Here is a 57671-nt window from a genome sequence, read left to right as displayed (position 1 = left end):
CTCAGGACGTGTAGTCACCGCCGTCGGCAGTTCGCCGCGGTCGGGGCAGCAACGGCCGGGGTCACGTGCGAGGGTCACCTCGCGCGCTCACGCCGACCGGTCTCTCACTGAGGCTCGATATACGCGAGCGTATCGCCGCGCCCGAACTCGTCGTTCTTCTCGAGGACCCGATCGGAGAGGACGCCCGATGCGGGGGCGGGGACGTCGACGGTCACCTTCTCGATCTGGATCTCCGCGATCGTTTCACCCTCCGTGACGGCGCTCCCCTCGTCGGTGAACCAGTTGGTGACCACCCCCTCGTCCTCGTCGGTGTCCTCGGGCCACAGGTCGTCCGTGTCGACCAGAACTCTGTTCTCGTCGCTCATCGTTCGATGTTCCTGACGGCCTTCACGATGTCGTCCACGTTCGGGATGACCTCGTTCTCCATCGGCCGCGCGTACGGAATGGGGACGTCGGGCACTGCGAGACGCCGAACGGAGTTCAGAATCCCGACGTCGTGTTCGGCGACCCGGGCGATTATCTCGCCCGTCACGCCGAACGAGCGGTAATCCTCGTCGACGACGACGAGGTTGTTGGTCTTACTGACTGATTCTACGACCGTCTCGTCGTCGAGGGGGACTAGCGTCCGGAGGTCGACGACCTCCGCCTCCACCCCGTCTTCGGCGAGTTGCTCTGCGGCGTCCATCGCGCGGTGGACGTGCAGTCCCAACGTCACGATGGTCACGTCGTCTCCCTCGCGCTTGACGTCGGCGCTACCGAACGGTATCGTGTAATCCTCCTCTGGAACGGGGGTCTGCGGGCCGTCGGGCGCCGGCATCCAGCCGATACCCATCAGTCGCTTGTGGAACAGATAGACGACCGGGTCGTCGTCGCGGATGGCGTTGTGCATCAGTCCCTTCGCGTCGTACGCCGTCGACGGGACGACCACCTTCATCCCCGGGAGGTGCGAGAACGTCCCGTAGAGGGTTTGCGAATGCTGGGCGGCGTCGTTGTACGTGCCGCCCACGGCGGCCGTGAGCACCATCGGGACGCTCACGTTCGCGCCGCTCATATACGTGTTCTTCGCCATGAAGTTGTATATCTGATCCATGCCGACGCCGAAGAAGTCGACGAACATGAGCTCCGCAATGGGGCGCATCCCCTGCATCGCGGCGCCGACGGCGGACCCGATATACGCCGTCTCGCTGATGGGCACGTCCATGACGCGGCCGTACCCGAACTCGTCGAGGAGGCCTTCCGTGGAGTCGAAGATGCCGCCGTAGTCGGCGACGTCCTCGCCCATGTAGAACACTTCCTCGTTCTCGCGCATCTCGTATGCGATGGCTTCGACCATCGCCTTGCTCATCGTCAGGTTTCTGGTGACTGTGGATTCGGACATCACTCCTCACCTCCTTCGAGTTCGTAGGACGGTTCGCTCTCCGTGACACCGCTCATGGGGTTGACGAACATGTCCTCGTACGCGTCCTCCGGGTCCGGTTGCGGCTGTTCCACGGCCCACTCGATGGCGTCGTCAACTCGTTCGTGTGCGCTATCGCGTATCTCGTCAAGTTCCTCGTCCTCCACACCGTGAGCGCGGAGGTCATCGGCAAGTCGGTCTATCGGGTCTCGCGTAGCCGCCCCCTCGCTGTCCGTTTCAGGACGGTACGTCTCGGGGTCGCCCATGAAGTGCCCCATTCGCCTGTGGACCTGTAGTTCGATGAGAGTCGGCCCGTTCCGGTCGCGCGCGCGGCCGATGGCCTCGCCGGCCGCCTCGTAGACAGCGACGGCGTCGTCGCTGTCCACCCGGGTTCCCGGCATGTCGAATCCGCCGGCGCGGCGAGATCCGTCTTCGACGTCCGTTACGCGCTCTTTCGGCATGCTGATGGCCCAGTCGTTGTCCTCGATGACAAAGACGACGGGCAGGTCGTGTACGGACGCGAGGTTCAGCGACTCCAGGAACGCGCCCTGACTGATGGCGCCCTCGCCGAGGAAGGCGACGGCGACGTTGTCCGTGTTCCGTTTCTTCGCGGCGAACCCGGCGCCGACCGCGGGCGGGACGCCCTGGGCGATGATACCACTACAGGCGAAGTTGACGTCGGGGTCGTACAGGTGCATGTGCCCCCCCTTCCCCTCGCTGAGACCCGTCTTCCTTCCGAATACTTCGGCGGTCATTCGCTCGAGGTCCACTCCCTTCGCGATGGCGACGTGGTGCGGTCGGTGTGGCGCGGTCACGGTGTCTTCGGGGCGAAGGTGCTGACAGACGCCCGCGGCGGACGCCTCGTGACCGCTCGCTAGGTGTAACTCTCCCGGAATCGGACCCGCCGAGATGTCGAACGCCGGCTGTTTTCCCTCGAGGTACTCCTCCTGTAACTGCTCTTCGTAGTACCGAGCGGTCACCATGTCGGAGAACATCTCCGTCAATCTGCTCTTGCTAAGTGTTGGCATGTAACATGACAAATTCGTCAGCAGGTAGCATAAACGTAAGGGGGAGATACCTGACGGCCGGCGACAGGCGTTCTCGCTACCACCACAGTGATGACAACCAGAGACGTGTAACTACCCCCGTCAACCCCCGATTCTGGGATCGCTCCGGGGGTCGACGGAAACATTTGAGTGAAATTTCAAAGAAGCCGTACGTATACCCGGAAACTGGGTATTGTTACAGCACTATGATATAAAGGGTTGTATACAGAGAAGGATATTCACACAAATATATTTTCTTGTACTCCACTAGAACAATACAATCATACAGACATATTGTATGCCAATAGTATAGTAAATATTTTGATTCTACGTACGTAATAGGGGTCTTACACAATACTACGGGCACTATTTTTGAATTCTACTAAATTACCAAATAACCACACAATCGAGCGTGCTGAAGTTTATCCAATTAAATATATCTCCTATAGCGACGAGGATACGGCCGAATTGGAGAATACTCGTCTACCCCGATATTTAAGCGAGTGCGGTCAGATTCGGAGATACGCAATGACGGATTCGATCTACGACGACCTTGGAGTACCGACCGTAGTCAATGCAACCGGGACGAAAACCCGGATTAGCGGGAGTCTCATCCGCGAAGAGGCGGTTGAAGCGATGACTGACGCCGCCCGTTCGTTCGTCCGCATCTCAGATCTTCAGGCCCGGGCGAGCGAACTCATCTCCGACGTAACCGGCGCGGAGGCGGGCTACGTGACGTGCGGTGCATCGGCAGGACTCATGCTCGGTGCCGCCGCCTGCATCGCGGGAGACGATATCGATGCGATGTACCAGCTTCCAGACACCGAGGGACTCGCTGATGAGATAATCGTCCCGCGAACCCACCGTTCCGGCTACGACCACGCCCTCCGGGCTGCGGGGGCGACAATCGTCGACGTGGGGACGAACGATCACCACCTTGGGACTGGGTCACGAAACGTGGAACCATGGGAGATCGCGGAGGCGATCACCGAGGAGACGGCAGCCATCGCTTATCTTCAGAAGGAGTACACCGAACCCCCACTTCCGAAGGTCGTCGAAATCGCACACGCTCATGACGTTCCGGTGATAGTAGACGCCGCAGCGGAGGTACCGCCCACGTCGAACCTTTCTCGATTTATCGACGAGGGGGCAGACCTCGTAGCATTCAGCGGTGGAAAGGCCATCCGCGGCCCCCAGACGACCGGGATTCTGGCGGGGCGAGAGGATCTCGTCGAGTCTGTGGCCCTCCAACAACTGGACATGCACGCTGCGGAACCGGTCTGGGACCCGCCGAGCGGCCTGGTCGATGTCGACCGCTACGACGGCGTCCCCAGACAGGGTATCGGTCGCTCACTGAAGGTGGGGAAGGAGGAGCTGGTCGGTCTCATCAAATCTCTCGAACTGTTCATCGAGGAGGACCATGACGCACTCGGTGACGAGTGGCTCAACCGGACGAACCGAATCGCAGACAGACTCTCCGCCGAACCAGCCCTCTCGACGCGGACGACGGAGGCCGACAAAGTCTCTATCGCGCCCGAAGTCGTCGTCACTGTTGACGAAGATGTGGCCGGCATCACGACAATCGACCTCGTCCGCTCACTCCGACAAGAGGATCCCCGAGTGTTCGTGGGCGCCGACAGCCTCGCCGACAGCGCCTTCACCGTCAACCCGATGTGTCTCACCGACGAAGAAGCGGAGTACGTGGTCGAGCGGATTCGATCGTACCTGTAACCCCCGACTCCTCTTCCTGGTTAGCCGATCTGACCGTCTGGACAGCAGTTCCTCTCCGCGGACGGTCACGCCGAGCCTTTCGGCCGTCGCGATAGTCGGTGATTACTCTCTACTCGGTGACGCGGTCGAGGATGGACGCCCACAGCGTTGGAAGGTACTCCCATTCTAGGAACGTCTGGGGTGCCCAGTGAGGCGCACAGTCGGTCGCAAACGCGAACGCGCTCCCATCGCCATGGTCACCGACGACGAGGAACGGGTCGTCGCGGACCGTCGCCCACACCTCCGCGTCGTCTGCCGCCTCAAATCGGTTATAACCGAGGATAGACGGCCACTCGGAGGGAGGTGACCCGGGCATAGAGGATGTCGGACGCGGGTGCGGTCCGTCCGGTGCCTCAATCCTATCGTCGCTGCGTGCGACCGTGACGGGGAGAACGTCACCGACGGCAGTGCGTCCGTACCGCGCCGCACCGCACTTACCAGCGAAGCTCATGTAGCCACCAATCATTCCAAGTGCACCACCACCTGCGACGTACTCAGCGAGAAGTTTACACCGGTCAACGGCCGTCTCGCCCGCCGCGACGCGCGGCGTTATCTGGAGCGTGTCTGCACCGACATCGCTCAACAGGACGAGGTCGTACACGTCGAGACCGTCTACCGTGGACGGGACTTCCTCGTGGACGGCGTGGCACGGGACAAACTCGACGTTCGCGCCCGCCGACTCCAGCGCCGCGACGAGATACGCTGCCGCTTCCTCGTAGGTGCTGTCTTGGAGGACGTTTCGTCCCTTTATCTCGAACGAGAGTGCCACCCACGATTCACCGATCAACAGGACGTTGTACTCGCTCATAGGGTGTCGAACTCGATGACCGTCTTGATGACGCCGTCGTCCGTCTCGAACGCTCGTTCCGCCGCTTCTGGGGGATAGACTCCCGTGATGAGTTCGTCGACGAACCAGTCGGGGAACTCTGCGAGGGACTCTTTGGCTGCCTCGAAGTGAGGGACGTGGGAGTTGACGCTTCCGAGGAGGGCTTTGTTCTCCAAGACGATGTCGCGGTGCAGGGACCCACCGTCGACATCGAACGTCCAATCTTCCGGGATTCCGAGGAGTGCAGCGACGCCGCTGGGCGCGAGTGCCTCGATCACCTCGAACGCGTGCTTCGCATATCCCGTCGCCTCGTAGATGAAGTCCTGAGGCTCGTATTCGGTCGGGATGTCCGGCACCGGCGTCGTCCGCGAATCGACGTACGTCGCGCCGAGTCGTTCAATGATGTCGATGGTCGGGTCGGGACGGTCTCGCCGACCGAGGCAGTACGTCCGGTCGAACGACTTGTAGGGTCCGCGGTCCTGATTAAGCATCGCGAGCGTGAGCAAGCCGAGCGGGCCGTTTCCGAGCACGAGCGCAGATTCGGGCGTCCACTCGAATGCCGACCGTGAGGCGAAGGCATGTTCGACCGCCTTCTCCGAGTTACTGATCGGTTCGACGAGAAAACCGTACTCCGCGAACTCCTCGGGGACGGACACGAGATAGCGCTCGGGGCTCGTGAAGAACTCCGCCATGTAGCCGTGCGCGCCGGCGATGCCGCGTTCGACGTACTCTCCGGCCGGCGCCATGTCCGGTTCGTCCCGATCGAAGTACGTGTTCGACCCCACTGCGGGAGGGCGCCGAACCGTTGGGACGACGAGGTCACCCTCTTCGAAGTCGGTAGTGGTCGCGTCAACGACGACACCGACTGCTTCGTGACCGAGTATTTGGTAGTCCTCGTCGGTGGGATAGCCGCCGTGGGTCCCGCGGACGACTTCGTGGTCGGTCCCGTCGATGCCGACGCGGAGCGTCTGAACGAGAACCTCGCCGTCGTCGGGGGCCGGTCTCGGAACGTCAACGAGCGTCGGTTTCGTCTCACCTCTTCGGATTGCGATAGCCTTCATGGATCCGTCGTCGCAATGGCTTCGATTTCGACGCCGATGTCGATCGGGAGGTCCGCGACTTCAACGGCGCTGCGTGCGGGCGCCGGGTCGCCCACGTACTCCTCGTAAACCTCATTCACTGCGTCGTAGTTCGACATATCTGTGACGAATACGGTCGTCTTCACGACGGCGTCAAGAGAGCTACCACCGGCTTCAAGTACTGCAGCGACGTTCTTCAGCGTTCGTTCCGTCTGTTCTCCGATATCGTCGCTCACTACCTCTCCGGAGTCGGGGTCGACGGGTCCCTGACCGGAGACGAAGATTCGGTCGCCGTCGACGATTCCCTGCGAGAAGGGGCCGATACTCGCCGGTGCCGCGTCTGTCTGGATCTCTTGCATTTATGTCCACATCGAACGGGGCTGGCGTCTTAGTAGTTTCTCTCGTTTCCCTGGGGAACGGCTATGTGGGAGGCAACCGTCGGTCGGTACATGGCTCGCCCAGCTATTCAGCTGTACACGCTCAGAGCGCTCCAGATGCCGCTTTCAGAGACGCTCCGCCGCGTCGCTGACACAGACTACGAAGGAGTCGAGTTCGCCGGCTTGGGTGAGGAGACGCCAGAGTCGGTGGCGGAGACCCTCGCTGAGACCGGTCTCGAAGCCGTCGGCGCGCACGTCCCGCTAGAGACGCTTCGAACCGAGTACGAGGCAACCCTCGAGGCATATCGGACGGTGGGATGCGAACACGTTATCGTCCCGACGTACGGTGAGGCCGGTTTCGAGTCCGAGTCGGCCGTCGCAGAGACAGCCGATGATCTCCTCTCGCTGGCGGACCGCCTCGCCGACGACGGGTTCGAGGCTCACTACCACAACCACGCTTACGAGTTCGCTGATGTGGACGGCCCGTCCGAGACGGCGTACGACGCCCTCGTGGCCAGAACCGACGACCGACTCCGACTGGAGTTCGACGTGGGTCTCGCACAGCACGGTGGCGTCGACCCGACGACGTATCTCGACCGATACGCCGACCGCATCTCGCTCGTCCACCTGACCGATACGATCCCCGGCGACGACGACACCCTCCATGTCGAACTGGACGACGGCGTAGTCGACCTCCCGGCGTGCGTCCGTGCCGCCAGAAACGCCGACGCTGAGTGGGTGATCCACGAGAACGGCCTGACGACCGACCCGGCGGCGACGCTCGAAACGAGTTCTGACCGGGTTCGCGATCTCCTCGATACCCGGTGAGCCGACGGAGTAACGACGGACGCGCCGGCGACGGCGTCTATCGTCGTCGCCCGAGCGTCGAAAAAACAGGTCACAATGCTTATCTGTGGCGATGTGGTACGAAATCGCATGCACGGTATCGTCGTCGTGGGACGCGGTCCGGCGGTACAAGCGCACGCGTCTCGCTACGAACGGTTCGACGGCGTCACCGTCTGTGGCGTCGTGGGTGAAACGGACGCGGCGTCCAGCATCGAGGTACCGACGCACAGTTCCGTCGTCTCGGCACTTTCGGAGACGGACGCCGAGGGTGTCGACGTCTGCGGTCCCGGCTTCGACTTCGCCGAGGCTGTCGACGACGCGCTCGACGCCGGCGTCCCGGTACGCTGCGACCCACCGTTCGCCCTCCACGAGAGGCGGTTCGACGCTGTCGTCTCGGAGGCCACCGACGGCGACGGATGGGTACTCGCCACCTCTCCGCACCGGTTCTCGCGCCTCTACGAGCAACTCCGCTCGGCCGTCGAGAAGGGGAGCATCGGCGACGTGGGCGTCGCGCGGGTCAAGCGGACGGCCCCGTTCGACGGGAGCGGCTGGAACGTCACCTACGACGGCGTCGCTGGCGTTGACGGCTATGAGGGCGTGCTCTGCGCCATCGCAGCGCACGATGTTGATATCCTCGAGTGGACGTTCGGCCCCATCGAGCGGGCGTTCGCCAGGGCGCGGGCGGGAGACAGATACGACACCCTGCACGCGATGCTGGCATTCCGCGACGGCGGCCGGGCCACCGTCGAAGTGACGTGGTGCGGGGCGTCCGCCCCATCGCCGCACGTCGAAGTCGAGTACAGCGGGTCGCACGGCCGACTTGACTTCGAAGACGGCACGCGGTCCGCCGCCCTCTGGGAGGGCGCCGAGCCCCTCTCGGTAGACCCGCCCGAGGACGACTGCTGCGGGCGTTCGCTGCGGGCGTTCGCTGACGCCCTCCGCGACGACGAGGGAGCGTCGGACGGCGTCGGGCCGACGGCGTCCACGCGCGGCGCGATAGCCCTCCGGCGGTCCATCGAGAAGGGGCGACCGGTTCCGCTGGCGGAGGTGTCGGAATGACCGTCCCCGTCGGCGTCTGTTCGACGGCGCACGTCAACGCCGAGGTGTACGCCGCCCTCCTGTCGAAACTCCCGGACGCGGACCTCGTCGGCATCTCCGAGCGGACGCGCGCGCGGGCCCGAAAGTGGGCGAATCGCGTCGGGACGACGCCGATGACGCACCGCGAACTGATGCGGGCGGCCGACGGCGTCGTCGTCTGTTCGCCGACAGCCGTCCACGAGGAGTTGGTCGAACTCGCCCTCCACAACGACGTAGCCGTCCTCTGCGAGAAACCGCTGGCGACGTCGCTCTCGACGGCGAAGGCGATTCGAGACCAGTGCGCCGAGAGCGACGTTCCGACGGGGATGGCGATGCCGATTCGGTACAGTCGCCCGATGGAACGAGCCAAAGAACGGTACGAGGCTGGCGCACTCGGTGAACTCGTCTCCGTTTCCGGCACCAACCGCGGTCGGATGCCCGGCGGGTGGTTCGTCGACCCCGAACTGGCCGGCGGCGGCGCGATAGCTGATCACACCGACCACATCGTCGACATCGTGCGGTGGATTACCGGCGAAGAGGTCGAGGAGGTGTACGCCGAGGCCGACACGCGGTTCTACGACATCCCCGTCGAGGACGTGAACCTCCTGTCGATGACGCTCTCGAACGGCGCGTCGTTCGTCCTCGACGGGTCGTGGAGTACGCCGCAGAAGAACCCGTTCTGGGGCGACGCGAGCGTCGAACTGGTCGGTACGGAGACGACGCTTTCTGCCGACTGCTTCGGTCACCAGTACACCCACGTCAGCGACACGAACCAGGACGCGTCCAACGAGGACATCTACTGGGGTGCAGACCCGAACAACGCCCTTTTGCAGGAGTTTGTCGCGTCGATTCGAGGTGAGACGACGCCCGCCACGTCGATGGACGACGCCGTCCGAACTGCGGCCGTCATCGCCGCCGCCTACGAATCTGTCGAATGCGGGGAACCCGTGGAAGTTACGTACTGACCGGCCTGCGTTCGGTGCTCGCTAGTTCGTCGGTGCAGTAAGTTCGGTCTGTTCGACAGAGACCGGTTCTGTCTCGCCTATCGATTCGTACGCCGCCTCCACGACGGCGATGTCGTTCACGGCGTCGGCACCGGTCTTCGCCGGCGGGCGGTCCTCGTCTACGCTCTCGACGAAGTCGTCGATAAGGCCCTCGTCCGGGTTCGACCCCCAGAAGATGCGCTGGATGCCCGGATCGTCGGTGTCCTGGGTCTGCTTTATCGTCTGGTCGAAGCAGTCGATGGAGACGACGCCCTCGGTACCCACGAGTCGGAGCGTCGCATCGCCCCAGAAGTCCCACTCGTCGGGCTTGCTCCAGGATCCGTCGAGGACGAACTCCGTCCCATCGGTCAGCGTCATCGACAGGAGGTTCACGTCCTCGACGGGGATGTCGTGGAACCGGGTGTCGGCCTCGGCGTACACCTCCTCGACCTCTTCGCCGGTGAGCCAACGGACCACGTCAAGGATGTGGACCGTGTGGTCGATGACCGCTCCACCGCCTGACTCGTCGTCGTCGACGAACCACCCGCCGGGCATCTTCCCCCGGTTTGTCCCGCTGAGGAACTGCAGGTTGCCGAGGACACCGTTCTCTATCGCCGTCTTCGCGTTCCGCACGGGCTGGCTGAAGCGAAGCGGCATCGCCACACCGAGGTTAACGTCGGCGTGGCGGCAGGTGGTCACTATCTCCTCCGCCTCACCGAGGGACGGAGCTAGCGGTTTCTCGCAGAGTACGTTGACGCCAGCGTCGGCCGCGCGTTCGACCCACGCGAGGTGGTCGGCGTTCGTCGAGCAGACGACGACGCCGTCGGCGGCGGCGAACAGGTCATCCGGGTCGCGGTAGTCGACGCCGTACTCGTCCGCCTTCGCGCGAGCGTCGGCTACTGCGTCGTCGGTTTCAGTAACGCCGACGAACGTCGCGTTCGGGTGGGCTGAGAGTGCGGCGGCGTAGGAGTCGGCGTGCAGGTGCGCGGTCGAACAGATACCGATGTGGACGGTCATGCGCCTACCTCCGACGGGGAGACCGGTTCACCACGTTCGCTCGACTCGATTGCGGCGAGGGCGATTCTGACCGCTTCGCGGGCATCCTCAGGCGTGATGTCTGGCGTGTCGCCGTTCTCTGCGCAGTCGACGAAGTGCCGGAGTTCCTTCGTGTACGGACTCTCTGCGAGAGGGCTGGCAGGCGCGTTCGTCCCTTCGGCCCCACCGGTGACGCGGACGGCGTTCTCGTCGCGGGCGTCGAACTCCAGCATTCCCTCGTCGCCCGCGAATTCGTAACTCGTGAGGAACGGCGCTCCCTCAGGGTAGGCCCACGACGCCTCGACGTGGCCAACGGTGCCATCTTCGAACCGGAGTATCACGGAGGAGTGCTGGTGGAGGTGTCCGCCGTCCCACTCGGCGGTGCGGGCGAACACGCGGTCCACCTCGCCGATCACCCACCGGAGGTAGTCGAAGTCGTGGATGGCCATGTCGAGGAGAACACCTCCGCTCTTCTCTTTGTGACCGAACCAGGAGTTGCTGCCGTACCGCGGCGGCGACGAGAGCCGTTCCGTCGAGAGGGTGCCCGGTGTCCCGATTTCACCCGCGTCGACTCGCTTCTTTGCCTCGACGTACTCGGGGAAGTAGCGCAGTACGTGCCCGGTCATGAAGGTGACGTCGGACCCGTTCACTGCGTCGACGATGGCGTCGGCGTCCTCGACGGTCCGAGCGAGGGGTTTCTCACAGAAGACGTTGAGGCCGCGGTCGACAGCGGCCTCGACGAACGGTTGGTGTGTCGGGGTCGGCGAACAGATGTCGACGGCCGTGAGGTCGGCGTCGTCCATCATCTCGATCGCGTCTCCGTAGGTGTCCGCGTTCGGTGCGTGTTCGGCGGCGAACTCCTCCCGGTCGTCTTCGAGGGACGCCACAGCGGCTATCTCCGCCCCCGGTATTTCTTGGTAACAATTGGCGTGGGTAGTGGCCATGAAGCCACTGCCTACGATTCCGATACGTTGCATCAACACGTAGTTGTTTAACGTCCCTTATTAATTTTTGTGCGACCGACGGGTAGAGGAGTTATCGTAGCCAGTCGGAGGTGACGTCGCTTCGGCACCGAGACCGCAATTCGATGACTTAGGCCGGGATCTACGAGCAACTCCGAAAATCCCTCTCAGATGTTAGACCACGTGGTCGTGACGTTGCCGGCAGTGAACCCGATTCCAGCGAACCGGTCGCTCCGGTCAAAGACCGAACGGATGACCGACGGATCCTCCAGCAGACGGTGCTGGAGGTAACTCCCTTGCGCCCGCCCGCCCCCCGTGCGCTCTATCTCCAGCACTTCGAGGAACTCCCACTCGCGGAGCAGGTCGTGGACGCGCCGATTCGAGAGGACCTCCAGTCCGGCCTCCGCGCAGATGTCCTCGTACGCTGAGTATACCTCGGAGGTCTTGAACGTCCGCGTCTTCTCCACGAGGGCGAGAGAGACCACGGCAAGCAACGTCGCCTTCTGCTGGGCCGTCGCCCCCACGAGGAGGGCCCCCACCCGGTCCTGTTCGGCGAGGTTCTTCGCCCGGTGGACGTGGTCGACGGTGATGGTGTCAGCGCCCTCGCTGGCGGCGAGTTCGCCCGTGTGGCGGAGGAGATTGATGGCCTTGCGGGCGTCGCCATGTTCCTCGGCGGCGAGGGAGGCGCATTCGGCCACCGCCTCGTCGGTGAGGATGCCCTCGTCGAACGCGTCAAGTCGGCTTCGGATTATCTCACGGAGGGCGTCGCTGTCGTAGGGCGTGAACACGAGTTCTCGCTCCTGCAGGCTGCTCTTAACGCGTTCGTCAAGGCGGTCGCGGTACTTTATTTTGTTACTGATACCGACGATGCCAACCGAGCAGTGACGGAGTTTCTTCGCCTCGGTCGCGCGGGAGAGCTGCATGAGGTAGTCGGCCCCATCGAGACAGTCTATCTCGTCGAGGACGACGAAGGCAACGTCGAATCGGTCGTCGAGGACTTCCCAGAGGAGGCTGTAGTACCGCGATCGACCGTATCCAGTCTCCGGGACGGTGATACCCGTCTCGTCAGGGTCGTTCAGCGCTCGAACCGTCGCTCTGACCGCGCGCGTCTCGGTGTTCTCCTGCGAGCAGTCGATGTGGGCTTTGCCGACCGACACGTCGTTATCGGCGGCGGCCTCCGCGATGCGGTTCGTCGCGTACCGCGCGCAGAGGGACTTCCCGGTCCCCGTCTTCCCGTACAGGAACGCGTTGCTCGGGTTGTCACCGGTGATGGCAGGGTTGAGCGCGGTGGCAAGACGGCGAATCTCATCGTTGCGTGCGACGATGGCTGACGGATTCGGCACGTAGCCGACGTTGAGGAGTTCCTTGTTCGAGAAGACGCGGCCGTGGGCGCTAAACGCATCCCCTAGGGCGCTCGCGTTCGCGGTCGGTCCGTCCTGCGCTGTCATACGTTGACACTAACCATACGCCCGGCATAAACGCATCGGCGAGTCGCACAGACCGAATCTAGGTGGGGCTAGTGACGACGCACTTCTCCCCCTCACCCCTCGTTTCACCTGTATCGCATTACATTGATAGAATTGTAAAGCCAAAGGTAGAGATTAACTACCAAGATAGTAGCTCGTCGGCGTATCGAACCACGCAAGAAGGAGGTTGGCGGCGTCGGGTCGGTTCAGCCGAGGTAATCGTCTGCGCCCTTGTGGAGGGCGACGAACCCCTCGGCGAACTCAACGCCTCGCGTCCGCCCGAGGACGCGCGCCTCGGCGCGGACGCCCTCGATAAGGCCGTCGAACTCTGTGTCGATGCCGCCGTGCTCCTCCAACCACTCTACCTGCGACTCATGTTCGAGGATGGCCTTCTGCTTCGTCGATTGGTACTCGCTGATATCGATGTGTATCTCCGGTTCGAACGACGACGTCGGCTTGCCAAAGTAGTAGACGTTCGACGGTTCGCACGGGTCAGCTTCCGTCTCCAACAGGGGTAGCGAGCACATGTAGTATGCGTCTGTCACCAACCGAGACGTCGTCCGGTGGTCTGGATGCATGTCGTCGCGGAAGTGCGTGAGTACCGCGTCCGGGTCGAGGCGCCTAAGCACCTCGACCAGTTCTAGTCGGTTCTCTAAGGAGTACGTCACTCGCCCGTCCTCGAAGCCGAGGAACAGGGCGTTCGCGCCGAGTGCCTCGGCGGCCGCCTCGGCCTCCGCCTCCCGCGTCGCCGCGAGTTTCTCCTCGGTGGTGTCGGACCCGCCGTACTCGCCGCGCGTCATGTAGACGATGGTGACGTCGTCGCCTCGGTCTGCGTGCTTTGCGAGCGTCCCGCCGCAGAAGATGTCTGCGTCGTCGGGATGTGCGACTACTGCTGTGAGATGCATACACACGAAACTCAGAGAAGGCGATAATAAGCGTTGTGCCGGCGGCTACGAGAACAGGTAGTCGAGGTCTGAACGGACGCGCGGAAGCATCCGTTCAGGGGCGGTCCGGTACGGGGGAACCTCAGCGGTTATCCATCCGTCGTACCCGATATCGGCCAACGCCTCGGCCACCGCGACCCAGTCAACGTCGCCTTCGAGCGGATAGGTAAAGCCCTCCATCGTATCCACGTCGGTGCGGTAGTCCTTGACGTGGACGCGTTCGATACGGTTGCCGAGGATGCGAATCCACTGTTCGGGGCGGCCGTACCGCCTGACGTTCCCGACATCGAAGTACGCGCCCACCGGACCCGAGGTGGACGCTCGGTCGACGAACTCGGCAAACTCCAGCGGCGAGAGGAGGAAGTCGTTCCATACGTTCTCGACGCAGATGGTGACGTCGTGTTCAGCGCCGACGGTGGCGAGCGCTCGAACCGAGTCCAACGCGCGGTCGTACACCGCGTCGTACGGCGTCCCGTCCTCGACGACGCCTGGTACCACGAGGATGGCGCCCGCCTCAAGGTCGGCCGCGAGTTCGATCATCCGCTTACCCACGTCGATGCCGGCGGCGCGTGCCGCCTGGTCGTCGCTGGCGAGTTGGTCTTTCCAGTGGAGCGTCGTGGAGATGGCGGGAACGGTGAGGTCGAGGGAATCGATTCGCCTCCCGAAGTCGGTCACGGAGTCGTCGTCCCAGAGGGGTCCGTCGGCCGTCAGATTCGGTTCGATGCCGTCGTAGCCGGCGTCGGCGATGAGTTCTGCGTTCCTGCCGAGGCCGTCGGCTGGGAACCCCATCTGGTTGAGTGCGAACTTCATGCGTCCTCAGTTGCACGCTCCGCCGAGTTATAGATTAGTGTCAACGTTCCGCATGAGGAGCGAGCGCAGAGGGGGTAAGAAATTTATACCGAGAGCAGGAGTCTACGGGATATGGGAACGCTTAGCTTGGGCGATTTGACCAAGGTATTTCAAGGCGACAACGGCGATATCGTCGCCGTCAACGGACTCGACATCGATGTCGAGGATGGCGAATTCATCGTGTTCGTCGGCCCCTCCGGGTGCGGAAAGTCAACGACGCTCCGATGCATTGCCGGCCTTGAACTCCCGACGAGTGGAACTATCCGCCTCAATGGCAACGATATTACGACCAAGAGTGCGACGGACAGGGACATGGCGATGGTGTTTCAAAACTACGCGCTGTACCCGCACATGACCGCACGGGAGAATATGTCGTTTGGTCTGCGCATGGGAACGGATCTCCCGAAGGACGAGATACACGACAGAGTCCAGCGCACGGCCGAGATGATGGGCATCGAGGACCTCTTAGAGAAGAAACCGGGCGAACTCTCTGGCGGCCAACAACAGCGAGTCGCTCTCGGCCGGTCTATCGTCCGCGAACCCGAGGTGTTCCTCATGGACGAACCCCTCTCTAATCTGGACGCCAAGTTGCGGACGACAATGCGGACCGAACTGCAGGAACTCCAGCGACGACTCGGCGTGACGACCATCTACGTCACACACGATCAGACGGAGGCGATGACGATGGGCGATCGTGTCGTCATCCTGAACGACGGCGAACTCCAGCAGATAGGCACGCCTCTCGAATGTTACCACGAACCGGCGAACAAGTTCGTCGCGGGCTTCATCGGTTCCCCGAGCATGAACTTCACTAACGTGCAGGTCAGGTCTGAACGGAGTGTCCTGGAACACGAGCAGTTCGAGTACCCGCTGAGCGACGACACCCTCTCGCTGATTCGAGAGGCAGGTGCAAACGACGCTCTCACACTCGGCATCCGACCCGAGGACGTCCGCGTTGTCCCCGAGGAGACAGAGTCCTCGTTCCCCGTCACCGTTCAAGTGGTAGAACCCCTCGGCGAGGCAAGCTACGTGTACTTCGAGCTTGACGACGGCGTCACCTACACCGTCAGCGTCGACGGCGACACGGTGATAAACGAGGGAGCGAACGTCCACATCGAGTTCCCGGAGGACAAGATTCACCTCTTCGACGGTGCGTCCGGTGAGGCCATTAAGAACCGGACGGCGCCGACGGAGATGCAGTTGAACCAGCCCAGCGTCTGATACGAACTGTTGTACTGTCCTTTCGATTACGAGTCTCTGATCAAGTAATCCAACAGATCCGATTAGCGACTGTACGTGTACTTGACCGGCACAAATCCTCACCACCTATCGCTCCGTCAGAACGGACATTCACCCCACTACCGGGGAAAACGTTATGGTCCCACAAATATGTCATGTGAATGCATGTCTAGAGTGAATAGGCGCACGCTCCTTACAGCGATTAGTTCGGCTGGTGTCGCGGGTTTCGCCGGCTGTAGCGGTGGAACCGGCGGCGGCGGGTCTAACGGTACGGGCACGGGATCTTCGTCGGGTAACATGCCAGATTCGATGACGAACTGGGCGTGGAACGATCCCTCCCTCCAACCGATCCGCGAGGAACAGGCGGCGGAGTTCGAGGAGATGACTGGGACGAAAATCAACTGGCAGACGTTTCCGTTCGAGGACTTCACCGCCAAGTTCACCTCGGCGCTCCAAGGCGGAAACGCCCCAGACACGACAGCGCTGTCGGTGCTGTGGGTTCCGCGGTACGCGTCCCAGGAGGTCATCCTCAACCTCGAAGAGGAGGGGTTCGATCCATCCAACTACGTCGCGGGGGCGAAGCGCAATGCGATGTCGAGCGGCTCGCTCTACAGCGTCCCGTGGTACGCCGACTGTCGGGCGCTGGCGATAAACAAGACCATGTTCGAGCAGGCGGGCCTCGAAATCCCAGACCCGCTCGAACGTCCGTCGTGGGAGGAGTGGAAGTCGTGGGTCGACGCGCTGGCGAAGGAGCACGGTACTGGCTACGGGATGCCCGCCGGCGAAGGATTCGACGGCTTCGTCCTCTCGAACGGCGGCGGCTACATCAACGATGACGGCACGAAGGCGATAATTAACAACGACGCTGCCCTCGAAGCTGCGAACTTCCTGCAGCCGATGGTGATGGACAAGAAGATTGCGACGTACACCGGCGGCGGCGCAACTACCGCGGGAGCGCAGTTCGAATCAGAGAATATCCCGATGTACTACGCCGGGTCGTGGGACTACGGCCGGATGGAGGAGTCCGGCATCGACTGGCAGTACGTCCCCCACCCGAGCGGACCCCGCATTGACACGAGTCATACGTGGTCTGCGGGCGTGTACTACTCCGTCCCGACTCGGGGCGGCTCGAACCGGAAGGCCGGACTTCGGTTCCTCGAATACATCTCGTCCAAAGAGACGCAGAAGCGCGTCGTGGAGGCCATCGGCGGCTTCCCCGGGCTCAAGTCGGCCTACGAAACGGACTACTTCACGAACTACATCAAGGAGCACCCCAAACTGAAGACCATTGAACAGGAGATGCCGAACACCGTCTCGTTCCCGGACCACCCAGAGGTGGCCACGATGTGGAGTGCCGTTCACACCTCTGCACAGGCGCTCTGGACCGGGACAGAACCGAAGAAAGCGCTCGACAACGCCGCGAAGGAGATCAAGAGTGTCCTCTGAGGAACACCGAGTACCATGAGTACCAACACAGCCCGAGAGATTCCGAAACAGGTGTCCGAATGGCTGACGGAGATCGGCATCATTGACGCGCGGACGAACCCGGCGTGGTACGCCATCGTAATTCCGAAGGTGGCGCTGTTCGCCATCATCATGATCATCCCATTCCTCGGGGCGTTCTACGTGAGTCTTCATGACTGGGCACCGTTGGCACAGACGCACCCGTTCGTGGGACTCCAGAACTACGTGCAGTTACTCAACGATGCCGTGTTCTGGAAGTCGCTACAGAACACCGTCTTCTACGCCGTGATGCTATTGCTGTTCGACGTCCCCATCGCCCTCGGCCTCGCGTTGCTCCTCAACATGAAGCTCCGCGGGACGCGCTTCTATTCGGCGGCGATATTCTTGCCTGTCGTCACGTCGTGGGTGGTCGTCTCGCTCATCTGGACGTGGATTTACAGCCCGACGAACGGCATCCTCAACATTACGCTCGCGTCGTTGGGCCTTCCGACGTACGACTGGCTCGGCAACCGTGCGCTGGCGATGCCCGCGATAACGGCGATGAGTATCTGGAAGCACATCGGGTTTAACATGGTCATCTTCCTCGCCGGTCTAGGTGGCATCCCCGACCACTATTACGAGGCCGCCATCGTGGACGGCGCGAACCGGTGGCAGCGTTTCCGATATATCACTTTGCCGCTCCTCAAGCCGACGGCGTTCTTCGTCATCGTCGTCACGATGATATTCTCGTTCCGCGTCTACACGCAGGTGTACGTCATGACGAACGGCGGTCCAGTCCACTCGACGTACACCCTGATGTTCTACTTCTGGGAGCAAGGCTTCGGGCAGTACAACTACGGCTACGCCAGCGCGATGGCCGTCGTCCTGTTGGTTATCGTATTCACGCTGAGCATCATCCAGCAGCGAACGTGGGGGTCCGACGTTGAGTACTGACCTCGACCTCGCGAGCGAGGGCGACCTGACGACGGACCACGCGGCCGGTCCCGGCCAGTACGTCGTCAAGGCCGTCGCCCACGGCATCCTCATCGTCGCCAGCGCACTTGCGATCGTCCCGTTCGCGTACGCGCTGATGACGTCACTGAAACCGGAGGAAAACATCTTCCGGAACATGGCGCAGATCATTCCGGCAGAGCCGACGCTGATGAACTACGTTAACATCTGGATGCAGAATCCGCTCGATCGCTGGATATTCAACAGCCTGCTGCTCGCGGCGGGCGTGGTATTCTTCACGCTCCTGTTGGACAGCCTCGCAGGCTACGCGCTGGCGAAGGGCGACTTCAGGGGACAGCGGTTGGTCTATCTGCTCGTAGTCGGGACGCTCATCGTCCCACCGCAGGCAATCGTCGTCCCCCTCTACATCGAGATGTCGAAGTTCGACCTCGTCAACACGTACTGGGCGGTGATGCTGCTCTACATCGCCAATCCGTTCGGCGTGTTCATGATGCGGCAGTTCTTCCTCTCCGTCCCGGACTCGTATCTGGAGGCGGCACGGATGGACGGTTGTAGCACCCTGCAGATTTACACCCGCATCATGCTCCCGATGGCGAAGCCGGCGCTATCGTCGCTCGCTGTGTTCACGTTTACGTTTATCTGGGGTGCGTTCCTGTGGCCGCTCATCGTCCTCTCGGACTCGTCGATGTACCCACTACAGGTCGGTCTCGCCGGGCTCACCGGCCAGTACGGCTCGAAGTGGGGACAGTTGATGGCGGCGGCCATCATCGCCGCACTGCCGGTGGTAACTGCCTACCTGCTCGCGCAGAAGACGTTCATGGAGGGTATCGCCCTCACGGGGTCGAAAGGATGATTCCGGCGCTTCTTCCACTAAAAATCGGTACAGCGAGCATGAACGAGCCGGTACTGGCGGGCGTCCTCGTGTTTGGAATCGTCACGCTCGCCCTCGGCTACCTCTCGTTCGTCCGTCGGGAGTTCGGCGCGGGCATCGTCCTGAAGGCGGGCACGGTGCTCTTACTCCTCCTGACGCTCCTCTCGTACTTCTGGCCGAGTCGGCCGTGGCCGCACTGACACCCGGTCTTTTTACATCCCTCCCTCGTACTCAACGCTCATGAGCATTGGTTGGTGGTATGGCACGGCGACGACGGCGCTCCTCTGGGCGCTGTACCTCTTCCTCGGTCGGACCGCAGACCTGACTGCGCTCCTCTCGACGCCCGACGTCGGTCTCGGACTCCGCGGCCTCCTGTTCGCCCTCTGGTTCCTGCTTCCCATCTTCCTCGCCCTCGACTGGCGGTCGATACGCGACGACGCGGCGTGGGACCCTGGGATAGGGCCGTGGCTCCTCGTCTCCGTCGTCTGGTTGGCAAATATCGCCGCGGCCACCGCCTACTGTATCCGCCGCGAAAGCGCACTCCGCAACACGGTCCCTTCGGCCCGATGGGCGTACGGCATCGTCGTCGGTATCGTCTTCTGGGTCGCTCTCGTCGGCGTCAATCTCCTCTCTACCGTCGTTTCGACAGGCGTCATCAGTACTGTGTTCTCGGGACCGGTTATCCTGCTAGCCCTTTCCGGATTACCGACGTGTCTGTACCTCGACGCCGAACACGTCCGCGGTCACACGCATTGGAATCCGTCGGTGCGGTTCTGGCTGGCCGGTGCATCCGTCCCCCTCGTCAACGTCCTCGTCGGGGCTGCGTACCTTCTCCGGCGACGGGCCGAGTTCGCCGAGACCAGCGACCCCGACTCCGTCGCGTTGCTTGGCGTTGACGAGGAGCCGATTCCGCCGGTTCCGTCGCCGTGGTTCGATCGCGTTGCGGCCGCCCTCGGCCTGTACTTCTTTGCGTTCGTCATCCTCGGGGGCACACCCGGGCTGCTCTCGGTCGGTCTCGGAGGGCTGGCGGCGGTGCTGTGGGTACCGTTTGGTCTCGCCGTGACGCCGATGATACGTTACGATCTCAAAGCGCTGACTGCGGCGGGCGCGGCGTGGGGGTGGACCCGGTACCTCTACCTCTCGTCGTTTCTCCTGCCCCCCGTTGCGTTCCTCTACCTCCTCCGCCGGACAACGGTCGTGCACGATGTCCTGCGTCGGACTGGTCCCACGCAGGCCCGCGCCGAACCGGAGTTCCCCAACCCGGACCGTCTCGACCCGAACGGATCTAATGACTGACACGGACTGTTGCGACTGTTAACCGATGTTCACCGTACAGGGAGTGAACACCGGAAAGAGACGTCGACAGCCCGTTTGACTCCGCGATCGCTTCGGGGAACATTCATGTCGGTTCGTCGCAATGGCTTCGCACATGAAAATCGCAGTCGGAGCGATGAGCCACGAGACGAACACCTTTGCGGCGGGGAGGACCGGCGTTGACGCGTTCACGACGGCGGCCGGCGATGACCTGCTCGAATCGGACGTCGGTCGATCGCTCGACGGCATCGTCGAGACGCTCAGCGCCTCGGGGGCCGACATCGTGCCGACGTTCGGCGCGAGCGCGCTTCCTGCTCCCACGGTCGAGCGCGAGGCGTTCGAGTGGATGAAACGACAGTTCCGCGACGCTCTGGGGGACGAGTCGGTCGACGGGGTGTGTCTCGACCTCCACGGGTCGATGTATGTCGAGGATGAACCCGACCCGGAGGGAACGTTACTAGCGACGGTTCGAGAAGCGGTCGGTCCCGACGTTCCCGTCACGGCGGCGCTGGACATGCACGCGACGATAACTGAACCGATGGTCACCCACCTCGACGGCGTCGCCGGCTACCGGACTGCGCCGCACACCGACGTGGCGGAGACGGGGTCGCGGGCGGCCGAACTGTTGCTGGCGGCCGTCCGTAGTGAGGCGTCGCCTGTTCTCCGCTGGGAGTCGATTCCCGTTCTCGTCGCCGGCGAGCAGTCTGAGTCAGCAGCCGAACCGATGCGCTCGTTGGTGCAGAAACTCCGTGATGCCGATGAGAAGACAGGAATCTACGACGCCAACTTCTTCCTCGGATTCCCGTGGGCTGACTCACCGCACGCCGGATGCCACGCGGTGGTCACCGGCGACGCGTCGGATGCGGAGACCGTCACGCAGACGGCGAGCAACCTCGCGGCGGCGTTCTGGCGGCGGCGACACGACTTCGGGTTCAACACAGAAGCGTACGAGCCGTCGGTCGCGCTGGACGAGGCTGCGGGCGAGCGAGCGTCCCCAGTCGTCGTCGCCGACACCGGCGACATCCCCGGCGCGGGGGCGAACGAGAACACGACGAACCTCCTCGCGGCGATGCTAAATCGAACCGACCTTGGGACGCCGGTGTTCGCCGTCATCGTCGACCGTGCCTGTTACGCGATGTGCCGTGACGCCGGTGTCGACGCTGACGTGTCGCTCTCGCTGGGCCGGTCGTACCCGGACGGGACTCCGCTGGAGGTATCAAGTACCGTCGCCGCCGTTGATGACGTGGCGGACGCGAAGTTGGCCCGCGTGTCGCTCGACGGTGGCGTCGACGTGGTGGTCACCGACCGCCGGACGAACGTCCACCGGGACCCCGACTTCCTCCGACGCCTCGGTGTCGACCCCATGGAGCGAGACGTAATCGTGTTGAAGAGCGGCTACCTCAGTCCGGCGTGGAAGGACATCGCCGAGCGACCCCTGTTCGCGTTGACGCCGGGGGAGACCGACCAGCGTCTCGTCGAATTGTCGTACGAACGAGTGCCGCGCCCCATCTTCCCGCTGGACGATGACGCGTCGTGGCCGGCTTGACGGATGTCGGACCTGCAGTTCGCTCGCCTTGACGTCGCGGTGACGTCCGTTCTTAGCGACGAAACGAAGGGTGTATGTCGGGCGGTCAGGAGGACTCAGGAATCGGACGGGTACGTTGAACGGCGGTTCGCGCAGTTAGAGCGAATCTGGGGTCGAGCGCGGTGGGTCCACGTGTAGTCCGCGTGGCTGTAGAACGGCGATCCGAGTCGGCCAGGTCGTCGTCTCGGGTCGGACCTCACCCGTCGGTGGGGACGAGTCCGTCGGCCCCGAGCGATCCATCCACGACCCCGCTGACTGCGGCGACGGCCACGCCGACGGCGGCGGCGGCGGCGTACATCGACTCGACGCCTACGAGATCTATGAGGCGGCCGGCCGCGAGTTCGCCGACGCCGGTGCCCGCGGCGAAGCCGAGGCCAGTAAGGAACGTCTGCGCGGTGGCTCCGATGGACTCTGGGGCGAGTTCGTGTGCGAGGTTCACCGCAGCGAGCATGAACGCAGCGTAGCCGAATCCAAGGAGCAACTGCGTCGCTACGACGGCGAACGGTGCCGGCACGGTGGCATAGAATCCGAAGGTGAGGGCGTGGAACGCCGCTCCAGTGAACAGAAGTCGTCGGTAGGTCGTCTCGAACCGGGCGGCGAAGAGGAAGACCACCGCCTCCCCCGCCGTCTTCGCCGCTACGGAGAGCCCAGTAATTGCGTCGCTGCCGCCGATTGCCCGGACGTAGACGGAGAGGTACGCGCTTCCCGCCGGAAAGATGGTCCCCATGAGAAACGCGGCGACGAGGAGAACAGTGAATGTGCGGTTCGCAACGAGAGAGGCAGCGCGGAGGCCGACGCTTTCGGCCGGCGGGCGACTGTCCACGGGAATCCTGAGCAGAAGCGCCGCAAGGACCGCCATCCCGACGGCGAAGCCGTAGAAGACGATGACCGATCCCGTGTGCGTGCTGACCAGTCCGGTGCCTAGGGCGGCGATGCCGAACGCGATGCTCCCGTAGGCTCGGACGCTCCCGTACGGCAACCCCGTAGAGAGGAGCATCGAGTTGGCGACCGGTCGGATCGGTGCGCGAAAGCTGGCGAACGCGACGGTGATGAGAGCGAGGAGAGGAAACGCCGCACCAATGTACGGGTAGAGTAGTCCGAGCGTACCCGAGACACCGACGCTCACGAGGAGAATGCGTTTCTGCGCACCAAACCGGTCACTCATTAGTCCCCATCCTGGCAGAGCGACGATACCGGCCGTCTTTAGCAGAAAGCCGATAGTTCCCATCTGGGTACCTGAGAGGCCGATAGTCTCGAAGTAAGCGTTTCGAAACACGACGAACCCGCTCCACGCCGCGAAGTAGACGAAGTAAAACGCTCTAAAGTAGCGGCGCTTGTCCATCGATAACATTACTCTTGCCGATTCCCTTTAATCGCTCCGTATCCGGCAGACATCGAAAGGGGATGCAACCGGGACCACCGGCTCAGGGATTCTCGTAGGATGTCATCGCACAGAAGTACGACGGTTGCAGGTTCACGCCGTCGCCGAACGATGCGCCCGTCTCAGCGACGCTCGAACTGCCGGTCAATGTACCGATCCCGATAGCTGTACCTACTGCTGACGATTTTAGGAGCTTGCGTCGTGTTATCATCGTTCTGTCGCAATCGTATCATTATTTCCGATCTTAATAGTATTGTTTATTTGTATACTAGGTTACATTATTGGTCGTAGTTATCGTCTGCGCTCAAATGGTGGTGACATTCGGACCGGGAAGATAAACGTGCAAGATACGTACACTCGGTTTACCAACGTTTTCAGGCGGAAAGATGTCTAATCAGTAGGTCTGCGTCTTGATCGTGGGAGTTATCGCGCGTTGATGCGCCTTTTTTCGTAGCGAGACAGCGATTGATGTCGGCAAGCGACTTCATCCCCAGGACGTTGTAGGCCGCGTCAAGCCCCTCACAATCGTCCCGAACTCGGGAAGGGGTCGTGTGCATCTACCGTTCGTCGTTGTCACGACGAGCGTTACCGTCTTCACTACGATGAGCCCTTCACGGCTGAGCAAGGCGCTGTTGAACGTTGGCGTCCCCCGTCGGTTCACGTTCTCGCTAGCGTACGGCTCTCGTTTGCTGCCGGTGCTTCCAGAGGAGTACTGGGACAGTGTCCACGCGATCCGACTACGGAGCCACGGACCCGACCGTGAGAGGATACTGCGGTGGCGCCACCTCCTCTGGATCGGCGTACGAGCGTTCTATCCGCTCGTTTTCGATGTCGCAAAATTTTGCACAGGAACAACCGATGTACAGACAGATGATGACGAACCTCTACCAGCGTCTCGATACATGGCTTAGAAGCTCATCTCGAGTGAAATACGCTGTTAGTATGGGTATTGTCGCGTTTGTGATTTACCTCGGTGTTAGTGCCTTTTCTGGGGAGGAATTTTCCTTCATTCAGGCAGTTGCTCCGAGCCTCACACTCGGGGTATTCTATTATTTCACCGGCCTTCGGTAAGCGGGACACGACCTTTACTGAACGCCGGGACTGCTTTCCTGACCGCTCTGCTAAATTGACGCTCAGACCGAGAATCGCAGCGGTCTCGCTTCCTCGATTCGTCGGAATCCACGCATCGGAGGTTCACTATACTGGCTGTAGTCTCAACTTCCAAACCTGATGGAGTCTGTATAGCGGTATAGAATTTATCACGGTAGAATGACACGCTGAAGTCTCGATACTGTGGGAATGGGGAGGCTGTAGAGAGGGGACTCTAGATATGGGATTTCCACTTATGTGAAGGTGCAGACACGTAGGTAGATTCAACGGCGTGCGTTCGCTACCGCCACCGTTCTCGTCCGGTACGGTTATCAGATGCGGGGCGGCGAGCGGCTACTAACCGTAAAATGAAGTACCAAACACCGGGACCGGCCGCGACGGAACCGTACTGGTTCGAGTCGGTGAGAGCCGCTACAGGAATGGGGCGACCGTCGGCCAGTAGACGAGCCAGGAGACGGCGACGACCAGCGCCGCGTACCCCAGCGTCACGAGACCAAACGAGACGACGTCGACGTTAGAGAGCGGTCCACGATCGAGCGACACGAGGACGGACGTCGTGTTGAATGGGAAGATCGTCGTCGAACCGACGATGATGAGGGTGGACAGGCCGAGATAGAGCCGGTTGATCCCCAGCCGACTGCCGAACTGCAGGAGAACCGGGAGAGAGACCACGATGGCGGCCGAGGCCGTCGAGAAGAATATCCTGACGAAGGCGGCCAGCGCCAAGAGCACGGCGACGCTCTGCCAGACGGAGAACGTCGCAAGCGGGAGCAGTCCCGTCGTCGTCTCGACGAGGAACGCGAGCGCACCGGTCGACCGCATCGCGTCGAGGATGGAGAACATCGCGCCGACGACGAACAGGATTCCCCAACTCACGCTCGCGACGTCCTCGCTCGTGAGGACGCCGATTCGTGGCAGCGACAGTACCGCGACGGCGAGTACTGCGGGGACGATGGTCGGAACGTCAACGAACGAGCCGACGATCCAGAGGACGACTGCGCCGAGGAGGACGAGTCCGACGAATCGCTGTTCGGTCGTGAGTGTCGGCGCCACGTCGACATCTGCGGTCTCGCCGGGACCGCCGCCCGCGGACACCGCCGCTCTCGTCGGCGACCCGTCGGCGTAGAGGTACTCCGCGGTCAGCGTCGTCAACCCGTAGAGGAGGAGGACGGGCGGAACCATGAGCACCCCCCACTCGACCCAGGTGACCGACCGGCCCGCGCGACGGATGAGGTTCGACGTGACGATGGCCATCCCGCCGCCGGTCATGAGCGCCATCGAGGCGATGGGGTTCACGTGCCCGATGATGAGAAACGAGGAGCGTTCGAACACGCTCCCCCGACCGAGGCCGTACGCGTCGGCCATCTCTCGGATGACCGGGATGAACGTGATCGCCCGCGCGACCGCCGACGGCATGACGAACGCGAGTGCGAGGACGTTCAGCGCGACGAGGCGGACCGGGTTGGCCTCGCCCGGTTCGCGCGAGACGAGTCGCGACGCGAACCACGAGTCGAGGTCAACCTTCCTGATGGCCTCCCCGAGAAGGAAGACGAGTAGCAGGAAGAAGACGATCGTCGACGAGAACCCGGTCGTCGCCGCTCGATACGTCTCGACCGCACCGAGTGCGAAGAGGAGCGTGACGCCCAGCGTCGAGGAGACGACGTACGGGAGCACCGCTGTCAACCACAGGACGAGGACGAACCCGAACACACCGAACACGGTCTGCATCGCCGGCGTCATGCCGGCCGGCGGCGCGGTGACGACCGTCCAGAGAATCGAGGCGAGAGCGCCGCCGATACCGACGCCCTGGCGGATCGTGCGACGCAACGCGGGGGATACGGGTACCATCGGCGCTCACGCTCCGATTTCGGGGCGGTCGCCGTCCAGTTCGGTCGGTTCGGTCTGTTCGATACGCACGCGCTTGATTCGCGTCTGTTCGACCGACTCGATGTGGATCTCGACGTTCTCGAAGCGGAACGTCTCGCCCTCCTCGACGAGTCGGCCTGCTCGGTTGAACACGAACCCGGAGATGGGGGAGAGGAACGCCGAGAGCCCCATCAGTACGACGAGAGCCGTGGCCCCGGCGAGCGTCACGACTCCCCGTGAGGGGCGAACGGCGTCGAACAACGGCGCGTCGGCGACGGCGAGGAACATGTGGAAGGGTGTGTAGCGGAGCGAGGGTGCGAGTCAGTCGCCGAGCGATTCGCCGGTCTGCTGGGCGTCGATCTCGACCTCGTCGAGGCCGACCCCTTCCTCCTCAGGGAAGTAGCAGGCCGCCGAGTGGTTCTCTCTGGTCGCGGCGTCGAGGCCGGGTTCCGAGCGGCGACACTCGTCCGTGGCCTTCGGACACCGCGGCGCGAACGCACACCCCGACGGGAGGTTCACCGGGTCCGGAGGCTCGCCCTCCAGGAGCACTCGCTCGCGGTCGGCCGACGGGTCCTTCTCCGGCGCCGCCGAGAGGAGCGAGCGCGTGTAGGGGTGAAGTGGCTGCGACGCGAGACTCTCGACGGTCCCCTCCTCGACGATGCGACCGAGGTACATGATGGCCAGTCGGTCCGACACCTGCGTCAGGCTCGCGAGGTCGTGGGAGATGTAGACGACTCCGATGTCCTCCGTATCGGCGAGGTCGCGGAGCAGGTTGAGGAGGTTGACCTTGAGCGAGACGTCGAGCATCGACGCCGGTTCGTCGCAGATGAGGAAGTCCGGGTCGAGGACGAGCGCCCGCGCGATGGCGACGCGCTGGCGCTGACCGCCGGACAACTCGTGGGGATACTGATCGAGGAACTTCCGGGCCGGCGTGAGCCCGACCCTCTCGAGGGTCTCGATTATGGCCGCCTCCCGTTCGTCGGTCCGATAGTCGTGGATCGTCAGCGGCTCCCCAATGAGTTGCCGGACCTTCTGTCTCGGGTTGAGGGAGTCGAAGGGGTCTTGGAAGATGATCTGGGCCTTCCGGCGGAACTCCTTCATGTTCCCGTCCTGATAGTACTTGTGGGACTTCCCGTCGAAGGTGATCTCACCGCCCGTCGGCTCTTCGAGGAGTGCCATCGTCTCGCCGAGCGTGGACTTCCCGCAGCCGCTCTCACCGGCGATGCCGACGACCTCGGATCGGTGTACCGTGAGCGAAACCCCGTCGACGGCTCTGACGAAGCTCGGGTCCTCGCCCCGAACTTTACTGAGGATCGTCTGGCTCTGGGGGTACCACTTCTCGAGGTCCTCCGTCTCGAGGATGGTCTCGCCGACGTCGGACTCCGACGATTCCTCTTCGATGATTCCCCACGCTTCCGGGTCCTGCGCTTCCTCTCGCATCTGCGCCGCTTTCCGGATGTTGTGACACGCCGAGTTGTGGTTCCGGTTCGGGAGGTCGACCGGGTCGGGATGGGACTCCGCGCACTCCTCGGTCGCGAACGGACACCGGTCTTCGAACACGCACGAGGTGGGCTCGCTGTCGAGGTTCGGCGGCGAACCCGGGATCGAGACCGGATCGGTGCCTATCTCGTCGAGTTCCGGGAACGAGTTCTTCAGCCCCATCGTGTAGGGGTTCGTCGGGTTGATGAGGACGTTGTCGACGCTCCCCTGTTCCATCACTTTCCCGCCGTAGAGGATCGAGAGTTCGTCGCACGTCTCGGCGATCACGCCGATTTCGTGGGTGATGAGGAGGAGCGAGCTGTCGATCCGGTCCTGAATCTCCAGGATCTTGTCGATGATCTTGTCCTGGACGATGACGTCGAGTCCGGTCGTCGGCTCGTCGGCGATGATGAGGTCGGGTTCCAGAGCGAGCGCCATCGCGATGGTGACGCGCTGGCGCATCCCGCCGCTGAACTCGTGCGGGTAGTCGTCGATCCGGTCTGGGTCGAGTCCGACGAGGTCGAAGAGTTCCCGCACTCGATCCCGCGCGGTGGACTTCGAGACGTCCCGGTGTTTCTGGATCGCCTGTCGGATCTGGGCGCCGGTCGACATCACCGGGTCGAGCGAGTCCATCGCGCTCTGCGGGATGTACGCGATGTCCTCCCACAGGATGTCGCGGCGTTCCTGCTCCGAGAGGTTCGTCAGGTCCTCGCCCTTGAACTCGATCTGGCCCCCCTCGACGTTCCCGTTGTCGGGGAGGAGGCCCAGTATCGCTTCGGCCGCGGTCGACTTTCCGGACCCGGATTCGCCGGCGAGTCCGTAGTTGACGCCTTCGTCGATGCTGAACGAGATACCGTTGACCGCGTGAACGCTGCTGTCTTGCGTGTCGTACGTGACCTTGAGGTCTGTGACGTCGAGGAGACTCATGATTCTGTCTGAATTTCTGGGTTGATGACTTCCTCGTAGGCACGGCCGACGAGGAACACCGAAGTCGTGATGGCGGCGATGCCGATAGCCGGCGGTAGGACCCACCACCAGGCGATGCGGATGTTCCCGGACGTGAACACCATCCGGAGCATCCGACCCCAACTCGTCGTCGTCGGATCGCCGAAGCCGAGGAACGCGAGGCTCGCCTGCGCGGCGATGGACCACGCGACACCGTAGGCCGTGTACAGGAAGCCGATCGGCAGGACGTTCGGTGCCACGTGGTAGAACATCGTCCGGAGGTTACTCGCTCCGCTCGCGCGCGCGGACTTGACGAACGTCCGTTCGCGGACGGAGAGGACCTCAGAGCGGACGACGCGTGCCGGCATCTTCCAGAGGAACGCGGCGATCACGCCCGTGATGAGCCAGATGTTCGGCGTCATGAAGGTCAAAAGCAGCAGCGCCATCGGCGTGAACGGGAGCGAGAACGTCAGGTCGGTGATGCGCATCAACACCTCGTCGACCCACCCGCCGTAGTAACCGCTCACGAGTCCGACGAGGAAACCGATCGCACCCGTTCCGATGCCGCCGAACAGTCCGACGATGAACGTCGGCCGCGCACCCGCGAGGAACTGACTCAGGACGTCTTTCCCGTAGGCCGTGGTGCCGAACGGCGCCGCGGCGTTCGGCGACGAGAGCCGCATGATACTCCCGTCGGCGTTCTTGACGTCGTACCCGATGGGGTCGTGCGGCGCGAGTACCGGTCCGAAGAGGCCCAGGACGACGAAGGTCCCGATGACGAGGACTCCCGCCAACGCGAGCCTATCCTGGCGGATGAACGCGAGTTGCTCCTTCAGCGCGCGCTTCCAGGCGTTGACCCGTTCGAAGACGACCGCACCGTTCTTCGACTCCGCGCTCATGCGGTCCCACCTCCGCTGGTCGAGACGGTCGGATCGAAGTACGCGTAGAGGACGTCGGCGACGAGGTTAGCGATGATGACCGCGAGCGCCATGATGAACACGGCCGCTTGGACGACGGGGTAGTCCTGTTGCTGAATCGCCATGACGAGGGCGCGGCCGATACCCGGCCACGCGAAGACGACTTCCAACAGGATGAGGCCCTGGAAGATCATCCCGAGCCGAAGCGCGAAGTACGTGAGGACCGGCAGCATCGAGTTTCTGCCGGCGCGAGCGAGTTGTTCGAGTTCGGTCAGCCCCTTCGCCTTGTGGAGTTTGAGGAACTCGGAGCCTTTCTTCTCGATGACGCCGTTCCGCGCGAGTAGCAGGAAGTCGCCGCTGTAGTAGAGGACGGCGACGCTGAACGGCAGGATGTAGTGGTGGAGGAAGTCCATCGAGAGGTACGTCTCCGTGAACCCGCTGGGCGCCGCGGTGATGTCGCGCATTCCGAACGCGGGCACGACGTTCAGGGTGTACGAGAAGACGATCACGAAGATGATCGCCGTGATGAACACCGGCGTCGACCGGAGGTACGTCGTCGTGATGATGCTGAACTTCTCGAGCGTGCTCCCGCGGTTCCACCCGACGAACATGCCGAGCAGCGTGCTCAGAACCGCCGTCGTAACGAGCGCCGGCACGAGCAGGATGAGCGTGTTGAACAGTTTCGGTCGGATCACCTGCCAGACCGGTTCGCTCTGGAGGATGGAGTACCCGAACTGGAACGTGAGGATGTTCTTGAGGTACGTCAGGTACTGCTGCCAGAGGGGCTGGTTCAGCCCGTACATGGCCATAATCTCGTTGACCTGCTGTTCGGTGAGGTTGCCGGCCGTGATGAGCGCCTCGAAGGGGCTCCCCGGCAGGAGTCGCAGGACGACGAAGATGACCGAAACCGCCACCAAAGTCAGCACCGCGGCGATGGCGAACCGCTTTGCGAGGAAGCGCTGGAACTCGCTCATCGCGCCACCTCCTGGTCTCTGGTGGTCACTTCGGGCTGTGCGTCTCGAAGTCGTTCGTGCGCGCGGCGGCCGCACGCAGTGTACTGGCGTGCGGTCGCTCTCGTGGTATCTGGTATCGGATGCATATCTCGACTTGTCGTTGGTCGCTTACCCCGCGGACGGTCACAGGACCGGGGAGACCCCGGCGCGTAATGACGCGGCTGTGTCGACGCGAGGCGCTTCCGCGACGGCGTTGTGTGTGGGACCATGAGTTGGGTCGGCTTGGGTGGTCGCGTGGGCGAGTTACGAGAAGTCCGATTGCCCGAGCTCCTCGCGGCGCTTGTGCGTGTTTCCGGTCTGTATTCGCTCGACGAAGGCGGCCCAGGCGTCACCGTTCGGGAAGCGGATGTTCCCCCCGGAGTCCCAGGTGTAGCCCGCCTTTTTGAGGATCGTCTTCGCCTCGTCGACGCTGTGAGAGTATTCCGGGGTGTCCTCGGTGTGCCACGGGTTGATCGGGGAGATCGGGTTCTCGCCGTTGGGAACCGTCGCTTTGCCCCGCAGCACGCTCTCGGTGAACCCCTTCTTGTCGACCGCCTTCGCGAGGGCGACGCGGAACTCCTTGTCCCGGACGAGCGGACAGGAGAACATCAGCTTCACGTCGAGAGGCGCGAAGTTGTCGGCGACCATCTTCTCGATGCCGTCGGTCTTCGCCGCCCGGTCTGCCTGTCCGTTCGATAGCGTCGTCCCGATAGCGTCGATCTTGCCCTGCTGGAGGGCCCCCAACATGGAATCGACGTTGCCGACGTTCACCCAGACGACGCCGTCGATACCGGAACCGCTCGCGAGGCGGTCACCGAGGTACTTCCCGCGCGTCTGCTCGTCGAACAGCCAGTGGTCTTTGTTCGCCGACACGGTGAGCTTCGAACCCTGCTCCCAACTCTCGTACTGGAAGGGCCCCGTCCCGATCGGATTCTCCGGGTTGTGCTGGGAGGGGTTGTCGACGTCCTTCCACTTGTGCTTCGGGATGATGACGCTGCGGACGACGCGTTGCGTCATGAACGCGGCGTCGGGGTATTTCAGGTTGAAGCGGACCTTGTGGTCGCCGAGGACCTCCGCGCTCTCGATCGGTTCGTAGAACGGGACCTGGCTGGTCGAGGAGTGCTCCTTGTAGAAGTCGACGGTGAACTTGACGTCCTCCGCGGTGAACGACTCGCCGTCGTGCCACGTGACGCCCTCGCGAAGGTCGAATTCGATGGTCGTGTCGTCCGTGAACTTAGCGTTCGTCGCGAGTGCCGGCACGACTTCGAGGTCCGGATTCGCGTCGAAGAGGCCGTCGTAGACGTACTTGAGGCGTTTCTCCTCGGCACCCCCCGCCGCCCACGGGAGGTTGAGGGAGTTCATCGACGTCGTCACACCCTTGACGTACGTCGTCTCGTCGGTCTTCGGCTGGAGGTTGACTTCCGTCCACCGGAACGAGTCTCCGGTCGGCCCGTTACCGGGCGTCTTCACGTATCCCTTCCACTTCTTCCGGTTCGCCGCCGTGATCACGTCCGGGAACAGGCTGATGATACCGCCGACGTCCTCGGCAAATATCCGCTGAGCCTTCGAAACCAGCTCTTGGCGCTTCTTCTTGTCTCCGGTAACGGTTCGCTGTTTCTCCAGAACCTCGTTCAGTTCGGGATTGAAGTAGTTGTCGTAGTTCGAGGGATTGTCCTTGTGCCGACGCATCAGTAGCGGGTTCGGATCGAGTCCTCGCTGCGGGTCGGGGCCGTGCGTGCTCATCGAGATGACGGCCTGCAGGCCCGGCGTGTTCCAACTCTGCGCGTAGAGTTGGTTGAGCGGCCGGTCGTTGAGCGAGACGGAGAGGCCGAGGTCGTTCGCCGCCCGCTTCACCATGAGCGCGTGTTCGCGCATCCACGGGTCGTCTTCGCTCGAGAACTCGACCGGGATCGGATCGAGAACTGCGCCCGCTTTCGCGGTGTAGTCGAGCGGGGGCTTCTCCGCGTCGATGTTCGACCAATCGTGCCAGTACTTGGTCTCGACCGACTCGGGCGCTCCCTCGGGGACCTTCGCTTCGAGGCTCTGCCCGCTACTCGTTCCGCCACCGTTGGATCTGTTACTACACCCTGCCAGCGCGGTCAGCGCCGCCGTACCGGCTGCGGTCGCCGCGAGGTATTCGCGCCGACTGAATCGGTCGTCTGTACCCGAGCGCTCCGATTTGTCATGGTCTTTCGATTCCATGTACCCCTCCATTGTGAGTTATTTACACTCAAGATATTCCCGAAGGACGATGATGAAGATCGTTCTTTATAAGGAGTGTCTGTCACCTGACGTTTGCACGGACTCGGAGCGGGGAACCGTACTTCAGAAATCGTTCGGGCCGTAGATCAGTGCAAGCAGAGCCCGTTCGGCGGTACGGAGTCGCTCGCTCAGCGTGGACTGCGCGATGTCCAGTTCCTCGGAGAGTTCCTTGGCCGAAACCTCCCGGGGAACGTCGAAGTAGCCGAGTGTGTAAGCCGTCTCCAGGATTTCCAGCTGTTCGGTGGAGAGCTTCGTGGTTAACACCTCCATTAACCGTCCGCTATCGAGGGGTTCGCCCGGCTGTTCGATCTGGTTCACGCTCTGTAGTTCGAACTTCCCGAGCGTCTCCTTGATCTCGTCGGCGAGTTCTCGAAAGTCCTCCCACTCGCGGGTCGTAACGACTACCTCGAACAGGTCGTCTTGGTAGACGATCCGGTTCGGGATGGATTCTTTCCGAAGTACGATCCCTAAAATGAACGGGTAAGATTCGTTCGCGAGGAGCGTGAGGCGCTTCACCGTCACGTCGGTCGGACCCGTCGGAATCGTGCGCGTATAGAAGAGGGACGTCCCGGAGATTCCGCTCAAGAGTTCCGCCGGGTCGAAATCCTCCGTCGCAGAGATCGTGAGCGACTCGATCCACTTTCCGTCCTCGACGTAGAAGGCGTTGTCGAGTTCGATGCTCCGAACCTCGTCGAGCGTGTTCGCGATTTTGGACATCACCCCCGTCGGAGTCGTTCGAAACTCAACTCGTAGAATGGTATCTCACCTCTGTTTCGTTCAGGGATAACCGTATATACCTTCACCGATGCCTCCGGGCGGGAACCGGCGTCGTAGCGTTCAGACGCCTTCCAACCGCTAGTTGCCGTGACAAGATCGGAGCTCTCCGAGACGGCGAAACGGGCGGGACTCCGTCGGCCGCGGAAAGTCGACAGTTCCTCTCGGAACGTACACCCGGTGGCGGCGTACGCGCCGTTCCCACTAGTTGGAGCATCGGTACGGAGCGGATACTATCCAGATACTAACACATTAATCCGTCCTGTACGCTCTATTTCGCACGGGAATCCCTATTCTTCGCGTGGAAATACTTGCGAAAAGATTGAACGGACGGCCGAGTCGGGCGAGGCGAACCGAACCGTGGCCGACGGTGGCGTGCGAACGGACGCACTTGCCGTGATTCGGGGATACGACGAGGAGGCGACCATTGGAAGTGTCGTCCGCGAAGCGCACACCGTCACGGAGGAGGGCCTACACGGCGTCGATCTCCCGCTTAGCGGTGGTATCTCGCTGGCATTCCGATCGACTTGCCGGTTTCGTTGTCAGAATCATCAGCATTTTCCTTCCCGGCGCGGTTCCCTCCTACCTTCTTCTTCGGATTATCGCGCAGCGACGACTTGCGGAGTGCGGTAGAGACGACGCTCACAGAACCGATCTGTGAAGGGGTAGTACAGGCAAGTTCTCGGTCGCTTGGCATCCCGCTTCTGATAACTGGTAGGCTTCGTTGACTGGAGTTGGCGACGCTGATGACGCCCCATTTGGAGATATGTGGAGCTTGAGACCGACCTGAGACGCTACACACGCGGGCTTTGGCTACGACAATTCATCAACACGTTCTAATCAGAAGGTAGAGATAGCCTAGATATGCCCTCCCCAGATGGACCCTCCACAAAGAACCAGGCGTTAGTGACTGCGCTTCAGTGGGGTCTGGTTCAGACGTTCGTCCTCGATACGCTCGGTCGACTTCTCCGAAACTATTACCGCGCATCGACGGACGCGTTCTTTCCACCTGATTGGGTGGCATCAATTCAATTTGCGGCCCCGCTGGGTCTCCTCGTTGGCAGCATTAGTGGCTATCGGTGGGTGACTAGCGGTCGAGCCGCGACGTTGGCGTCGGCGCATCGTAACCGTGTGGTATTCGTCGGGTCGCTTCTCGCAGGCTGGACGCTCGCTATCGTCCCGACAATGGCATTCCAATGGCTCCTCGGAGACCAATTGTTCTCGACGCCGTACTTCGTCCTCCCAACTCTCACGGCGGTTGCGGTCTTCGTCGGCTCGTACCTACTCGCCTATCGAGTCGACCCGAAGTGGTACCGTCGTCATCGGACCCAACTCCTCGGCGCGGTCAAAGGTGCGTTTACTGGGCTGGTGATGGGATTCATCGGGTTCATCGCATACGCTGGATATCTCGCTGCAACTCAAACGAACTATAGTATCAGTGGTGGGCCTGGGATCGTCGTGGCCGTGGGTCTCGGGGCAATTGCCGGCTATCTCCTGACTGATACGGAACGTAGCGGAGACCGCTCTACAGAATTTGTTGTCCTTTTGATTTTGTTCGTTCTCACATTTAGTCTCGTCACGACCCTCGGTATGGTCATACTCGGGGTCGTTGGGGTGCCACTGTTCGGATTTTCTTCGTCATTCATCTTGCCTCTCATCCCACTCGTCTTAGCGCTCGCACTGGCCGGTTACTTGGCGTACGGAGTTCGGACGACGTTCTATCAACGATTCGTCGGTCGGTAGTCAACGGCTGAGCACCGGCGCTGTTGAAATCTTTAGTCAGTAACGACTTGTCGGGTGTACTGACTAGAACACACGAATCGGTCCCCGGCCCAGTACTGGACGCGGCCTACATACGTCGGTGAATACAGCGTCTATATCCAGCAGGCCGTTCGTATCAGCCGCTGAGAAACGCAAGGGGGCCAACTGATTCAGAACGGCCCGCCACCGGCAACCACCTGAAGAGATTATCCCGCTCGACCACCGAGAACCCGTATGCAGTGGTGTGACCAGCCTACGAGAGTAACCGGGAGCGAGGATGTGAGCGCCCAGAACCGATGTCCGAAGAGGGGAGTAGCGTGACCGACGACACCCTCCCGGCCGAACACCTCTCGCCGCTCGCAACGCTCGTCGACGAGGTACTCGCGGGGGTCGGCTACGAGGTGGCGGCCGCCACCGACGTCATCGACGATGCCGTCCCCGGCTACGGCGGTCTCTTCGATCCCGCGACCACCCCGGACGAGTTGCGTCGCGCGCTCGAAAGCCTGCTGGAGTCGGGACTCAGCCGGCCACCGATCTCTGAGCCAACGAGCGACGCGTTCGTCCTCTACGTCGACGGCAGTTCGCGCGGCAACCCCGGCCCCGCAGGTGCGGGCGCTGTCATCATGGACGCCGCGGAGGACCAACTCGCGCGTCTCGGCCGACCCGTCGGCTCCCGGACGGGGAACAACACCGCCGAGTACGTCGCCCTCCAACTCGGCCTCTCCGAACTGTTGGCTCGCTACGAGCCACGCAGGCTGGAAGTGCGCATCGATTCGATGACGGTCATCCGAGACGTCTGGGGCGGCGACGACCCGACGGAACCGGGCGTCGAGACGTACAGCGAGGCCGTCACGGCGGCACTATCGAGCATCCCGGAGCACCGATACACGCATCTGGCCGACAGCGACCCGAACCCCGCCGACGCACTAGCGACAGTGGGTGCCGATATCGCAGCCTTTGGGCCTGAATAGGAGCGTTGCGCCGCTTAAAATCCGAAATCCCGGCACCGTGGAAATCCTCAGAAATGAATAGAATCACGTACCGACTATACCTCTGTAGAGCGTCGGTCAGTAGAGACGCTCGGTCGCGATTTCGGCACCCTCGACGAGCGCCTCCAGCTTCGCCCACGCGATTTCGGGGTCGACCATCCCGAGTCCGGCCTGCGTGCCGAAGCCGCAGTCCGGCGCGGCGACGAGCGGCGTCGAGTCGTCGACTGCGTCGGCGACCCGCCCTAAGCGGTCCGCGATAGTCTCCGGGTGGTCGACGATGTTCGTCTTGACGTCGACGACGCCCGGGATCAGCGTCCACCCGTCAGGAACCGGCTGCTCGGCGAACGCGCGGTATTCATGCTGGTGGCGGGGATTGGCCTGCTCGACGCTGAGTCCGGTAATGTCTGCCTCGTAAATCACCGGCAGCATCTCGACTAAGTCGGTGTCGAGGTGGTGGGGACCCTCGTAGCTCCCCCAACAGGTGTGCAGTCGGACCTGTTCGGCAGGGACGTTCGACAGCGCTTCGTTGAGTGCCTCGACGTGGAGTCGCGTGGCTTCCTTGACCTCCGCTAGGGGTTCGTCGGCGTACGCCGCCGTGTGGCCGACGGTGAGGAGTTCTGGCGCGTCGATCTGAAGCGTCATCCCGGTTTCGGCGACGAGTTCGTACTCCTCGGCCATCGCGTCCGCGACGGCGAAGAGGAACTCCTCGTAGGAGTCGTAGTACTCGTTGACGTGCGTGGCGGTGACGACGCTGGGCGACGCCGAGGTTACGAACGTCTCCGTGAATTCGGCGTCGACCGCTGTGAGCGCGGCGCGGAACTCCTCGAGTTCAGCCTCAGCCTCGTCGTGGCCGGTGTACTCGACGGATCCGGTAACGACGGGTTGCATCGAGAGGTCGATAACGTCCGTCTTGAACGTCTCCGTAGCGTAGTCGGGGAACTCCTGGAGGTCCGCCCAGAGTTCCTGTTCGCGCTTGCCGTCGATACCGCTGAGGCGGTCCGCGACGTACCAGTTGAACGAGACACGGGATTGCTCGCCGTTGTTAGCGACATCGAGACCGACCTCGGCCTGACGCTCGACGACATCGCGCGTGGCATCCTCGACGGTCGCATCCCACTCGTCGGCGTCGATGTCCTCACCGTCCTGGCGCTTCTTCAGAAGATCGAGTAGTTCCGGCGGTCGGGGGAGGCTACCGATGTGCGTCGTACGAATTCGCTCGTCGTTCGCAGTCATGGGTACTCGTGTGAGTAATACGCCCGAGCAGAAAATATAACTCACGGTATTTGGGTTACGATCTCAGCTACCGTTTATGAGCGCTTCTCTCACCCAGCGAAGACCGGGCACGAGGAGGTGTCTAATAGTCCGAAGTCAACCGCTGTCGATGCCATCGACGCCACGGAATCGAGCAGCACACCACCATCGACGGTGCGGATGGTTGGAGCAGTGATTCGGCGATTTCTCGGAAACGCGGGGCTCTTTGATGTACCGGGCCTCCAAAGTGAGAGCAGTACTGTATCCTATACTGTCACGTAGCGTATCGGTATACACCGTTGCTCTCTTGCAGGAGTCTTTACCACTCACTTGCGAAATTCCGTATTCTATGATACACTGGAAAGTAAGGAATATTGGGCAGATGATTTTTTATCATGTCCGTTGATTTACCTCTGTATGACGGAGCAGGTGTTCAACCTCACTGGCTTCCAGCGTGACCTTCTGACCGTGATCGCTGGCCTCGATGAGCCGTCGGGACAGGAAGTGAAAGAGGAGATGGAGAAGTACCACGACGATATCAACCACGGTCGCCTCTACCCGAACCTCGATACGCTCGTCGAAGAGGGCTACGTAGAGAAAGGGCAACTCGATCGGCGGACGAACTACTATGAAGTGTCCGACCGAGGGGAGCAGGCGCTCCTCAACCGACGCCAGTGGACGAACTCGATTGTTCCAGAACTCAGTACGAACTCGTAATCCGACGGTACACCCTTCGAGCGGCCTCGTTCGGTCCGTTTAGAGAGGGGACTGCTAGTACTCAGTGGAGCGCTACTTGGAACCTTCAGCCGCTGAGATACTCGGCTTCCTACTCCTGACGAGCGGTGATTTCGCGGTTCCCCCTTCCGGTCAGGGTGTAGTAGTTCGTTCGCTTGTCACGCTCACCTTTCTCGATCAGCCCTTTCTCTACGAGGGTGTCGAGATTCGGATACAGACGTCCGTGGTGTACTTCCTTTTCGTAGTAGTCCTCCATCTCCTCCTTGATCGAGAGACCGTGCGGCTCGCCGAGACCCGCAACGACGAGTAATAGATCACGTTGGAACCCGGTGAGATCGTACATCCAACGAATCTGATTACTCAGGTAATATAACTATACCCCTCGTTCTCTATTGTGAGAATGTATCTTCAACTGGAGAAGAGAGCAAGAAGCGGATTTCACACAGGAGACCCGCTGTTCTAATAGTTCAGTTTATCACCTTCCTGAGAGGTAAGGCGTTCACAGGAGCGCGTCTCAGCGACGATTCCGTCCAACCCTCCGCTTGCAAGACCGGTACGACGGCGATGACCGGTACCGTCTCACTCCTTGGATAGGTCGGCGGTGACAAACAGGTCGCAGAGGCATCAACGGAGAACCAAACATTGGCTGTTGGACAAGCCGTATTCGACCAAGTGCGTGGTAACCCACCAGAAGGCTTTACTTCCGCTGTGCTTGGCTGACCTATATCCCCCTCGCGGTAGTTGTTCCTCGTAAAGACGACTTACCCCAACTCGTCGTCTATTTCATCTCCTTAGACCGATGGATCCGTCACACCAAACGCAGAGAGACTGTCCGCACCCCAGATCCGAGAATCGTCCATCTCATGGTCTTATTGACGACCTTGTGAGGGCTGCAGATTCGATGTGGAGTGAGTATCCGAATATCCCAGATCGTGCTAACCGAGGCTAACTAATGATTCAGACCCTCCGGCAACTCCTCCGGCGTTCACGAACCGAAGACCGACTCTACGAGTGTCGCCACTGCGGAACGATCGTTTCTTCAACTACCGATGTGTGTCCGGTTTGCGATTCGCACGAGATCGGACGCCACGATCTCTCCTGAGGCGACGAGAGTAGTTCTCTGTATTCGACTCGACGGATGAAATCTACGGGGACTTCGGCAGAGCGGTCCGTCGAACAGACGGGAGAGAACCCATCCGCGGTTCCGTGCGAGCGGGCTACCCCCGCGAATGTAACGAGTAGGCGATAAGCAGCACTCCGAGGAACTGAAACAGCCGCGTTATGAGCGTAAGCGGTTGCTGGTACTGCAGACCGAGGTACCCCTCGCGGAGGAGAAACGAGCCGACGAAGGCGATACCGAACGCGACGGCCGTGAGGAAAAACAGCCCCAGAGAGAGCGCTTGCATCGTTCGGCTGTCGTGGCGGCGATACCCGCGGTAGGCCTGATATCCCACGTAGCTACCGACGAGCGTCGACCCGAGGGCGAGCGCAATGATCGCCCAGTCGATGAGGGTTGCCACGGAGACCATCTCAGAGGTCCTCCCACATCTTCGTGAAGCGGTCGGCGGTGTCGCTCTCCTGTTCGCCGGGGAACGATTCGGTGTCGGTGCGCGTCACGGCCGCCTCGAAGGAGCCTGTCTCCAACGTGATAGAGACCTCGGACAGCGTGGCCGTGTAGACGCTGTAGTGGTTGTTACTGGTCCGTATCTTGGTCTGTTCGTCGAGGAGCCCGTACGTTTGTAATCGTTTCACCCGGCGATAGACCGTCGGTTTGGACATCTCACATTCGTCGACAAGCTGTTGTGCGGACATTGGTTTGATACTCGTCGCTGCGAGGATGTCTCGGGCGTACTCGTCGCTGAGGACATCGAGAAGATCATCCAGCGCAGGATCCTCACTCACGTTTCGGTCGAATAACTGCCTGATGGATTAATAAGACCCGCTGGTTCTGAACACCGACGGTCGTAGCGACCAGTTCTAGAAGTACCGCGGGGTTGTGGGGGCAGTACCGCGATACTTTGGAAGGGCAGATACGTCAACGGAGACTGCGATGGGATGAATCGTGCTGTCAGAGGGCACATCCCCAGACTTCGGGCGTGGGGGCACGTCGTCAGTTCGTCTGAACCCATCGCACTTCGATCGACGGGCCGTTACAAGATATAAAAGGGGGACGAGTTTCTGACCCAGAAACTCGCGCGGTCTCAGGCGGGACAGCCCACCGACCGGCCGACTTCGATCAGACGGTCCGTTTCGACGCCGTTCCCCCGGACGGTGTAGCCGTACCCGTTGCAGTTCCACGAGAGCGATGTGCTCGACCCGTAGTCGAGGGTCGCCGGCCGGCCGTCGAGCGTCACTTCGTGTTCGTCGGGGTCGATGTCGAGGGTGTAGTTGAACTTCGCAACTGTGAGTTCGCGTCCCTCCGAGGCGTAGCGGAGTCCGACCCCGTCAATGCGGCCGGTCGTTCGCGTCGCGTACACCAGTTCAAACGCGGGCGGTACGGTCGGATCCGGCACCGAGAGCGAACTCTGCGCCTCCAAGGCGGTGCTGCTTCGGTACCACTCCGTGCTCGGGACGTCCGGCCGCCGTACTGTCGTGTTGGCGTCTAGTTCGGGTCGGAACGCGCCCGCCGGCACCTGCGCGTCGAACGTCACGTTCGTGTACGTTGTCGTTACCGACCGCCGGGCGCCGTCGGCAGTCCACGCCGTCTGCTTGCGCAGCGGATAGAACCGTTCGGTGTCGACCCACAGTCGCTGTCTGTAGTGCGCCTCGCTCCGATTGGTCGCGGGGACGATGTCGAGCACGTACGTCTCCTGCCCGCCGACGGTATCGGTCTCGACGAATTCGACGGCGTAACTACGGTTCTCGTCCACGTCGGGGGCGACACCGGTCTGTCGCGGTAAGACGGGCAACGGCGACACGCCGATGGATTGCGGCCGGCCCGTGTCGTCGGTCAGCCCCGCGGCCGCGACGATCTGTTGGATCCGGGTAGCCGTGTGCGACTGGGTCGGTGGTCCCGTCAGCGTGACGGCGGTTACGGCGTCTCGGTCGGTATCGTGGAGCCAGAGCGTCGACCCGTTCGAGACCTGCAGTTCGTACCGCCGGTCCGACGCGTTTTCGAAGCGGATCCGTTTCCGGTCGGTACCCGGAACGAGCGTGACGGTGGCGACGTTCCGAGATGTGACGGTGCCGTTAGTCTGCATCGTGACCGTCTGCGTTCCAGTCAGCGCGTCGATGGAGCGGTAGCGCTCGGTCACGTTAGCGTCGACTGAGGGGCTCGTGTTTCCTATCGCACCCCCTGACGCCCAGAGAGCTGCGAGAAGCACGACGCCAAGGAGCAAGAACGCGACGAGTGTACGTCGGTTGATTCGGAGTGGAGGGCGGGCCATACTAGTAGCACGCTCAGTGAGGCTTTGAATACGTGTCGGATAGTAGATGTTTAAATACTTATGGACATTCGTCGCCGGAATTCAGCCGGAGTTCCTCGTCAAACGCACTAGTAACGAGGTATCTACGAGAACGCTTGTGACGAGTCGATACTCTCTTTGAGCCGTTGCCACTCGTTTCGACCGTACGAATCGTAGAATTTCTGGATATCGTCGACGGATTCCCTCATTCTCATCAACGCCTTATCGTGCGGCAGACACAATTCTGGCGGTGTTTTCGGATACAACCGTCCGTTCAATACAACAGTGCTGACTGATTTACCACATACAAATATTCTGAAATAACCACACCGGAATCATCCTCCGAGGTTGTAGACCCGCGCACAACAGAAGGTAGTATATCGATATAGGATATAGGAGAACCGAACCAAGTCGTCGAGGACCACGATATCGATTCTTACACGCCCGAGAGTGAGACGAATTACGTCGAAAACAGTCTCGTGAGACGTGAATGACTCCGTTCGGGATCCGACACCACCGGCGTCTTCCCCGAAGCGACGACTTGTGATTTAATCGACGAGTGTTCCGGCATTCGTCGCTGAGCCCTTCATTACACCCCTATTAGAGTAATGGAACACCGTAACTATTTCCGACACCGGACGCTCACAGTTCTCTTCTATATCCACGCTTCGTCCGAATCTCCCAGGAGGAACGAGTCGCCGATCCGGAAGGCGTCGGAGGCGGGCGGTCAGAAGAAGAGGACGAACACGCCGATCTGAATCGGGACGAGGAGCAGGAGCGTCCCGAGAGCGATTGCGCTCGACGTTCGCACCAATTCCACGCCGTCTACGACGCCCATCCCGAGGATGGCGACGAGGACGGCCGACTGGTAGGGGAAGAAGTACGTGTTGAGTGCTACGGCCTCCATCATCGCGACCGGAACCAGCGGAACGCCGGCACTCGCCGCGAAGGACATGAGAACCGGTGTGAGGACGCTGGCGACGGCCAACCCCTCCATCACCAGCGCGAGCAGTTGCGAAACCACGACCACGAACCCGAGTATCACCGGGAGCGACGCGTCGCTCGGAAGATACGAGAGGAGTTCCCTCGCGGCGAGGTCGGTGAACCCGATCCGTCGGAGGCCCTCGGCGATAGCGAATATCGCCCCGAAGAAGAAGAGAATCGAGAAGTCGGCCTCGGCGACGGCGTCGGCGTCCACGACGCCGATTCGCGGCGCGAACGCCAGCAACACGACCGCGAGCGCACCGAACAGCGGGTGCAGGCCGTGGAGGAAGTCCGTCGCCCAGATGGCCACGCCGACGAGCAGAAATCCGAGCATCCGCATCTCGTCGGCCGATGCGGTGACGCTCTCGGTCCGTTCGGGGGCGACGACGGCGTCCCGGTCGCGCGGGCGATAGAGGAGGTACGTGACGCCGACGACCAACAGGACGCGTCCGACGCCCATCACGGGGCCGAGCCACCGCAGCCACTCGGTCCACGAGATGGCCGGTCCGCCGCTCGACTCGACCAGTCCGGTCACGATGATGTTCGCCAGCGACCCCGTCAGCACGCCGGAGGAGCCGTAAAACGTCGCGAATAGCGGTCCGAGGAAGATGCCGACCTTCGCGCGGCGTTCGGTGAACACGTCGCCGAGCGAGAGTAAGATGGGGCCGAGGATGAGCACTCGAACGAGCGCCGAGGGAATTAGGACCGCGAGCGCGAGGCTGGCGAAGCAAAAGTAGACGAGCAGATACCGAAACGCGACCACGGCGTCGGTCAGAATCCGGTCGGGCATCCGGTCGCGGGTGAACGCCTCGACCAGCTCCGCGAGTCCGCTCTGGCGGGCCGCCTCTCCGACGAGGATGCCGACGGCGACCAGCCACGTCGCCGGCGACCGAAAGCCCGTCAGCGCCAACTCCGTCGAGAACGCGACGCCGACGAGTCCGATACAGACGAGCGCCGTGAACCACGGTTCGACGGGGGACCGTATCCAGAGGGCGACGCAGAACACGGTGATAGCGAGCATGAGGGACGCATCATCCGCCAGCGGAGCGAATCGGAGAATCCCCCCGGCCGCGAGCAGACCCGCGGGGACCGAGAGCCACGCGGGGTCCAGATCGGCGAGTTCGACCGCGACCCGACGCGTTCCGTCCGGCATCGTGATTCGGTGGTCACGGTCGAGCGCATTTACTCTATCGAACGGACTTCTCGACGCGGACTCCCGCCGACCGACTCGGTCTGGCGATCTGAGCGACTCGTCGCGACGAACGAGGGCGAGAGACAACCGTTCGTACTGGCGTCGATGTTCTCACCGCGTACGCCCTCGTCCGAGGGAGCGTCCGTCCGAAACCCTATTCGGGCGATATCGGGCCGTAAATCGCTCACTGCGACGGAATAACGACGTGACAAATTCGGCCGAAGGAGCGTTATTTTGGGTAATGTTTATGACGGACGGAGCGGGAAATCTACGCAATGATGCAACCCGACGGGCAGGCGGGCGACGGCACGACTGCGTTCGACGAGCGAAGGCGGTCTCAGGTCCGTCGAGCGCCGTCTCGTCGCCGGACGCGCGAGGATCCGTTCGGGGTGGGCAACTGAGGATGACTGCGAGTTCTCACACCCGATTCGACGCGGGGGACGGCACCGACGACGCGACGACCGACCGTCGGGCGACGTACGACTTCGTCGACGACGACGTGGCCCGGCCGGCGGTCGTAGACGACATCGGAGAACGCGTCGAGGGCGACGTCCGATTCGACGCGTACACGCGCCAACTGTACGCGACGGACGCGAGCGCGTACGAGATGACGCCCATCGGGGTCGTCTTCCCGAAATCGACCGAGGACGTCGCTACGACGGTCGCGTACTGCGCGGAGCGAGAGATTCCGGTCCTCCCTCGCGGCGGCGGGACGAGCCTCGCGGGGCAGGCGGTCAACGAGGCCGTCGTCCTCGATTTCACCCGCCACATGGACGATATCGTCTCCATCGACCCCGGCGAGCGACGGGCCCGCGTCGAGGCCGGAGCGGTGCTTGGCGAACTCAACGAGTCGCTCGCGTCGCACGGACTGAAGTTCGCGCCCGACCCTGCTGCGGGTGATCGCAGCGCCATCGGCGGCGCTATCGGAAACAACTCGACGGGCGCACACTCGCTGAAGTACGGGAAGACCGACGCCTACGTCGAGGAGTGCGAAGTCGTGTTGGCCGACGGGACGGTCGAAACGCTGGGCGAGACGCCCGTTTCCGAACTCCGCGCGGACGCCGACCGGGAGGGGTCGCTCCTCGAACGGGTGTACGCGGAAGTCGTCCGAGTCATCGACGAGGAGGGCGACGAGGTTCGCGAGCGCTTCCCCGAACTGAAGCGCAACGTCTCCGGGTACAACTTCGACGTCCTCGTCGAGGAGGCCGAAACCGGGACGGTCAACCTCGCACGCTTGCTCGCGGGGAGCGAAGGGACGCTGGCCGTCGTCACGGAGGCGGAGGTGTCGCTCGAACCCGTCCCGGAGACGAAGGCGGTGTCGCTGCTGTTCTACGAGAGCGTCCTCGACGCCGTGACCGACGTCCAGTACGTCCTCGAACACGACCCGGCGGCGGTCGAACTCGTCGACGACGTGCTACTCGGGTTGGCCCGGGAGACGACCGAGTTCGAGGAGGCGGCGTCGCTCGTGCCGGACGAAGCCCAAGCGGCATTGCTCGTCGAGTTCTACGCCGAGGACGACGACCACGGCCGCGAACGTACCGCCGGCCTCCTCGCGGACAGGGTACCGGGGACCGACACCGAGGCGACGCCGCCCGAGGACCGGCCGGCCATAGAGGAGACCATCGCGTTCGCCGGGTTGGAGGCCCACGAGGAGGGCGAACGGAAGATGTTCTGGACGCTCCGGAAGGCCGGGCTCCCGATTCTCCTCTCGCGGACGTCCGACGAGAAGCACATCAGCTTCATCGAGGACTGCGCGATTCCGCCCGAACACCTCCCCGAGTTCGTCGAACGCTTCCAGTCGCTCCTCACGGAGAAGGGGCACGACGCGGACGCGGCGTTCTACGCGCACGCCGGACCGGGCGTCCTCCACGTTCGACCCCTCGTCGACACGAAGGCCGCCGAGGACCGCGAGGATATGGTGGCCATCGCCGACGCGGTGACGGACATGGTCGTCGAGTTCGGTGGGTCGGTCTCGGGCGAACACGGCGACGGCCACGCCCGCACCCAGTGGAACCGCAAACTGTATGGTGACGACCTGTGGCGGGCGTTCCGCGATCTGAAGTCGGCGTTCGACCCGGACTGGTTGCTCAACCCGGGGAACGTCTGCGGCGATCACGACATGACCGAGAACCTGCGGTACGACGGCGAGTACGAGTACGACGCCGGGTTCGACCCCTCGCTGAACTGGGAGAACGAGAACGGCATGCGGGGGATGGTCGAACTCTGCCACGGGTGCGGCGGATGCCGCGGGTCGCAGGAGACGACGGGCGGCGTGATGTGTCCGACGTACAGGGCCGCCGACGAGGAGATTACGGCGACGCGCGGCCGGGCGAACCTCCTCAGGCAGGCGATGAGCGGCGACCTGCCCGACGACCCGACAGACGACGAGTTCGCCGAGGAGGTTCTCGACCTCTGTATCGGCTGTAAGGGCTGCAAGCGGGACTGTCCGAGCGGCGTCGACATGGCGAAACTGAAAACCGAGGTGATGCACGAACGGCATCAGGAACGCGGCGCGAGCTTCCGAGACAAGCTGTTCGCCAACTTCGACACGCTGGCCGCGGTCGGAAGCGCCCTCGCGCCGGTGTCGAACCTCCTGCAGTCGCTCCCCGGCGCGGGCGCGATAGCCGAGAAGACGGTCGGGATAGCCAGCGAGCGGTCGCTCCCCGAGTTCCGTCGGGAGACGCTTCGGGACTGGTTCGAAGAGCGAGGCGGCTGCGCCGCCTCGGAAAAGCGAGCGGCGAAGGCGCGAGCAGAGCGAGGCGGCCCGCGCACCGCCGAGGCGGCGGCCGAACGGAGGGCCGTTCTCTTCGCGGACACGTACACGAACTACAGTCACCCCGAAGTCGGGAAGGCGGCGGTGCGCGTCCTCGAATCGGCGGGCGTCCGCGTGGACGTGGCCGACCGGACCGACAGCGGTCGGCCGGCGCTGTCGAAGGGGTTCGTGGACGCCGCGCGCGACGCCGTCGAGGCGAACGCGGCGGAACTCGAACCGCGCGTCCGCGAGGGGTGGGACGTGGTCGTGGTCGAACCGTCCGACGCCGTGATGTTCCAGTCGGACGCCCTCGACCTGAGTTCCGACGCGGCAGTCGAGTCCGTCGCCGCGAACGCCTACGGACTCTGCGAGTATCTGGACGCCTTCCGACTCGACGAGAACGTCGCGTGGGCGGCGCCCGACGAATCGGTCGCCTACCACGGACACTGCCACCAGAAGGCGGAGAAGAAGGACCATCACGCTGTCGGCGTCCTCCGTCGCGCCGGCTACGACGTCGAGCCCCTCGATTCGGGCTGTTGCGGGATGGCCGGAACCTTCGGGTACGAGGCCGAGCACTACTCGCTGAGCCGGTCTATCGGCGACATCCTCTTCGACCAGATAGCGGACAGCGGTGCCGGCGTCGTCACCGCGCCGGGGACGTCCTGTCGCACCCAACTCGGCGACGGCGGAATAGAACCCGTCCCCGCCGACAGTTCGCTCGCCGGGACCGCTCTCGACCGCGAGGAACCCCCGACGCCGGCGGAACTGCTCGCCCACGCCCTCCCTCGCTGATCGGAAGTCGGCGTTCGGGGCGGGCGGTTTCGAATTCGGCGCACACTGAAGCAGTGGTCGTGTTCTCGGGCGATATCTCTCGATGGACGCCTCCTCTGTCCGCGGAAGCGCCGTCTGTCGGTAGAGGGCGCCGACCCTGCCGAATCCACTTGGGCTTATTGTTCTAAGCGCAAGTGGAATGTGTCGAGCCTCGAACAGCCAACACAGGACCGCTACCTCACGAAATCAGCACATTCTACTAAGATCCCAACTAAATAAACCACATGAAGCTATACGTAATCCAAATATTTGGAAGTAGAGACTACAGTGGGTATAGCAGGGATGTGATGCGTGGTTTCGACTGAATCAACGAGCGGAAACTGCTTCAAATCGCTCTCTGGACGGTCATTCTTATTATATTTCCAACCAGACGGGCGAATCTCCTCGACTCCCGACAGTGTTACCACTCAGACGCTGCGGAAACCCTGACTAAAACGTTTATTATCCGATTCCTGTTTCCTTCTTCAGTAGCGTCAGTGTATTGTCGGCTGTCAAGAGTGGCGAATGCTCGTATTCTCCGGTCAATTCGACCTGCACGAGCAACTCGATCGCGCGCAAGATCGAGTACAGCAGACACGCAAACGCGACGTAGAAGAACCACAGCCCGAAATTCTTCGAGGTTGTCGCGGCCATAAACCGTTTGATCGACTTGTAGCCGCTCTCGATTCTCCACCGATAACCATACTCAGTAAGGTGCCCGCTGCCTCGGTTCGTCATGAACACCGAGTACTGCTGGTGGTCATCGTGTTCGGAGTTCTCCTTTCGACGATATGTCAGCGTCGTCTCGTGCCATTCGTTCTTGTCGAGGTGGAGCCTCTGGTCGGTCTCGTAGTGGTCCCGACTCTGTTGGAGCAGCCGCTTGGCCTGGGCCTTCTCGCTGGTCTGCATCCGCTTCGGAACGACGTAAGAGAGCCCGCGTTGGCTGATCATCTCCAAGACATGCTGGCTATCGAACTCCTGGTCCATCAGCACGTTATCGACGTGAACGAGTTCCTCAGCCGAATTGAGCAAGTCTTCGACGATTTCCAGTCGTGTCTCCCCCTTTCGGACGGGGCGCGCGTCCAGCACGACTGGGACGGCATTGCCGACCAGCTGGACCGTCGCCCATTGATAGGCATATTCGTCGGTTTGCTCTTTTGTCCCGATGATTTCGTCCTTATGGCCCGTTCTATCGCCCGTGAAAGGGTCAGCCTCAATAATGTCGATGGCGACGATACCGGCGCGGAAGAACTCCTCTATCTCTGCGACCTTGTCGAGGAGATGCCGGATCACCTGCCAGTACATCTCTCGAATCCGTTCGATAGAGAGGTCTCGAATGTGGTCGCAGTGGGCGTACCCGAGTGGTGTTCGTTCCCGGGTTGACTCGTAGGTGATTAGGATCTATTAGAGACCATCCGTGAAAACAAGTTAGATTCTATAATTTAATCTTGGTTCTATGGTGCGCGACAACCGGTGTCATTGTATCGACTATGACGGTACTGGGAACGAGTTACACAGACGTACCGAGTTGAACAGTTGTCTCCAAGATGGCAAGTAAATGGTGAAAGACTGGTTGTTCCAAGCGAACCGAAGCACACCAAACAGCTCGCTTTCGTGATGTCAATTGTACCGCATCCTAAACAAGTGCCAAGCGAAATTACTCCCATGAACACGAGCTGGCCAATACACTCGAGATTATATGAGTCACAAACATAAGATCTACATTCTCTATAACAGCCATCTGAGGCCGCTATTGAGATCCCATTCTCCTCCTCTGAAGCTTTTTTTACCACTCCGTCTCCCGACACAGACGTGACACTATTCAACACATCTGTAACATCCTTGCTTTCAGACACTATTTCTCCAGAATCATTAACAGTATAGACTGTTTGAGTATATTTTTTGCCGTCGTTGTCGAATTCGCTTGAATAATAGTAAAGTGTTGTTTCCAGATCAGCTGACGATTCCCACCCCATGAAGACATTCTCTTCTCTATTTGCAGAGGTTTCGAATCCGACAGTCACCGAAACTTTCTCTACATCTGGACCAACAGTCTTGACGGCTCGAGCCTCACCCATGTTTGGTTGCCATTCCTGCTTTCTAGCGAAGCGTAGAAGCTCCCGAACTTGGGGGTTCTCGTTAAATTGTGCAATAGCCTTCTCCCGCTCATCACCTTTTAGTTGTTCAAACTCCCAGTTATTCCCATCACTGTCGGTTCCAACAGCGGTAGTACTACCGAGTACACTTATGCTAAGCGATGCAGTTGCCATACTTCTTAGTATTTCACGTCTGTTAGGACGCATATAGACACATTATTGTTCAATGTATATAGATGTTTTCATGCTGACAGTAAGGTGACCAGATATATGTGTATGAAAGATTTAATATTGTGGCGTGCATTGTCTAGTACATGACTGAGGATATCGTTGACTGGGCTAGTTCAAATCGTCGACTTGCAATATTTTCAGTAGTAGCCTTACTCTACATATCGTTCTTAACAGGCTACAACTTAGTGATGGGGAGATATAATAATCAGATTTTGACAGCGATACAGCTACTACTATCGTTGGTGTTGCTCCTCTACATTTCCTTTGGAGTTATAAATTCTAGAGTGAAATGAGCATAAACGGTGACGGAGGGGACCTCATAGGAGCAGTAGGACGAATTTGATGGGTTGTGTTCACACCGAATTTCTCTTGGGAAATTATGTTACAGCTGAACAGACTTCCAAAGCACTAGAGATACGTAGATCTGCGAATACCTCGATCTCTTGTTTTCCATCGACTATCCGTACTCCCTGATTACGAGGAGAACCGGATTCACTAGTTTGCCATGCGAGAACTGTCGTGTTTAATTTGGAGCACTGGACCAGGCAGCAAATGCTTGGAGCCAGTGTTCAGCGGTTTGAGGCTCTACGTGGCTGAAATAGTTTGAGAACGAGGAGGTGCGCCGTTTGAGTTCACAGAAAATTCGCTCGATAGCGTTCCGATTTCCATGTCGACTTCCTAATCAACCCAGTCCCAATCTCCTGTGGGCAGTCGATTTCTGCCAAGAATCAGCAAGAAATCACACCGCCTCACTCTTCATCCTTAACTAACCACGGCCCTTGAAACGGGGGAAGCTATTGAACAGCATCTCCACGGCCGATTCGAGAAGCTGCGTGGCAAACTCGGCACCGGGATAATTTTCATCTGATAGCCCACTACATACCGATTCAAGCGTGGCTGGTGATTCCAATAGAGCTACCGAAGCTATACTAAAAACTGGTTCGAGTGTGTTGTACTATACTTCGTTCAATTGCTGCTCGAAGAGTCGCTCTCCTGTTTTATCACAGGATACTGTGATTACCTCGTGAGAGGAGCAGCATGATTCTACTGTTTCTTGGCTTATACTTACCGAACCCTCACTGCCTGGACATCGCTCTAAGAACAATCGAAGCCCATTGAGGATCTGCCCTCTCTGTGCCGGTACAAGGTTATCCCATTCATCGGACCACTCTTCCAATACGCGTGCGGCTCCAACGTCCGCTAAGAGCGCTCCCTGAGAAGGCCACTGCCCGATAGTCTGTGAACCAGTTACTAACGCCCAAGCTTCTCCATACTGCTCTATTTCGAACGTTTCACCCTCCATCTGGACTCCAAGGATGGAAACAGCTTCATCCACGTCTAGATCCTTCTCAGTTAAATCGACTATCTCTGCATTCCACCGTTTGCTGTAGCTCTCACTAATACAGAGATCATCGCGGTTCTCACAGGGCTCGAGAACATCCTCGGTGAGCAGGAAATCATGAGGATCAATTTCCTCGGTTGACGTCTCCGAATCAGAGGTCATTGCTTTCGATGGCTGTTCATTTGCACTCGTTGTCTCACTTGGTACACTGCCAAGGCCACCTCGAGTTTCCAACTCTGGTTCCTTGCCGAACCAACGAAGGACAGCCGATGGGAGATACCGCTTCGTTAGCGTTGGCGTTCCGGGGACCAAGTACCCCCGGAGATAGATCAGACCAACTGAGGCTCCAAACGCCGCCGCACCTCCGAGTTTTGATTTCCGAGCGATAGCAGATCCGGCGATCCCTGCGATGACTAAATTCAGTACTGTACACGGTTCACACCGGTTTTCATCAGTATATTCTGGTTGATGGAGTATCTCAACTATGTCTACCTTCATACAAGGTGCAAAAGGCATGACTGGATAATCATTCTTTGGATGGGGTATCCGGCTCAGGATAGAACCGTCCCATCTACGCTCTTCAGTATCTCAACTTCGAGCCGTGTGCTGATCAAGACGATCTCTGCCTCACGGAGAAATCTAGCTCTGTTTCGTGTGGCGCCTCAATTCGTCTGCCAACGCGCCACTTGTTCCCCAACAGGTTCCGTCCTCATAAATCAAAAATTGCGGTCGCACCTATGGTCCTAAATTTGTTAGACGTGATGCTGTGTCCCTCTCAGTTCCGTCGTCTTCTACCGATTGCAATGAGATTCCAGTTATACCGGAATATAAGAATTCGAATTATATTTTCTACCGTTACAGTAATAGTACTGTAACGCCAGAGGCTCAGACAATCGCATAAGCCATATTAAAGGATGAAACTGATGCGTGCCTTGCATACAGCCAAAATTTGTTAGAAAATCGGTAGTAAGCGTGTTCGGAAATGTCTCAATCAGTCAGGGCATTTGGTGTGGTTCAGACGGTCATGTCAGGACCGACCCCGACTACCCCGCCATGTCGGATTCCAGTCGAATTAGAGCCTCATCCTACCTATAGAATATCCCGGAGTTACAATAATAGAACTGTAATGGTCGCCTGCTCAGATTTATTGAAATAGCTACAATCAATTTAGTCGCACAGATAGGAGAATCGAGAAAGTTCGACCTGTCGCCAGGTGTAACGGTAATCAGTGACTTCCCTTGGCGAAGAAATGGAGTACTAGACTACCATCTCGTTTCGAGGTTCATCTGGTGGTGACCAGTAGAGCCTATCCTGAAATCCGCACTCTAAGGAGGATCAGGAGAGCTACAGAATAGATGGGCGATCAGAGCTGGCATCGAAGTGATCTGGTTTTCTCTTTTCGTCTGTCCACTATCATAACCCCATCAACCGTCGCAGTCTTAGTTTCTAATTTTGAAGGTGCTGAATGCCAAGGCAAATTGAGGTAGGACGAAAAATCGTGCTGACTTCGACTAGGTCTCAGGTCTACTCAAGGGGCTGCTCAAAGAGTCGTTCTCCTGTTTCATCACAAGAATACGTAATTACCTCGTAGGAGGAACAACACGATTCCACCGTCTTCTGATTCAAGCTTACAGGCCCTTTACTGCCAGGACAATGTTCCAAAAATAGCCGAAGTCCAGTGAGGATCTGTCCTTTCTGGGATGAAGCAAGCTCATTCCATTGGTCAGACCGCTTATCCAGTACGTGCGCAGCCGCGATGTCGGCGAGGAGTGCTGCATGAGAAGGCCATTGTCCGAGAATCTGTGAATCGGATACTAATGTCCAGGCGTCTCCGTACTGCTCAATTTCGAACGAGTCTCCTTTCGCCTCTAGTTCAAGAGCCGAAGCTCCCTTACCCCCATCCAGATTCTCGGTAGCCAACTCTACCATCTTCTCGTTCCATTCTTCTTTAAATATCTCTGTGAGACAGAGATCGTCCTGGTCAGTACATGGCTTAAGGATCCTCTCTGTGAGTAGGTATTTGTGGGGATCAATCTTTTCAGTCATAGTACCCGGGTCATGGGATGCTACCTGCGATGACTGACTATTCGTGTTATTCGTAGGTGCGGATGCTGTGTTGAGGCCGTTCAGCGTCTCGAATTCGAGTTCTTTACCAAACCATCGAAGTACTGCTTGTGGAAGGTACTGCTTTGTTAATCTAGGTGTTCCAGGAACAAGATATCCACAAAGATAGATTAGTCCTACTGAGACACCAAAGGTAGTGACACCTCCAATCTTCGATTTCCAGGCAATTGCCGAACTAAAAAGTCCTGCAATGATTAAGTTCAATACTGTGCAAGGTTCGCATCGATTTTCACCGGTATATTCTGGCTGACGAAGTATTCTGATTATGTCCACCTTCATCAAGATGAGAAATCGATTAGTTGGATAATTATTCTTTCGATGACTATACTGCCGTTGAACACAATGGACATCACCCAACGCTCACAACGAGCGCTTGCAGTGGTGACCGTCAGGATCTATTTGCTTAATTGATTATGGTTTAGTAGGACTCAACGAAGAAATATCACCAGTACATTTATACAATGAAGCCCCCCTGAGAGTAATAGGAGCTATCGACAATATATGGATGAAGTGACGAAATTTACTGTTGCTGCAACGCTGGCGATGATCATTGCGTATCTCGTGTTCCTTCCTCTTTTGGTACCGGGACCCTTCCACATTGGAATCTATTACCGTCTAGACTTTGTGCCTTACCTAATTTTTGGATGGATAGTAGTAATGCTTGTATTTACGAGCAGCAAAAACCAATCACCTGACCAGTGATATAACTATTAGATATTTAAATGTAGGATTAGTGATATTTATATTATTATAGAATAACTTCATCTCTATGAGGAAACGAGACCTCCTCAAGGCGATTGGTGTAGCTAGCGCAACAAGTGGGTTTAGCTTAACCGCTCAAGCGGGTGATCTTACTGCAGAAAGCCGAGATACAACGCGGGCAGAGACTGAAAAGTATATTCAAACTAAGCCAGTTCAAAATATCTCAGAAAAAATCGGGACTGGATTCAATATTAGGAAGAGAAATAATGAGAATAAGAGTGGAAAAATTAATCTGGATGAGCAGGCGGAAGAATCTCGAGTAAAGTACGGAGGTGAGACTATAGCCCATGGAATTCGGTATGAAACTAACGTCGGTATCCTTGGGCTGGTAATACAGAACGGCACTGTTGTACAAGCAATTTTAGCAGTTAAGAAGAAGTCCAACAAAGGCTGGATTAAGAAGATTACCAACGCACCACCCGCTAAAGGCAAATCCCAATTTATTATTGGCACGCCTGACACTGCAATGTATGCAAGGACAGCTACGGGGGATGAAGAAGCATTAGTTGCTAAGATTGTTGGTGGAGAGGTTAGTAACGTATCTGTGATTGAAAATGAATCGAATATTTACTACAAAGGTAAAACGGACTCGTCAGTAGTAATTATCGATAGGAGTACTGAAGAGATTTTACACGAAAAACAAATAGGAGCTTCTGTGAGCTCCTCTGATGGGTTCTCAACGATGGCCGCTAAAACGCCAGATTCGTGTAAGGGCGCTCCATTCCATGTCTGCGCATACGACTTGATGGACTCGTCTTTCTATTGTGGTCTAGCAGGGGAGGCTTGTGTCATTACTGGACTAGGTGGTCCGGCACCATTTGTGGCATGTCTCGCTGCAATAGCCTCACTCTGTGGAGGTAGGGTTATGTTAATGAAAATTAGTGGTGCTTGTGAGGAGGTCGCAGAATGTATCGTTGATTACTGTGATCAGTCTATTGCCCCCTGTGGGCCTTCCACCCCCATTTATCCAGTCGCCTAACCAAACAACTAGATTCGAACACAATTTCTTTTTTGTGTTATTATATCTTCATAAGAATTTTTCTCTACTCCGAGATATATAGTGGAGCAATTCATTTTGACAGTACGTTTGAAGATGTGAGAGTGACAGAGTAAGTAATGGACCTGCCGCTAATATTCTACGGCTAAGTCAAAGAAACACTAAGACAGGATTTTGAACGGTTTGGTACTAATCCATTCACATCGCTGTACCTTGTCTTCGATACTATGTGCCCCGACGACACCCCTACTGCCTTCTCCACAAGGATTGTAAGGATATCTGATTTTTGTCGCACGACATCTTGCAGCCATCAACTTCCTGTTGAAAGTCAGTGACGGTAATGAGACAGATTATATGCGACTCTCATAGATAGAGAGTGTGTCGAACTGATTTGCTCAGCACTGATAACACCTGATTAGATCTCTACACTAATGCGGTCCACCTTTTGTGAGTGGTAACGCTCTACGAGACGTATACACCTCCGGCATTAATATTCTGTATAGCGCCATATGGTGTATTAATAGTGTCGGGGTGGGTACACGCTGATTTCAAGGTATAGAGGGGCCCTATGATTAGTATTCGATGTTCAGAGCGTTCCACTTTGGCTTATTATAAGGAAATGTGGAATTGGCGATATCTGGTTCCCCAGTTTTGGCGTCCGAAACGCGCGATATCGTGCAATACAGCGAGATCAAGGACCGAATGAATCCTATGGTGCTATATGAAATGACCGCCACCGGAGGTTCCCAACCTCGGAGGATGGTTTTGATGCATGGCTTATTTCCAGCGTTAGCCGTGTCCTACGCTATGAACGCGGTTTTAGACTTCTGTGAGCTGGAGAGCAGTGGTATTAGCCGCTACAGTAGAGAGCCAGTTTCTATAATTATGATAACACCTACGAAGGCCCAAAGCGGGTACGTGATGAAAGGAGGAAAAGATTGGAATACCGTAGGACGATTCATCGCCAAACCCAGTTACCCGACGGTGGGTTACGAGAGGTCGAAGAGACTCAAATTAGCCGCATCGTCGGAGTCGGTCAATTTCTCGACACCGATCGCAGCGTCGAGTCTATCGTCGGACTCGTAGTACATCCACGGCTGGCCACTCTCGTCTCTTATCAGGAACGGCGAACTACATCGGCCGTTGTCCGGTTCTCCGCTCGTCGCCTGATTGAACGTCCCGAGGTGATTCTCTTTGTCTATGTTCTCGCCCACCTCCGCGACCCATTGGTTACCGTCCGAGGCGTGGAAGGCGAGGCAGTAGGACCCGGCGTATCGGAAGAAGAAGGGACCGGAGACGTTCCCCTCGTGTTCCGGTTGCGGAGTGACGACTTCGTTCGGGTCGACGGTCCAGTTCTTCCCGTCGTCGGACGTCGCGAGTCGAATGTGACGATTCCCGCTCTGGTTATCCATGAAGAACATCGTGTAACTGTTCGACCGGTCGGGAATCGAGTAGTTGTAGACGCGCGCGTAGGAGGTTTCTGACGACCCGGAGTACATCGACGTGTCTACTGCGACGCCGCCGTAGTCGAACGTGGCTCCGTCATCACCTGAGCAGTACCACCATCGGGTCGTGTCGTTGTTACCGTGGGCGTAGAGCAGCACTTTCCCGTATTCGTCGGCGTAGATGGCGTGCGGTGACGAGATGTGAGAGACGCCGCTGAAGTCCGACGGGTCGATGATAGGGTTTCCGGCGTACTCCGACCACGAACCGTCACCGAGCGTGTCCGAGTAGAACAGGGCGACGCCGATCGTCTCACCGTCTTTCGTCTCGGAGGTACCGTGAGGAGCGCAGTACAAGTGGTACTTCCCTAACGGATCGGCGATGTTCGACGTCTCGATGAGGGATGGGAAGATGAACTCGTCTCCTGGAGAGTAACTCTGTGCGCCGGGGTCGAAGGCCAGTCCCTGATTCGAATAGTCGATGTCTGTGACGGAATCACTCTCTGCGAGGTCCGCAGAACCCGGATTGGTATGATCGTACGCAGATGCAACTTCCGTCACCGACGTACCGAGTCCGAGCCCACTTCCAGAGAGGACTCCGAGTGATTGTAACACTGTTCTCCGTTCGAGGTCGAATTTCTCTTGCATGGCTGAGGCTACCTTAGTGGGGCGCTAACACGGCCCACATCTAGAGGTAATCCCTGCCCAGTTAATTCTTTCCCCGTTGACATCTTCCTGGAGGATATCCGTTAACGGTATGCTGTCCACCCGAAGGGCAGGCTCTTCGCCGTCGGCTACACGAAGGGCCTCCTCGAACAGACGCGATGAACGAGGCACCGCCGAGGAGCGACTGAACTGCAACGTTCCGAAGGGCGTCCTCTCCCGCGCAGATAAGTTTCTAAGGCCGCATCAGGATTTTCCGATTCCCCGCTTTCGTCGGTGGCTGTGTCTCGAATACGGACGCGAACGAGCGTAATGGTTGGTATTCGACGA

At 60.0% G+C, this 57671-nt stretch carries 47 protein-coding genes and 2 pseudogenes; 18 read left to right on the top strand and 31 right to left on the bottom strand.

Annotated features, from left to right (window positions below):
• Positions 1–104: 104 nt before the first annotated feature.
• The 3 genes from ACZ522_RS04100 to ACZ522_RS04090 are packed head-to-tail and all read right to left on the bottom strand — an operon-like array spanning position 105 to position 2391.
• Positions 105–365, bottom strand: coding sequence for a lipoyl domain-containing protein (locus ACZ522_RS04100; protein ID WP_379692078.1), 261 nt, complete (start codon positions 363–365; stop codon positions 105–107).
• Positions 362–1378: an alpha-ketoacid dehydrogenase subunit beta gene (locus ACZ522_RS04095; RefSeq protein WP_379692079.1), complete on the bottom strand. Its 1017-nt coding sequence runs from the start codon at positions 1376–1378 to the stop codon at positions 362–364. The genes ACZ522_RS04100 and ACZ522_RS04095 overlap by 4 nt, the downstream gene beginning before the upstream one ends.
• The gene (locus ACZ522_RS04090; protein ID WP_379692207.1) at positions 1378–2391 is read right to left on the bottom strand and encodes a thiamine pyrophosphate-dependent dehydrogenase E1 component subunit alpha; all 1014 of its coding nucleotides are present in this window, start codon (positions 2389–2391) and stop codon (positions 1378–1380) included. Before ACZ522_RS04090 ends, ACZ522_RS04095 begins: the two co-directional genes overlap by 1 nt.
• 579 nt (positions 2392–2970) lie before the next feature.
• On the opposite strand from ACZ522_RS04090, the gene ACZ522_RS04085 reads away from it, so the two are divergent.
• A complete protein-coding gene (locus tag ACZ522_RS04085) occupies positions 2971–4173 on the top strand; it encodes an aminotransferase class V-fold PLP-dependent enzyme (RefSeq protein WP_379692080.1) in 1203 nt (400 codons plus the stop codon).
• A gap of 109 nt (positions 4174–4282) precedes the next feature.
• Here ACZ522_RS04085 and ACZ522_RS04080 read toward each other — a convergent pair whose 3' ends face one another.
• The 3 genes from ACZ522_RS04080 to ACZ522_RS04070 are packed head-to-tail and all read right to left on the bottom strand — an operon-like array spanning position 4283 to position 6476.
• Positions 4283–5020 (bottom strand): glutamine amidotransferase, encoded by a 738-nt coding sequence (locus tag ACZ522_RS04080; protein WP_379692081.1) that lies wholly within the window; start codon positions 5018–5020, stop codon positions 4283–4285.
• A complete protein-coding gene (locus ACZ522_RS04075) occupies positions 5017–6099 on the bottom strand; it encodes a glucose 1-dehydrogenase (protein WP_379692082.1) in 1083 nt (360 codons plus the stop codon). Before ACZ522_RS04075 ends, ACZ522_RS04080 begins: the two co-directional genes overlap by 4 nt.
• Positions 6096–6476, bottom strand: a complete 381-nt coding sequence (locus tag ACZ522_RS04070; RefSeq protein WP_379692083.1) for a Rid family detoxifying hydrolase — start codon at positions 6474–6476, stop codon at positions 6096–6098. Before ACZ522_RS04070 ends, ACZ522_RS04075 begins: the two co-directional genes overlap by 4 nt.
• 90 nt (positions 6477–6566) lie before the next feature.
• Here ACZ522_RS04070 and ACZ522_RS04065 point away from each other — a divergent pair, with 90 nt between their 5' ends.
• The 3 genes from ACZ522_RS04065 (at position 6567) to ACZ522_RS04055 (ending at position 9382) form a co-directional block, all read left to right on the top strand.
• Complete coding sequence (locus ACZ522_RS04065; protein ID WP_379692084.1) at positions 6567–7322, top strand: sugar phosphate isomerase/epimerase family protein; 756 nt, start codon at positions 6567–6569, stop codon at positions 7320–7322.
• 108 nt (positions 7323–7430) lie between these two features.
• Positions 7431–8399 carry a Gfo/Idh/MocA family protein gene (locus ACZ522_RS04060; RefSeq protein WP_379692085.1) on the top strand — a complete coding sequence of 323 codons (969 nt, stop codon included), beginning with the start codon at positions 7431–7433 and terminating at the stop codon, positions 8397–8399.
• Positions 8396–9382: a Gfo/Idh/MocA family protein gene (locus tag ACZ522_RS04055; protein WP_379692086.1), complete on the top strand. Its 987-nt coding sequence runs from the start codon at positions 8396–8398 to the stop codon at positions 9380–9382. The genes ACZ522_RS04060 and ACZ522_RS04055 overlap by 4 nt, the downstream gene beginning before the upstream one ends.
• Positions 9383–9403: 21 nt before the next feature.
• On the opposite strand, the gene ACZ522_RS04050 is transcribed toward ACZ522_RS04055, so the two are convergent.
• The 5 genes from ACZ522_RS04050 to ACZ522_RS04030 form a co-directional block, all read right to left on the bottom strand.
• Complete coding sequence (locus ACZ522_RS04050; protein ID WP_379692087.1) at positions 9404–10417, bottom strand: Gfo/Idh/MocA family protein; 1014 nt, start codon at positions 10415–10417, stop codon at positions 9404–9406.
• The gene (locus ACZ522_RS04045) at positions 10414–11412 is read right to left on the bottom strand and encodes a Gfo/Idh/MocA family protein (RefSeq protein ID WP_379692088.1); all 999 of its coding nucleotides are present in this window, start codon (positions 11410–11412) and stop codon (positions 10414–10416) included. Before ACZ522_RS04045 ends, ACZ522_RS04050 begins: the two co-directional genes overlap by 4 nt.
• Positions 11413–11564: 152 nt before the next feature.
• Positions 11565–12845: a Cdc6/Cdc18 family protein gene (locus tag ACZ522_RS04040; protein WP_379692089.1), complete on the bottom strand. Its 1281-nt coding sequence runs from the start codon at positions 12843–12845 to the stop codon at positions 11565–11567.
• 224 nt (positions 12846–13069) lie between these two features.
• The gene (locus ACZ522_RS04035; protein WP_379692090.1) at positions 13070–13768 is read right to left on the bottom strand and encodes a PIG-L deacetylase family protein; all 699 of its coding nucleotides are present in this window, start codon (positions 13766–13768) and stop codon (positions 13070–13072) included.
• Positions 13769–13813: 45 nt separating this feature from the next.
• Positions 13814–14617: a sugar phosphate isomerase/epimerase family protein gene (locus ACZ522_RS04030; protein WP_379692091.1), complete on the bottom strand. Its 804-nt coding sequence runs from the start codon at positions 14615–14617 to the stop codon at positions 13814–13816.
• 111 nt (positions 14618–14728) lie between these two features.
• Here ACZ522_RS04030 and ACZ522_RS04025 point away from each other — a divergent pair, with 111 nt between their 5' ends.
• From ACZ522_RS04025 to ACZ522_RS03995, 7 genes are all read left to right on the top strand, one after another.
• Positions 14729–15877 (top strand): ABC transporter ATP-binding protein, encoded by a 1149-nt coding sequence (locus ACZ522_RS04025; protein ID WP_379692092.1) that lies wholly within the window; start codon positions 14729–14731, stop codon positions 15875–15877.
• 315 nt (positions 15878–16192) lie between these two features.
• The gene (locus tag ACZ522_RS04020; protein WP_379692093.1) at positions 16193–17341 is read left to right on the top strand and encodes an extracellular solute-binding protein; all 1149 of its coding nucleotides are present in this window, start codon (positions 16193–16195) and stop codon (positions 17339–17341) included.
• A 15-nt stretch (positions 17342–17356) separates the two neighbouring features.
• Positions 17357–18292: a carbohydrate ABC transporter permease gene (locus ACZ522_RS04015; RefSeq protein WP_379692094.1), complete on the top strand. Its 936-nt coding sequence runs from the start codon at positions 17357–17359 to the stop codon at positions 18290–18292.
• The gene (locus ACZ522_RS04010) at positions 18282–19163 is read left to right on the top strand and encodes a carbohydrate ABC transporter permease (RefSeq protein WP_379692095.1); all 882 of its coding nucleotides are present in this window, start codon (positions 18282–18284) and stop codon (positions 19161–19163) included. Before ACZ522_RS04015 ends, ACZ522_RS04010 begins: the two co-directional genes overlap by 11 nt.
• A 38-nt stretch (positions 19164–19201) precedes the next feature.
• On the top strand, positions 19202–19381 hold the full coding sequence (locus ACZ522_RS04005; RefSeq protein ID WP_379692096.1) for a hypothetical protein: 180 nt from the start codon (positions 19202–19204) through the stop codon (positions 19379–19381).
• 40 nt (positions 19382–19421) lie between these two features.
• The gene (locus ACZ522_RS04000; protein WP_379692097.1) at positions 19422–20477 is read left to right on the top strand and encodes a hypothetical protein; all 1056 of its coding nucleotides are present in this window, start codon (positions 19422–19424) and stop codon (positions 20475–20477) included.
• 133 nt (positions 20478–20610) lie between these two features.
• Positions 20611–22041 (top strand): M81 family metallopeptidase, encoded by a 1431-nt coding sequence (locus ACZ522_RS03995; RefSeq protein WP_379692098.1) that lies wholly within the window; start codon positions 20611–20613, stop codon positions 22039–22041.
• Between the two features lie 235 nt (positions 22042–22276).
• On the opposite strand, the gene ACZ522_RS03990 is transcribed toward ACZ522_RS03995, so the two are convergent.
• The 8 genes from ACZ522_RS03990 to ACZ522_RS03955 form a co-directional block, all read right to left on the bottom strand.
• On the bottom strand, positions 22277–23422 hold the full coding sequence (locus ACZ522_RS03990; protein ID WP_379692099.1) for an MFS transporter: 1146 nt from the start codon (positions 23420–23422) through the stop codon (positions 22277–22279).
• A 1560-nt stretch (positions 23423–24982) separates the two neighbouring features.
• A complete protein-coding gene (locus ACZ522_RS03985) occupies positions 24983–26419 on the bottom strand; it encodes an SLC13 family permease (protein WP_379692100.1) in 1437 nt (478 codons plus the stop codon).
• Between the two features lie 6 nt (positions 26420–26425).
• Positions 26426–26725, bottom strand: coding sequence for a transporter associated domain-containing protein (locus tag ACZ522_RS03980; RefSeq protein WP_379692101.1), 300 nt, complete (start codon positions 26723–26725; stop codon positions 26426–26428).
• A gap of 33 nt (positions 26726–26758) precedes the next feature.
• Positions 26759–28843, bottom strand: coding sequence for a dipeptide ABC transporter ATP-binding protein (locus tag ACZ522_RS03975; RefSeq protein ID WP_379692102.1), 2085 nt, complete (start codon positions 28841–28843; stop codon positions 26759–26761).
• Entirely contained in the window at positions 28840–29760 is a 921-nt protein-coding gene (locus ACZ522_RS03970) for an ABC transporter permease (RefSeq protein WP_379692103.1), read from the bottom strand. The genes ACZ522_RS03975 and ACZ522_RS03970 overlap by 4 nt, the downstream gene beginning before the upstream one ends.
• Positions 29757–30752 (bottom strand): ABC transporter permease, encoded by a 996-nt coding sequence (locus tag ACZ522_RS03965; RefSeq protein WP_379692104.1) that lies wholly within the window; start codon positions 30750–30752, stop codon positions 29757–29759. Before ACZ522_RS03965 ends, ACZ522_RS03970 begins: the two co-directional genes overlap by 4 nt.
• 282 nt (positions 30753–31034) lie before the next feature.
• The gene (locus ACZ522_RS03960; RefSeq protein WP_379692105.1) at positions 31035–32972 is read right to left on the bottom strand and encodes an ABC transporter substrate-binding protein; all 1938 of its coding nucleotides are present in this window, start codon (positions 32970–32972) and stop codon (positions 31035–31037) included.
• A 123-nt stretch (positions 32973–33095) separates the two neighbouring features.
• Entirely contained in the window at positions 33096–33749 is a 654-nt protein-coding gene (locus ACZ522_RS03955) for a helix-turn-helix domain-containing protein (protein ID WP_379692106.1), read from the bottom strand.
• Between the two features lie 921 nt (positions 33750–34670).
• Between ACZ522_RS03955 and ACZ522_RS03950 the strand changes: the two genes are divergently transcribed.
• Both ACZ522_RS03950 and ACZ522_RS03945 read left to right on the top strand, forming a co-directional pair.
• Positions 34671–35549 carry a hypothetical protein gene (locus tag ACZ522_RS03950; RefSeq protein ID WP_379692107.1) on the top strand — a complete coding sequence of 293 codons (879 nt, stop codon included), beginning with the start codon at positions 34671–34673 and terminating at the stop codon, positions 35547–35549.
• 335 nt (positions 35550–35884) lie between these two features.
• Complete coding sequence (locus ACZ522_RS03945) at positions 35885–36538, top strand: ribonuclease HI family protein (RefSeq protein ID WP_379692108.1); 654 nt, start codon at positions 35885–35887, stop codon at positions 36536–36538.
• 96 nt (positions 36539–36634) lie between these two features.
• On the opposite strand, the gene ACZ522_RS03940 is transcribed toward ACZ522_RS03945, so the two are convergent.
• On the bottom strand, positions 36635–37789 hold the full coding sequence (locus ACZ522_RS03940) for a methionine synthase (RefSeq protein ID WP_379692109.1): 1155 nt from the start codon (positions 37787–37789) through the stop codon (positions 36635–36637).
• A gap of 435 nt (positions 37790–38224) precedes the next feature.
• Here ACZ522_RS03940 and ACZ522_RS03935 point away from each other — a divergent pair, with 435 nt between their 5' ends.
• Positions 38225–38524: a PadR family transcriptional regulator gene (locus ACZ522_RS03935; RefSeq protein ID WP_379692110.1), complete on the top strand. Its 300-nt coding sequence runs from the start codon at positions 38225–38227 to the stop codon at positions 38522–38524.
• Positions 38525–38633: 109 nt separating this feature from the next.
• On the opposite strand, the gene ACZ522_RS03930 is transcribed toward ACZ522_RS03935, so the two are convergent.
• The 5 genes from ACZ522_RS03930 to ACZ522_RS03910 all read right to left on the bottom strand — a co-directional run bounded on the left by ACZ522_RS03930 (position 38634) and on the right by ACZ522_RS03910 (position 44083).
• A complete protein-coding gene (locus ACZ522_RS03930) occupies positions 38634–38885 on the bottom strand; it encodes a helix-turn-helix transcriptional regulator (RefSeq protein WP_379692111.1) in 252 nt (83 codons plus the stop codon).
• Between the two features lie 874 nt (positions 38886–39759).
• A complete protein-coding gene (locus ACZ522_RS03925) occupies positions 39760–40071 on the bottom strand; it encodes a DUF7521 family protein (protein ID WP_379692112.1) in 312 nt (103 codons plus the stop codon).
• Between the two features lies 1 nt (position 40072).
• On the bottom strand, positions 40073–40444 hold the full coding sequence (locus ACZ522_RS03920; protein WP_379692113.1) for a helix-turn-helix domain-containing protein: 372 nt from the start codon (positions 40442–40444) through the stop codon (positions 40073–40075).
• Between the two features lie 299 nt (positions 40445–40743).
• Positions 40744–41928, bottom strand: coding sequence for a LolA family protein (locus ACZ522_RS03915; RefSeq protein ID WP_379692114.1), 1185 nt, complete (start codon positions 41926–41928; stop codon positions 40744–40746).
• A 745-nt stretch (positions 41929–42673) separates the two neighbouring features.
• Positions 42674–44083 carry an SLC13 family permease gene (locus ACZ522_RS03910; RefSeq protein ID WP_379692115.1) on the bottom strand — a complete coding sequence of 470 codons (1410 nt, stop codon included), beginning with the start codon at positions 44081–44083 and terminating at the stop codon, positions 42674–42676.
• A gap of 314 nt (positions 44084–44397) precedes the next feature.
• Here ACZ522_RS03910 and ACZ522_RS03905 point away from each other — a divergent pair, with 314 nt between their 5' ends.
• Positions 44398–44523: a hypothetical protein gene (locus ACZ522_RS03905; protein ID WP_379692116.1), complete on the top strand. Its 126-nt coding sequence runs from the start codon at positions 44398–44400 to the stop codon at positions 44521–44523.
• Positions 44524–44525: 2 nt separating this feature from the next.
• A complete protein-coding gene (locus ACZ522_RS03900) occupies positions 44526–47666 on the top strand; it encodes an FAD-binding and (Fe-S)-binding domain-containing protein (protein ID WP_379692117.1) in 3141 nt (1046 codons plus the stop codon).
• 480 nt (positions 47667–48146) lie between these two features.
• Here ACZ522_RS03900 and ACZ522_RS03895 read toward each other — a convergent pair.
• Both ACZ522_RS03895 and ACZ522_RS03890 read right to left on the bottom strand, forming a co-directional pair.
• Positions 48147–49073, bottom strand: a pseudogene (locus ACZ522_RS03895) (transposase); the annotation flags it as partial.
• 65 nt (positions 49074–49138) lie between these two features.
• The gene (locus tag ACZ522_RS03890; protein WP_379692118.1) at positions 49139–49954 is read right to left on the bottom strand and encodes a hypothetical protein; all 816 of its coding nucleotides are present in this window, start codon (positions 49952–49954) and stop codon (positions 49139–49141) included.
• A gap of 140 nt (positions 49955–50094) precedes the next feature.
• Between ACZ522_RS03890 and ACZ522_RS03885 the strand changes: the two genes are divergently transcribed.
• On the top strand, positions 50095–50304 hold the full coding sequence (locus ACZ522_RS03885; protein ID WP_379692119.1) for a hypothetical protein: 210 nt from the start codon (positions 50095–50097) through the stop codon (positions 50302–50304).
• Positions 50305–50534: 230 nt separating this feature from the next.
• Here ACZ522_RS03885 and ACZ522_RS03880 read toward each other — a convergent pair.
• The 3 genes and pseudogenes from ACZ522_RS03880 to ACZ522_RS03870 all read right to left on the bottom strand — a co-directional run.
• A pseudogene (locus tag ACZ522_RS03880) lies at positions 50535–50684 on the bottom strand (IS6 family transposase); the annotation flags it as partial.
• A gap of 282 nt (positions 50685–50966) precedes the next feature.
• A complete protein-coding gene (locus tag ACZ522_RS03875; protein ID WP_379692120.1) occupies positions 50967–51851 on the bottom strand; it encodes a DUF8054 domain-containing protein in 885 nt (294 codons plus the stop codon).
• A 1026-nt stretch (positions 51852–52877) separates the two neighbouring features.
• The gene (locus ACZ522_RS03870; RefSeq protein ID WP_379692121.1) at positions 52878–53756 is read right to left on the bottom strand and encodes a DUF8054 domain-containing protein; all 879 of its coding nucleotides are present in this window, start codon (positions 53754–53756) and stop codon (positions 52878–52880) included.
• Between the two features lie 490 nt (positions 53757–54246).
• Between ACZ522_RS03870 and ACZ522_RS03865 the strand changes: the two genes are divergently transcribed.
• Positions 54247–55218 carry a hypothetical protein gene (locus tag ACZ522_RS03865; RefSeq protein WP_379692122.1) on the top strand — a complete coding sequence of 324 codons (972 nt, stop codon included), beginning with the start codon at positions 54247–54249 and terminating at the stop codon, positions 55216–55218.
• Between the two features lie 1007 nt (positions 55219–56225).
• On the opposite strand, the gene ACZ522_RS03860 is transcribed toward ACZ522_RS03865, so the two are convergent.
• The gene (locus ACZ522_RS03860) at positions 56226–57035 is read right to left on the bottom strand and encodes a hypothetical protein (RefSeq protein ID WP_464391767.1); all 810 of its coding nucleotides are present in this window, start codon (positions 57033–57035) and stop codon (positions 56226–56228) included.
• Between the last annotated feature and the right edge of the window lie 636 nt (positions 57036–57671).

Source organism: Halopelagius fulvigenes (genome assembly GCF_055398025.1).
The sequence above is the reverse complement of the archived record's forward strand: the minus strand, read 5'-3'. Positions and strand labels throughout refer to the sequence as shown.

Bases quoted from the DNA above. Each gene is read 5' to 3' on its own strand.
- ACZ522_RS04100 (WP_379692078.1), bottom strand. From the start codon at position 365: ATGAGCGACGAGAACAGAGTTCTGGTCGACACGGACGACCTGTGGCCC.
- ACZ522_RS04095 (WP_379692079.1), bottom strand. From the start codon at position 1,378: ATGTCCGAATCCACAGTCACCAGAAACCTGACGATGAGCAAGGCGATG.
- ACZ522_RS04090 (WP_379692207.1), bottom strand. From the start codon at position 2,391: ATGTTCTCCGACATGGTGACCGCTCGGTACTACGAAGAGCAGTTACAG.
- ACZ522_RS04085 (WP_379692080.1), top strand. From the start codon at position 2,971: ATGACGGATTCGATCTACGACGACCTTGGAGTACCGACCGTAGTCAAT.
- ACZ522_RS04080 (WP_379692081.1), bottom strand. From the start codon at position 5,020: ATGAGCGAGTACAACGTCCTGTTGATCGGTGAATCGTGGGTGGCACTC.
- ACZ522_RS04075 (WP_379692082.1), bottom strand. From the start codon at position 6,099: ATGAAGGCTATCGCAATCCGAAGAGGTGAGACGAAACCGACGCTCGTT.
- ACZ522_RS04070 (WP_379692083.1), bottom strand. From the start codon at position 6,476: ATGCAAGAGATCCAGACAGACGCGGCACCGGCGAGTATCGGCCCCTTC.
- ACZ522_RS04065 (WP_379692084.1), top strand. From the start codon at position 6,567: ATGGCTCGCCCAGCTATTCAGCTGTACACGCTCAGAGCGCTCCAGATG.
- ACZ522_RS04060 (WP_379692085.1), top strand. From the start codon at position 7,431: ATGCACGGTATCGTCGTCGTGGGACGCGGTCCGGCGGTACAAGCGCAC.
- ACZ522_RS04055 (WP_379692086.1), top strand. From the start codon at position 8,396: ATGACCGTCCCCGTCGGCGTCTGTTCGACGGCGCACGTCAACGCCGAG.
- ACZ522_RS04050 (WP_379692087.1), bottom strand. From the start codon at position 10,417: ATGACCGTCCACATCGGTATCTGTTCGACCGCGCACCTGCACGCCGAC.
- ACZ522_RS04045 (WP_379692088.1), bottom strand. From the start codon at position 11,412: ATGCAACGTATCGGAATCGTAGGCAGTGGCTTCATGGCCACTACCCAC.
- ACZ522_RS04040 (WP_379692089.1), bottom strand. From the start codon at position 12,845: ATGACAGCGCAGGACGGACCGACCGCGAACGCGAGCGCCCTAGGGGAT.
- ACZ522_RS04035 (WP_379692090.1), bottom strand. From the start codon at position 13,768: ATGCATCTCACAGCAGTAGTCGCACATCCCGACGACGCAGACATCTTC.
- ACZ522_RS04030 (WP_379692091.1), bottom strand. From the start codon at position 14,617: ATGAAGTTCGCACTCAACCAGATGGGGTTCCCAGCCGACGGCCTCGGC.
- ACZ522_RS04025 (WP_379692092.1), top strand. From the start codon at position 14,729: ATGGGAACGCTTAGCTTGGGCGATTTGACCAAGGTATTTCAAGGCGAC.
- ACZ522_RS04020 (WP_379692093.1), top strand. From the start codon at position 16,193: ATGCCAGATTCGATGACGAACTGGGCGTGGAACGATCCCTCCCTCCAA.
- ACZ522_RS04015 (WP_379692094.1), top strand. From the start codon at position 17,357: ATGAGTACCAACACAGCCCGAGAGATTCCGAAACAGGTGTCCGAATGG.
- ACZ522_RS04005 (WP_379692096.1), top strand. From the start codon at position 19,202: ATGAACGAGCCGGTACTGGCGGGCGTCCTCGTGTTTGGAATCGTCACG.
- ACZ522_RS04000 (WP_379692097.1), top strand. From the start codon at position 19,422: ATGAGCATTGGTTGGTGGTATGGCACGGCGACGACGGCGCTCCTCTGG.
- ACZ522_RS03995 (WP_379692098.1), top strand. From the start codon at position 20,611: ATGAAAATCGCAGTCGGAGCGATGAGCCACGAGACGAACACCTTTGCG.
- ACZ522_RS03990 (WP_379692099.1), bottom strand. From the start codon at position 23,422: ATGGACAAGCGCCGCTACTTTAGAGCGTTTTACTTCGTCTACTTCGCG.
- ACZ522_RS03985 (WP_379692100.1), bottom strand. From the start codon at position 26,419: ATGGTACCCGTATCCCCCGCGTTGCGTCGCACGATCCGCCAGGGCGTC.
- ACZ522_RS03980 (WP_379692101.1), bottom strand. From the start codon at position 26,725: ATGTTCCTCGCCGTCGCCGACGCGCCGTTGTTCGACGCCGTTCGCCCC.
- ACZ522_RS03975 (WP_379692102.1), bottom strand. From the start codon at position 28,843: ATGAGTCTCCTCGACGTCACAGACCTCAAGGTCACGTACGACACGCAA.
- ACZ522_RS03970 (WP_379692103.1), bottom strand. From the start codon at position 29,760: ATGAGCGCGGAGTCGAAGAACGGTGCGGTCGTCTTCGAACGGGTCAAC.
- ACZ522_RS03965 (WP_379692104.1), bottom strand. From the start codon at position 30,752: ATGAGCGAGTTCCAGCGCTTCCTCGCAAAGCGGTTCGCCATCGCCGCG.
- ACZ522_RS03960 (WP_379692105.1), bottom strand. From the start codon at position 32,972: ATGGAATCGAAAGACCATGACAAATCGGAGCGCTCGGGTACAGACGAC.
- ACZ522_RS03955 (WP_379692106.1), bottom strand. From the start codon at position 33,749: ATGTCCAAAATCGCGAACACGCTCGACGAGGTTCGGAGCATCGAACTC.
- ACZ522_RS03950 (WP_379692107.1), top strand. From the start codon at position 34,671: ATGCCCTCCCCAGATGGACCCTCCACAAAGAACCAGGCGTTAGTGACT.
- ACZ522_RS03940 (WP_379692109.1), bottom strand. From the start codon at position 37,789: ATGACTGCGAACGACGAGCGAATTCGTACGACGCACATCGGTAGCCTC.
- ACZ522_RS03935 (WP_379692110.1), top strand. From the start codon at position 38,225: ATGACGGAGCAGGTGTTCAACCTCACTGGCTTCCAGCGTGACCTTCTG.
- ACZ522_RS03930 (WP_379692111.1), bottom strand. From the start codon at position 38,885: ATGTACGATCTCACCGGGTTCCAACGTGATCTATTACTCGTCGTTGCG.
- ACZ522_RS03925 (WP_379692112.1), bottom strand. From the start codon at position 40,071: ATGGTCTCCGTGGCAACCCTCATCGACTGGGCGATCATTGCGCTCGCC.
- ACZ522_RS03915 (WP_379692114.1), bottom strand. From the start codon at position 41,928: ATGGCCCGCCCTCCACTCCGAATCAACCGACGTACACTCGTCGCGTTC.
- ACZ522_RS03910 (WP_379692115.1), bottom strand. From the start codon at position 44,083: ATGCCGGACGGAACGCGTCGGGTCGCGGTCGAACTCGCCGATCTGGAC.
- ACZ522_RS03905 (WP_379692116.1), top strand. From the start codon at position 44,398: ATGATGCAACCCGACGGGCAGGCGGGCGACGGCACGACTGCGTTCGAC.
- ACZ522_RS03900 (WP_379692117.1), top strand. From the start codon at position 44,526: ATGACTGCGAGTTCTCACACCCGATTCGACGCGGGGGACGGCACCGAC.
- ACZ522_RS03890 (WP_379692118.1), bottom strand. From the start codon at position 49,954: ATGGCAACTGCATCGCTTAGCATAAGTGTACTCGGTAGTACTACCGCT.
- ACZ522_RS03885 (WP_379692119.1), top strand. From the start codon at position 50,095: ATGACTGAGGATATCGTTGACTGGGCTAGTTCAAATCGTCGACTTGCA.
- ACZ522_RS03875 (WP_379692120.1), bottom strand. From the start codon at position 51,851: ATGAAGGTAGACATAGTTGAGATACTCCATCAACCAGAATATACTGAT.
- ACZ522_RS03870 (WP_379692121.1), bottom strand. From the start codon at position 53,756: ATGAAGGTGGACATAATCAGAATACTTCGTCAGCCAGAATATACCGGT.
- ACZ522_RS03865 (WP_379692122.1), top strand. From the start codon at position 54,247: ATGAGGAAACGAGACCTCCTCAAGGCGATTGGTGTAGCTAGCGCAACA.